Source organism: [Clostridium] saccharolyticum WM1 (genome assembly GCF_000144625.1).
Taxonomy (GTDB): domain Bacteria; phylum Bacillota; class Clostridia; order Lachnospirales; family Lachnospiraceae; genus Lacrimispora; species Lacrimispora saccharolytica.
This window is the reverse complement of the sequence record NC_014376.1, coordinates 3344195-3398235: the sequence shown is the minus strand read 5'-3', so window position 1 is coordinate 3398235 and position 54041 is coordinate 3344195. Positions and strand designations below refer to the sequence as shown.

66 protein-coding genes, 1 tRNA gene, 1 pseudogene and 2 riboswitches (2 of these 70 running past the window's edge) are annotated in these 54041 nt (G+C 47.4%); of the genes and pseudogenes, 20 read left to right on the top strand and 48 right to left on the bottom strand.

The features are described from left to right. From CLOSA_RS15790 to CLOSA_RS15780, 3 genes are all read right to left on the bottom strand, one after another. On the bottom strand, positions 1-781 hold the 5' portion of the coding sequence (locus CLOSA_RS15790; protein ID WP_049791718.1) for a sensor histidine kinase. Its footprint begins 89 nt before the window's first position; 781 of the gene's 870 nt are visible here — the first part of the coding sequence; the start codon lies at positions 779-781; its stop codon lies beyond the left edge, outside the window. Positions 782-837: 56 nt separating this feature from the next. Next, a complete protein-coding gene (locus CLOSA_RS15785) occupies positions 838-1533 on the bottom strand; it encodes a response regulator transcription factor (RefSeq protein ID WP_013273758.1) in 696 nt (231 codons plus the stop codon). Positions 1534-1595: 62 nt separating this feature from the next. After that, entirely contained in the window at positions 1596-1772 is a 177-nt protein-coding gene (locus CLOSA_RS15780) for an excisionase family DNA-binding protein (RefSeq protein WP_013273757.1), read from the bottom strand. Between the two features lie 260 nt (positions 1773-2032). After that, positions 2033-2113: riboswitch (ZMP/ZTP riboswitch) on the top strand. Between the two features lie 66 nt (positions 2114-2179). Next, a riboswitch (THF riboswitch) is annotated at positions 2180-2295 on the top strand. A 147-nt stretch (positions 2296-2442) separates the two neighbouring features. Between CLOSA_RS15780 and CLOSA_RS15775 the strand changes: the two genes are divergently transcribed. The 4 genes from CLOSA_RS15775 to CLOSA_RS15760 all read left to right on the top strand — a co-directional run bounded on the left by CLOSA_RS15775 (position 2443) and on the right by CLOSA_RS15760 (position 5401). Further along, the gene (locus CLOSA_RS15775; RefSeq protein WP_013273756.1) at positions 2443-3345 is read left to right on the top strand and encodes an ECF transporter S component; all 903 of its coding nucleotides are present in this window, start codon (positions 2443-2445) and stop codon (positions 3343-3345) included. A 34-nt stretch (positions 3346-3379) separates the two neighbouring features. Further along, the gene (locus tag CLOSA_RS15770; RefSeq protein WP_013273755.1) at positions 3380-4186 is read left to right on the top strand and encodes an N-formylglutamate amidohydrolase; all 807 of its coding nucleotides are present in this window, start codon (positions 3380-3382) and stop codon (positions 4184-4186) included. A gap of 91 nt (positions 4187-4277) precedes the next feature. Continuing rightward, positions 4278-4913: a class I SAM-dependent methyltransferase gene (locus tag CLOSA_RS15765; RefSeq protein ID WP_013273754.1), complete on the top strand. Its 636-nt coding sequence runs from the start codon at positions 4278-4280 to the stop codon at positions 4911-4913. A gap of 164 nt (positions 4914-5077) precedes the next feature. Continuing rightward, the gene (locus tag CLOSA_RS15760) at positions 5078-5401 is read left to right on the top strand and encodes a helix-turn-helix domain-containing protein (RefSeq protein WP_012104171.1); all 324 of its coding nucleotides are present in this window, start codon (positions 5078-5080) and stop codon (positions 5399-5401) included. Positions 5402-5579: 178 nt separating this feature from the next. On the opposite strand, the gene CLOSA_RS15755 is transcribed toward CLOSA_RS15760, so the two are convergent. Then, entirely contained in the window at positions 5580-5834 is a 255-nt protein-coding gene (locus CLOSA_RS15755) for a helix-turn-helix domain-containing protein (protein ID WP_012104172.1), read from the bottom strand. A gap of 14 nt (positions 5835-5848) precedes the next feature. Continuing rightward, a complete protein-coding gene (locus CLOSA_RS15750) occupies positions 5849-7651 on the bottom strand; it encodes a VirD4-like conjugal transfer protein, CD1115 family (RefSeq protein ID WP_012104173.1) in 1803 nt (600 codons plus the stop codon). A gap of 147 nt (positions 7652-7798) precedes the next feature. Here CLOSA_RS15750 and CLOSA_RS15745 point away from each other — a divergent pair, with 147 nt between their 5' ends. Continuing rightward, positions 7799-8338 (top strand): DUF1697 domain-containing protein, encoded by a 540-nt coding sequence (locus tag CLOSA_RS15745; RefSeq protein WP_013273753.1) that lies wholly within the window; start codon positions 7799-7801, stop codon positions 8336-8338. A gap of 86 nt (positions 8339-8424) precedes the next feature. On the opposite strand, the gene CLOSA_RS15740 is transcribed toward CLOSA_RS15745, so the two are convergent. The 14 genes from CLOSA_RS15740 to CLOSA_RS15675 all read right to left on the bottom strand — a co-directional run bounded on the left by CLOSA_RS15740 (position 8425) and on the right by CLOSA_RS15675 (position 21452). Beyond that, positions 8425-9357 carry a DUF3991 and toprim domain-containing protein gene (locus CLOSA_RS15740; protein WP_013273752.1) on the bottom strand — a complete coding sequence of 311 codons (933 nt, stop codon included), beginning with the start codon at positions 9355-9357 and terminating at the stop codon, positions 8425-8427. A 15-nt stretch (positions 9358-9372) separates the two neighbouring features. Further along, positions 9373-12171 (bottom strand): MobP3 family relaxase, encoded by a 2799-nt coding sequence (mobP3, locus tag CLOSA_RS15735; RefSeq protein WP_013273751.1) that lies wholly within the window; start codon positions 12169-12171, stop codon positions 9373-9375. A gap of 85 nt (positions 12172-12256) precedes the next feature. After that, positions 12257-13153: a MerR family transcriptional regulator gene (locus tag CLOSA_RS15730; protein WP_013273750.1), complete on the bottom strand. Its 897-nt coding sequence runs from the start codon at positions 13151-13153 to the stop codon at positions 12257-12259. 261 nt (positions 13154-13414) lie between these two features. Beyond that, positions 13415-13705 (bottom strand): hypothetical protein, encoded by a 291-nt coding sequence (locus tag CLOSA_RS15725; RefSeq protein WP_013273749.1) that lies wholly within the window; start codon positions 13703-13705, stop codon positions 13415-13417. A 49-nt stretch (positions 13706-13754) separates the two neighbouring features. Next, entirely contained in the window at positions 13755-14177 is a 423-nt protein-coding gene (locus tag CLOSA_RS15720) for a GNAT family N-acetyltransferase (protein WP_013273748.1), read from the bottom strand. Positions 14178-14237: 60 nt separating this feature from the next. Then, positions 14238-14681 carry a GNAT family N-acetyltransferase gene (locus CLOSA_RS15715; protein WP_013273747.1) on the bottom strand — a complete coding sequence of 148 codons (444 nt, stop codon included), beginning with the start codon at positions 14679-14681 and terminating at the stop codon, positions 14238-14240. Positions 14682-14835: 154 nt separating this feature from the next. Continuing rightward, a complete protein-coding gene (locus CLOSA_RS15710) occupies positions 14836-15123 on the bottom strand; it encodes a hypothetical protein (protein WP_012104183.1) in 288 nt (95 codons plus the stop codon). Positions 15124-15227: 104 nt separating this feature from the next. Further along, positions 15228-15641, bottom strand: coding sequence for a ribbon-helix-helix domain-containing protein (locus CLOSA_RS15705; RefSeq protein ID WP_172634804.1), 414 nt, complete (start codon positions 15639-15641; stop codon positions 15228-15230). Positions 15642-16034: 393 nt separating this feature from the next. Beyond that, entirely contained in the window at positions 16035-16283 is a 249-nt protein-coding gene (locus tag CLOSA_RS15700; RefSeq protein ID WP_013273746.1) for a DUF6103 family protein, read from the bottom strand. Between the two features lie 19 nt (positions 16284-16302). Further along, a complete protein-coding gene (locus CLOSA_RS15695) occupies positions 16303-16926 on the bottom strand; it encodes a DUF6329 domain-containing protein (protein WP_013273745.1) in 624 nt (207 codons plus the stop codon). Positions 16927-16941: 15 nt separating this feature from the next. Further along, the gene (locus CLOSA_RS15690) at positions 16942-18033 is read right to left on the bottom strand and encodes a M23 family metallopeptidase (protein ID WP_013273744.1); all 1092 of its coding nucleotides are present in this window, start codon (positions 18031-18033) and stop codon (positions 16942-16944) included. Positions 18034-18039: 6 nt separating this feature from the next. Next, positions 18040-18543, bottom strand: coding sequence for a gamma-glutamylcyclotransferase family protein (locus CLOSA_RS15685; RefSeq protein WP_013273743.1), 504 nt, complete (start codon positions 18541-18543; stop codon positions 18040-18042). A 26-nt stretch (positions 18544-18569) separates the two neighbouring features. Next, entirely contained in the window at positions 18570-19604 is a 1035-nt protein-coding gene (locus tag CLOSA_RS15680) for an amidoligase family protein (protein WP_013273742.1), read from the bottom strand. Between the two features lie 18 nt (positions 19605-19622). After that, positions 19623-21452 (bottom strand): VirB4 family type IV secretion system protein, encoded by a 1830-nt coding sequence (locus tag CLOSA_RS15675; RefSeq protein WP_013273741.1) that lies wholly within the window; start codon positions 21450-21452, stop codon positions 19623-19625. Between the two features lie 112 nt (positions 21453-21564). On the opposite strand from CLOSA_RS15675, the gene CLOSA_RS15670 reads away from it, so the two are divergent. Then, complete coding sequence (locus CLOSA_RS15670; RefSeq protein WP_013273740.1) at positions 21565-22041, top strand: SAM-dependent methyltransferase; 477 nt, start codon at positions 21565-21567, stop codon at positions 22039-22041. A 73-nt stretch (positions 22042-22114) separates the two neighbouring features. On the opposite strand, the gene CLOSA_RS15665 is transcribed toward CLOSA_RS15670, so the two are convergent. Genes CLOSA_RS15665 through CLOSA_RS15650 form a run of 4 tightly spaced genes read right to left on the bottom strand, consistent with a single transcriptional unit; the run spans position 22115 to position 24445 of the window. Continuing rightward, complete coding sequence (locus CLOSA_RS15665) at positions 22115-22705, bottom strand: hypothetical protein (protein WP_013273738.1); 591 nt, start codon at positions 22703-22705, stop codon at positions 22115-22117. After that, a complete protein-coding gene (locus CLOSA_RS15660) occupies positions 22689-22967 on the bottom strand; it encodes a hypothetical protein (protein ID WP_013273737.1) in 279 nt (92 codons plus the stop codon). Before CLOSA_RS15660 ends, CLOSA_RS15665 begins: the two co-directional genes overlap by 17 nt. 12 nt (positions 22968-22979) lie before the next feature. Beyond that, positions 22980-23546 (bottom strand): DUF7768 domain-containing protein, encoded by a 567-nt coding sequence (locus CLOSA_RS15655; RefSeq protein ID WP_013273736.1) that lies wholly within the window; start codon positions 23544-23546, stop codon positions 22980-22982. After that, positions 23543-24445 (bottom strand): conjugal transfer protein TrbL family protein, encoded by a 903-nt coding sequence (locus CLOSA_RS15650; RefSeq protein ID WP_013273735.1) that lies wholly within the window; start codon positions 24443-24445, stop codon positions 23543-23545. The genes CLOSA_RS15655 and CLOSA_RS15650 overlap by 4 nt, the downstream gene beginning before the upstream one ends. Positions 24446-24546: 101 nt before the next feature. On the opposite strand from CLOSA_RS15650, the gene CLOSA_RS15645 reads away from it, so the two are divergent. The 4 genes and pseudogenes from CLOSA_RS15645 (at position 24547) to CLOSA_RS15640 (ending at position 26467) form a co-directional block, all read left to right on the top strand. Further along, on the top strand, positions 24547-25158 hold the full coding sequence (locus CLOSA_RS15645; protein WP_013273734.1) for a hypothetical protein: 612 nt from the start codon (positions 24547-24549) through the stop codon (positions 25156-25158). A 90-nt stretch (positions 25159-25248) separates the two neighbouring features. Next, positions 25249-25371, top strand: a pseudogene (locus CLOSA_RS22425) (DUF2992 family protein); the annotation flags it as partial. Positions 25372-25507: 136 nt separating this feature from the next. Beyond that, positions 25508-25678: a hypothetical protein gene (locus tag CLOSA_RS22990; RefSeq protein WP_013273733.1), complete on the top strand. Its 171-nt coding sequence runs from the start codon at positions 25508-25510 to the stop codon at positions 25676-25678. A 114-nt stretch (positions 25679-25792) separates the two neighbouring features. Beyond that, positions 25793-26467, top strand: a complete 675-nt coding sequence (locus CLOSA_RS15640) for a class I SAM-dependent methyltransferase (protein ID WP_013273732.1) — start codon at positions 25793-25795, stop codon at positions 26465-26467. 60 nt (positions 26468-26527) lie between these two features. Here the strand turns inward: CLOSA_RS15640 and CLOSA_RS15635 are convergent, their stop codons facing one another. The 17 genes from CLOSA_RS15635 to CLOSA_RS15555 form a co-directional block, all read right to left on the bottom strand. Continuing rightward, the gene (locus tag CLOSA_RS15635; protein ID WP_013273731.1) at positions 26528-26866 is read right to left on the bottom strand and encodes a DUF3852 domain-containing protein; all 339 of its coding nucleotides are present in this window, start codon (positions 26864-26866) and stop codon (positions 26528-26530) included. Between the two features lie 82 nt (positions 26867-26948). Beyond that, positions 26949-28685, bottom strand: a complete 1737-nt coding sequence (locus CLOSA_RS15630) for a hypothetical protein (protein ID WP_041708664.1) — start codon at positions 28683-28685, stop codon at positions 26949-26951. A 69-nt stretch (positions 28686-28754) separates the two neighbouring features. Further along, positions 28755-29273 carry a DUF6550 family protein gene (locus CLOSA_RS15625; protein ID WP_013273729.1) on the bottom strand — a complete coding sequence of 173 codons (519 nt, stop codon included), beginning with the start codon at positions 29271-29273 and terminating at the stop codon, positions 28755-28757. A gap of 102 nt (positions 29274-29375) precedes the next feature. Continuing rightward, a complete protein-coding gene (locus tag CLOSA_RS15620) occupies positions 29376-29936 on the bottom strand; it encodes a hypothetical protein (RefSeq protein ID WP_013273728.1) in 561 nt (186 codons plus the stop codon). Then, a complete protein-coding gene (locus CLOSA_RS15615) occupies positions 29933-30328 on the bottom strand; it encodes a DUF4320 family protein (protein ID WP_013273727.1) in 396 nt (131 codons plus the stop codon). The genes CLOSA_RS15620 and CLOSA_RS15615 overlap by 4 nt, the downstream gene beginning before the upstream one ends. Before the next feature lie 12 nt (positions 30329-30340). Continuing rightward, complete coding sequence (locus tag CLOSA_RS15610) at positions 30341-31213, bottom strand: secretion protein F (protein ID WP_204593061.1); 873 nt, start codon at positions 31211-31213, stop codon at positions 30341-30343. 2 nt (positions 31214-31215) lie between these two features. Continuing rightward, positions 31216-32145 carry a type II secretion system F family protein gene (locus CLOSA_RS15605; RefSeq protein WP_013273725.1) on the bottom strand — a complete coding sequence of 310 codons (930 nt, stop codon included), beginning with the start codon at positions 32143-32145 and terminating at the stop codon, positions 31216-31218. Beyond that, a complete protein-coding gene (locus tag CLOSA_RS15600; protein WP_013273724.1) occupies positions 32142-33494 on the bottom strand; it encodes a CpaF/VirB11 family protein in 1353 nt (450 codons plus the stop codon). The genes CLOSA_RS15605 and CLOSA_RS15600 overlap by 4 nt, the downstream gene beginning before the upstream one ends. Continuing rightward, the gene (locus CLOSA_RS15595; protein WP_013273723.1) at positions 33491-34306 is read right to left on the bottom strand and encodes an AAA family ATPase; all 816 of its coding nucleotides are present in this window, start codon (positions 34304-34306) and stop codon (positions 33491-33493) included. The genes CLOSA_RS15600 and CLOSA_RS15595 overlap by 4 nt, the downstream gene beginning before the upstream one ends. Beyond that, on the bottom strand, positions 34307-35140 hold the full coding sequence (gene cpaB / locus CLOSA_RS15590) for a Flp pilus assembly protein CpaB (RefSeq protein ID WP_013273722.1): 834 nt from the start codon (positions 35138-35140) through the stop codon (positions 34307-34309). Between the two features lie 14 nt (positions 35141-35154). Continuing rightward, entirely contained in the window at positions 35155-35574 is a 420-nt protein-coding gene (locus tag CLOSA_RS15585) for a prepilin peptidase (protein ID WP_013273721.1), read from the bottom strand. Next, positions 35564-35794, bottom strand: coding sequence for a DUF6133 family protein (locus CLOSA_RS15580; RefSeq protein ID WP_013273720.1), 231 nt, complete (start codon positions 35792-35794; stop codon positions 35564-35566). Before CLOSA_RS15580 ends, CLOSA_RS15585 begins: the two co-directional genes overlap by 11 nt. Positions 35795-35836: 42 nt before the next feature. Then, complete coding sequence (locus tag CLOSA_RS15575; protein ID WP_013273719.1) at positions 35837-36178, bottom strand: SpoVG family protein; 342 nt, start codon at positions 36176-36178, stop codon at positions 35837-35839. A 45-nt stretch (positions 36179-36223) separates the two neighbouring features. Continuing rightward, entirely contained in the window at positions 36224-36772 is a 549-nt protein-coding gene (locus tag CLOSA_RS15570; RefSeq protein ID WP_013273718.1) for a YodL domain-containing protein, read from the bottom strand. Between the two features lie 13 nt (positions 36773-36785). Next, positions 36786-37346: a hypothetical protein gene (locus tag CLOSA_RS15565; protein ID WP_013273717.1), complete on the bottom strand. Its 561-nt coding sequence runs from the start codon at positions 37344-37346 to the stop codon at positions 36786-36788. 3 nt (positions 37347-37349) lie between these two features. Then, the gene (locus CLOSA_RS15560) at positions 37350-37634 is read right to left on the bottom strand and encodes a division/cell wall cluster transcriptional repressor MraZ (RefSeq protein WP_013273716.1); all 285 of its coding nucleotides are present in this window, start codon (positions 37632-37634) and stop codon (positions 37350-37352) included. Further along, on the bottom strand, positions 37627-38097 hold the full coding sequence (locus tag CLOSA_RS15555) for a hypothetical protein (protein ID WP_242647748.1): 471 nt from the start codon (positions 38095-38097) through the stop codon (positions 37627-37629). Before CLOSA_RS15555 ends, CLOSA_RS15560 begins: the two co-directional genes overlap by 8 nt. Positions 38098-38214: 117 nt before the next feature. On the opposite strand from CLOSA_RS15555, the gene tnpA reads away from it, so the two are divergent. Then, the gene (gene tnpA / locus CLOSA_RS15550) at positions 38215-38670 is read left to right on the top strand and encodes an IS200/IS605 family transposase (protein ID WP_013271927.1); all 456 of its coding nucleotides are present in this window, start codon (positions 38215-38217) and stop codon (positions 38668-38670) included. Positions 38671-38847: 177 nt separating this feature from the next. On the opposite strand, the gene CLOSA_RS15545 is transcribed toward tnpA, so the two are convergent. The 4 genes from CLOSA_RS15545 to CLOSA_RS15525 all read right to left on the bottom strand — a co-directional run bounded on the left by CLOSA_RS15545 (position 38848) and on the right by CLOSA_RS15525 (position 41333). Next, positions 38848-39792, bottom strand: a complete 945-nt coding sequence (locus CLOSA_RS15545) for a DNA adenine methylase (protein WP_013273714.1) — start codon at positions 39790-39792, stop codon at positions 38848-38850. A gap of 62 nt (positions 39793-39854) precedes the next feature. Next, positions 39855-40445 carry a DUF1281 family ferredoxin-like fold protein gene (locus tag CLOSA_RS15540; protein ID WP_013273713.1) on the bottom strand — a complete coding sequence of 197 codons (591 nt, stop codon included), beginning with the start codon at positions 40443-40445 and terminating at the stop codon, positions 39855-39857. Then, positions 40445-40963, bottom strand: a complete 519-nt coding sequence (locus tag CLOSA_RS15535; RefSeq protein ID WP_013273712.1) for a hypothetical protein — start codon at positions 40961-40963, stop codon at positions 40445-40447. The genes CLOSA_RS15540 and CLOSA_RS15535 overlap by 1 nt, the downstream gene beginning before the upstream one ends. Positions 40964-41247: 284 nt before the next feature. Beyond that, positions 41248-41333: transfer RNA gene (locus CLOSA_RS15525), tRNA-Ser, on the bottom strand. A 342-nt stretch (positions 41334-41675) separates the two neighbouring features. On the opposite strand from CLOSA_RS15525, the gene CLOSA_RS15520 reads away from it, so the two are divergent. The 3 genes from CLOSA_RS15520 (at position 41676) to CLOSA_RS15505 (ending at position 44572) form a co-directional block, all read left to right on the top strand. Then, positions 41676-41888, top strand: coding sequence for an HPr family phosphocarrier protein (locus tag CLOSA_RS15520; RefSeq protein ID WP_242647817.1), 213 nt, complete (start codon positions 41676-41678; stop codon positions 41886-41888). 280 nt (positions 41889-42168) lie between these two features. Next, complete coding sequence (locus CLOSA_RS15510; RefSeq protein WP_013273710.1) at positions 42169-43752, top strand: ClC family H(+)/Cl(-) exchange transporter; 1584 nt, start codon at positions 42169-42171, stop codon at positions 43750-43752. A gap of 85 nt (positions 43753-43837) precedes the next feature. Continuing rightward, positions 43838-44572, top strand: a complete 735-nt coding sequence (locus tag CLOSA_RS15505) for a peptidoglycan recognition protein family protein (protein ID WP_013273709.1) — start codon at positions 43838-43840, stop codon at positions 44570-44572. Between the two features lie 93 nt (positions 44573-44665). Here CLOSA_RS15505 and CLOSA_RS15500 read toward each other — a convergent pair whose 3' ends face one another. Next, positions 44666-45442 (bottom strand): TMEM164 family acyltransferase, encoded by a 777-nt coding sequence (locus CLOSA_RS15500; protein ID WP_013273708.1) that lies wholly within the window; start codon positions 45440-45442, stop codon positions 44666-44668. Between the two features lie 300 nt (positions 45443-45742). Between CLOSA_RS15500 and CLOSA_RS15495 the strand changes: the two genes are divergently transcribed. From CLOSA_RS15495 to CLOSA_RS15485, 3 genes are read left to right on the top strand one after another with little or no spacing between them, the layout of a single operon-like run. Then, positions 45743-46516: a basic amino acid ABC transporter substrate-binding protein gene (locus CLOSA_RS15495; RefSeq protein WP_013273707.1), complete on the top strand. Its 774-nt coding sequence runs from the start codon at positions 45743-45745 to the stop codon at positions 46514-46516. An 18-nt stretch (positions 46517-46534) separates the two neighbouring features. After that, on the top strand, positions 46535-47227 hold the full coding sequence (locus CLOSA_RS15490) for an amino acid ABC transporter permease (protein ID WP_013273706.1): 693 nt from the start codon (positions 46535-46537) through the stop codon (positions 47225-47227). A gap of 4 nt (positions 47228-47231) precedes the next feature. Next, positions 47232-47966 carry an amino acid ABC transporter ATP-binding protein gene (locus CLOSA_RS15485; protein ID WP_085952061.1) on the top strand — a complete coding sequence of 245 codons (735 nt, stop codon included), beginning with the start codon at positions 47232-47234 and terminating at the stop codon, positions 47964-47966. 48 nt (positions 47967-48014) lie between these two features. Here the strand turns inward: CLOSA_RS15485 and CLOSA_RS15480 are convergent, their stop codons facing one another. Beyond that, a complete protein-coding gene (locus tag CLOSA_RS15480; protein WP_013273704.1) occupies positions 48015-48518 on the bottom strand; it encodes a GNAT family N-acetyltransferase in 504 nt (167 codons plus the stop codon). 287 nt (positions 48519-48805) lie between these two features. On the opposite strand from CLOSA_RS15480, the gene CLOSA_RS15475 reads away from it, so the two are divergent. Next, positions 48806-49498, top strand: a complete 693-nt coding sequence (locus tag CLOSA_RS15475; protein WP_013273703.1) for a response regulator — start codon at positions 48806-48808, stop codon at positions 49496-49498. A 76-nt stretch (positions 49499-49574) separates the two neighbouring features. Here the strand turns inward: CLOSA_RS15475 and CLOSA_RS15470 are convergent, their stop codons facing one another. Further along, the gene (locus tag CLOSA_RS15470; RefSeq protein ID WP_013273702.1) at positions 49575-50288 is read right to left on the bottom strand and encodes an MIP/aquaporin family protein; all 714 of its coding nucleotides are present in this window, start codon (positions 50286-50288) and stop codon (positions 49575-49577) included. 30 nt (positions 50289-50318) lie between these two features. Next, positions 50319-51815 (bottom strand): glycerol kinase GlpK, encoded by a 1497-nt coding sequence (gene glpK, locus CLOSA_RS15465; protein WP_013273701.1) that lies wholly within the window; start codon positions 51813-51815, stop codon positions 50319-50321. Between the two features lie 259 nt (positions 51816-52074). On the opposite strand from glpK, the gene CLOSA_RS15460 reads away from it, so the two are divergent. Both CLOSA_RS15460 and hemA read left to right on the top strand, forming a co-directional pair. Beyond that, positions 52075-53187, top strand: a complete 1113-nt coding sequence (locus tag CLOSA_RS15460) for an Ldh family oxidoreductase (protein WP_013273700.1) — start codon at positions 52075-52077, stop codon at positions 53185-53187. Between the two features lie 301 nt (positions 53188-53488). Continuing rightward, positions 53489-54041, top strand: the 5' portion of a protein-coding gene (gene hemA, locus CLOSA_RS15455) for a glutamyl-tRNA reductase (protein WP_013273699.1). Its footprint extends 644 nt past the window's final position; 553 of the gene's 1197 nt are visible here — the first part of the coding sequence; it begins with the start codon at positions 53489-53491; its stop codon lies beyond the right edge, outside the window.

Genomic DNA, 54041 nt, shown 5'->3' with positions numbered 1-54041 from the left:
TCTGCCAGACAATGGACAGTCCCAATCCGCTTCCCTTATCAGAGCGGCCTTTATCACATTTATACAACCGCTCAAAGATGTGCGGCAAATCCGCTTTCTCGATGCCGATCCCGTTGTCTGTGATACGGATTTCAATATTATTTCCTTCTTGTGTCATTTCGATTTTTATCTGTGTGGCCCGGCTATGGGTAATGACGTTTTGCACCAGATTGTTGATAATACGGGCATATCCGTCCAAATCCACCTTTGCAAACAGCGGCCTTTCCGGAATATTAATTTCGTAGTCCAGATGATTTTCTTCAAATATGGGAATCCAGTCTTTCAGAACATTTCGGGTTAGCTCCGCAAGCTCCACCCGTTCTATGGATAAGGCGAATTCGCTGGAATTGAGCTTGAACCAGTCGAACAGGATGTCGATATAATCCTTCAGGTCGTGGGCTTTGTGTCTGGCGATTTCCAGATAATCTTCGCGCTCTTTTCCTGTGACAACGCCTCTATGCGACGCATCCAGATAGCCGATCAGGGTAGTGAGCGGTGTCCGCACGTCATGGGAGAGGCTGGTCATGAGCTGGCGGTTGGTTTCGTCTGCTGCCCTGAGCCCGGAGAGCTGTTCCTCGTAACGGGTAACAATTTCATTCATTTTGTAGGAAAGGTCTGCGGTCAACTCATTGTCCACGGCAAGAATTCTGCGATTTCCGTTTCCGGCTTCAATGTCATTCAGAGCATCTGTCATGTCCTGAAGCTGCCGCTTAACGCCAAGGAGTTTTCCCATACAAATCATACCGAGCAGAAGAGCAAGGAAGAGGAGTATGCCTAATGTCACATCGAGAATCACGCCTACACCTCCTTGTTGAAGCGGTAGCCGATTCCTTTTACCGTCTGGATGTAATAGGGAGCGCTGGAATCAGATTCGATTTTTTTGCGGAGCCTGCTGATAATCGCCATAATATTGCTGTCATCATAAACGTATGATTCACCCCAAACTTCCTCGTAAATCTGCTGTTTTGTTAAAATCTTCCCCTGATTTTTCGCGCAAAACAGCAGCAGGTCAAATTCTTTCGGCGGCAATTCAAACGTCCCGTTCTGAGTGGTTACGCTCCGGCTGTCCATGTCTATGGTCAGCCCCTGATAAGTCAGCGGCTGAGAATGATCTCCAGTCGTATTGAACCGCGTATAACGGCGGATTAAGGAAACCACACGGGCAATCAGTTCATCCATATCAAAAGGTTTTGTCAGATAATCATCCGCACCGGAGCGCAGTCCGCGAATCTTTGATGTGCTGTCATTTTTGGAGGTCAGCATTAGTATGGGAACACTGCTTTTCTGCCGTATTTTCTCCATAGTCTGAAAGCCGTCCAGTCCCGGCATCATCACATCCAAAAGAATAAGCTGGTAATCATTCTTCTGGAGCATAGCGAGCCCGTCCGTGCCGGAATAGCAGTGATCTGCGTCTATACTTTCAACCGCCACACTCTGCTTGATCAAAGCACACAGCTCTTTATCATCATCAATCACTAAGATTTTATAGCTCATTTTCAATCCTCCCTGTATCAATTCATTTTCTCACATAGAAAATAAAAGCCAAAGTTATCAATTCACTTTTTTTCTTTCTTTCTCGCATCAGCTGGTTTCTCCGCATCCTTTGGAATTGCCCATGCGCGACCGAAGCGAACCGCTCCGGCTATTCTGTTTTCCTCGCAGAGCTTCTGTATTCTTCTCTTTGAGATACCCCATTGATCAGCGGCCTGCTGTACGGATATATAATCAAGCATTTGTATTCCTCCAACTTGTGTCTTTCTCTCAGTATATACGCAATCGCGAATGAAAGCAACAACCGCCTTGCAAAGCCAGTCCTCTCACTTTAATTAAGAGAGGGAGCTGGCTGTGCGCAAATTCGAAAAATTTCTATTAGGTTCTTTTGCTTGGAAAGAATTCTTGAAAGCCTGCGAGCTCACGCTATATCATGCAACGAGTCCAATAAATTTCTATTTGTGCCTTGAAGTTGACAATACTAATGAGCAGTGGTAATATAAATGTGCTGTATGACTGACGGAAGTGGATTCAACCACAGGGAGTACAGCGTTTTGGAAAGCCGACCGTCTGGGCATGATGCTTGGATTGGTGGGTCTTTTTTATTTTCTGAATGCACTTAATACCATTCAGAGAACATTTGAATCAGAGCAGAGTAGAACGTTGTGCGTAAATCATTGATTTGCAGTGCCTTCTGAACGGGGAGTTGTCAGAGGGACGAAAAGCCTTTTAGGGCTTACGGTACAAGGTTCGCATCCCGCTGCTGCATAAGGAGAAGCGGTGTAATGATTGTGCCTCTTGTTGTGTAGCTGTGCTGCATGACAGGAGGTGTATTTGATGGTTATAACTTAGAATTTCAATTTAACAATAAACTTTCTATGTCACGTTCTATTTAAGAAGGGAGAAGTTAAATTGAAGAATACAACTTTATATGTGCGCCGCATCACAATCTCTGCGGTATTTCTCAGTATTTCACTTGTTTTAAAAACAACATTTTCTTTCTACATACCCGTGTTTGGTCAAAATGGAATGAGTGTTGGCATCTCCGGCATTTTCTCCATTATGCCATCCCTGTTATTCGGGCCAGTATATGGCGCGGTTGTGTCCGGGCTTTCTGACTTTTTGGGTTACCTTTTAAAGCCTGTTGGAACCTATATACCTCTTATGACGCTGGTCGTAGCTGCCGGTGGATTTATCCGGGGCGCATTATGGTCTGTCCTGCGCAACAAAGACAACAAGAAAATGAGAATGATAGTTGCAATTTTTTCCGTACTCATGTTATTAGCAGGGATTTGTAATATTGCGTTTCTGGCTGCCGATGGCGTTAATCGTGAATTCTACAATCATGTACAAAAAGAAAACGTCAATACGGACAACATGCACCTTATCAGTAAAATGCTGATTGAAAGAACCATTGGTACAAAAGATCCATCGGGAAATCTGGCAACATATATTTCTTGGGTCACAACCGCAATGATTGGATGCGCAACTCTCGGCATCCTGTTGTTAGCCGCTGATCTCTTCCTGTCGAAAAAGATTTTTCATGACACAAGCAGGGAGCATATCCCCCAACTTCTTATCGCTATGATTGGTTCCGGTTTGATTGTCACAACTCTTAACACAGTCGTATTGCGTGAAACAATTTTTACCGCATGGAAGGTACTGCCGTTTGCAGTCATATGGATTCCCAGAGTAATTGAAGAAATCCTTGGCAATACAGTCAAGGCATATTTTGTGGTCATTCTGATGGGCATTTGCAGAAAACAGAATACCCTGCAAGAGATAATGAATGGGTCATCCGTTAAGTTCAAATAGAAATCAAAGACTCGTAAGATTGGAGCGGAGCATTTTGGAACACTATACGGTTTTAAATGAAAACGTACACCAGTTTCCGGTGGTGATTGATTTACCCCACAGCGGCACCTTTGTCCCCGAAGACATTCGCAGTAGCTTCCTTAAAGGCGTCTGTCTGTCAAACACAGATTGGTTCTTGCCGGAGCTATACGACTTTCTTCCTGCAATGGGCTGCACCACGATCATCAACCACCTAAGCCGTTATGTGGTAGATATGAACCGGCCGGCCGAAAGTGCAAAAAAGGGGGATTATCGTCAAACCGTGGTCTATCAGGAAAACACTCAAGGCAGCCGTTTGTATTCTTCACCGCTGAATGAGAATGAAATTAACCGTCGGGTAGGCCTGTATTATGACCCTTATCATCAGGCGCTTGAAAAACTTTTGCGTGAAAAATTAAAGGTGTATCCGTCGGTTCTCCTTTTGGACTTGCACAGTTTCTTCCTTGACTTTGGCGATGGCGGCAGCCAAGATATTTATTTATCCAACCGATGCGGCGTTACATCCTCTGAGCAGACGTTGTATGGACTGCACGAAAATCTTACAGCACAAGGCTACAGTGTTATAGATAATGCAAACTTGGGAGGACATATTATTAATCATTACCGTGAGCTTTTTGGCGAGCGGATTGAGGGTGTGATGATGGAACTGCGGTATACAAAATATATCGCAGACCGCTACTTTGGAGAAGAAGAGCTAACGGATAGAAACGAAATGCTTTTTCAATCTGCAAAGCAGAAGCTAAAGGAAGCGTTTATGCGACTGCCTTTGTTTTGGGGGGTAAATATAGAACAGTCGAAATAGCAACGCGTATTTTACGGTATATGTCTACAATGGAAATAATTTCTACGTATCCCGATATAATCAATAAAATCACAAAAGGAGGAATAATCCGATGGAACAAAAAGATTACTGGAACAGTGTATCGGAGACAAAACAGTTTACAACGCCATTTCAGGCAAATGAATTCGCCAATTATCTCGATCTCAATGCCGTCATTCTTGATGTTGGGTGCGGCTATGGCCGTACATTAAACGAATTACATCATCTTGGGTACAGGCATCTGATTGGCATGGATTTTTCGCAGGGAATGATCGAACGGGGAAAACAGCAGGCTCCTTATCTTGACCTCCGTTTGAAAAAAGATGCAGGGATTGATTTGCCGGATCATAGTATAGACGCAGTGATACTCTTTGCCGTCCTGACTTGTATCAAAAGCAATGAAGAACAGCAGGCTCTGATTTCCGAAATAAATCGTGTATTAAAACCTGACGGAATTCTCTACATCAACGATTTCCTTATCAATTCAGATGAACGAAATCAAGCCCGCTATCAAAGCTTTGAAGAAAAGTATGGCATCTATGGTGTCTTTGAATTGCCGGAAGGCGCCGTTCTTCGCCATCACTCAGAGAAATGGTTGAAGGAGCTTTTGCTTGATTTCCGTACATTAAAGTATGAACGCCTGACATTTACAACTATGAACGGACACAAATCGAATGGATTTTATTTCATAGGAAGGAAACTTTCCTAAGTCTATCGTTTATTCTTAAGTTACCTTCAAAAAACAACCAGTATATCTTGCTTTTCATCAATGACCTAGGTTATTATTGTTTTTTGTTCTCCCTAACAGTCATCACTGGTTCGTTCTCAATCCTAAGCCCATACTGTAAAATTGGGTGAGGAGGTGAACTTACAGTGGAGGAATTGCTGAACTCATTTGGTCAGACCATAAAGGAAGCCCGGATTGCCGCAGGCATGACACAGGATGCCCTTGCGGAACAGGTCGGAGTCACGCCAAGATACATAATGGCCATTGAAAATGAAAACAAACACCCAAGAATGCCGGTACTACTTAAGATTATCCGCGCCTTGAAAATATCAGCCGATACGATCTTTTACCCAGAAATTCAACATTCAGACAGAGAAAAAGAACAGCTCATGCATATGATTCAGCTGTGCGGCAAAAAGGAAATCAAAATAGCCGCCGCAACCATCAAGGCGCTATTGGATGCCAGATAAGCAGAATCCATCTTCTTTCTTCGGAGGTGGATTTTCTTCATGTTAAAGTAATTATTGTTGTTTCTCTGTGTTTAAAGAAATCCTTAGAGTGACAAGTTCACTGCATAGGCCATGATGACACATACCATATGCCGCCGACAGGACGCACTGCTCCCTTGGCGGTAGGGTATGTGTTTTCTCATTTCACCGTAAACAGCAGACTACTCTTGCCGCCGTTTTCCCGCCAGCGCTGTTCCTTTTGAAGATAGCCGGTCTTTTCGAGGTCGGCGATGGCTCGCTGTACCGTGCGGCGGGAGAGCTTCAAGTCCTTAGCAATCGTACCGATTGCAGGATAACAGGTTCCGTCCCTGTTCGCCCGGTCTTTCAGATACCGGTAAACCGCCACGGCACGGTGTGGGACATTTTCAGCATAGAGTGAGGAAAGATAGTTCAAATCACGAACACCCCCTAATCGGTACGTAGAGGCATGGTGGGAAGCTCCGACTCATGCTCCTGCACTGGAGTATGCAGCATACCTCCGTTGCGGTCATCACCGGGAGGCTCCGGAAATTCAGCAAAGTCATCTTCCTCATAAGCACAGCCTCGCTGGAGGATTTCCTGCTCCAGCTCAAAGCGGTCGGCATAGTGAACCTTTCGGGCGGCACGTTCCTCCCCCTCAAAGGGCTTTTCGAATCGGATGCCCCATTTCAGAAACAACGGCAGCTTGGTACGCATAGGACAGCAGCCGGTTTTGGCCAAAATAAAGTTCCCCTTGGGCAGAGTTTTCAGCTCATCCGGTGTCATCAGCGGGCGCTGGATCATCTGCAGGCTCTGGCTGGGATCGTTCTTTCCTCTGCTGATGGAACCGGACATGACGGTTTTATTCCCCAACGCCCTTGAGAGGATATCTGCGCTTTCCGAGTTGGGTGCAAAGCCTCCAAATAAAATGTCCTGACAGTTATCAATGATAATTGCGGAACCCTCCTTGCCGTAGTTTTTCTCAAGCTGAGCGAAGGATTGAATGATGGGTACCATGCTGATGCGGCGGGAACGGCCTGCGGAGAACATCATCTCCATTGACTGGATCTTAGGGATGGTTCCGATCTCATCGGCAAAGATCATGACCCGGTTGGGAAGCTTGCCACCGTATTCATCGGCCACGGTCAGCATCTCCCGGTAGAGCTGTTGCAGGAACAACGACACCATAAAGTATTTCGTGTTATCTTCCTCCGGCAACACAATAAAGATGGCACACTTCTCCTTGCAGAAGGTTTCCGTGTCCAGCGAGCTGTCGAAGCACAGAATCTGCTCCATCTCGGAATCCAGAAAGGCATTGAGGCGTGACATAGCCGTAGACAGCACGGAGGCCATTGCTTGGTCTGCGGTGTTGAGGGCGGCTCCCGCAAACCATCTTGCCTTATGGTCAGTCGGTAACTTATCCATAAGCAGCTGGAACTGACTTTTATTCTTCACCGGGGAGGGAGCCAGCAAATCCTGTATCATTTTGAACACCGATATGATGTGCCGCTTCTCCGGAGGACAGTATTCTGCAATCAGCAGAATCACGGATGTCAATAATCCCTCGGCGGCATCGTAGAAAAAGGCGTTCTGCCCATAGCTTGCCGAATCCTCGCCGCTGCTGGAGATGATGGTCTTGGCAGTGATTTTGGCATACTTCTCCGCTTTAGCTTTCAGCGCGAGATTCTCCGGATTTTCCATGTAGGCATCCATATAACGGTTCACCAGCTGCAGGATGTTATCCCCATCCGAGCGTGTGGGGTTACGCAGATCCAGCACAGATATTTTGTAGCCATAATAATCCTTTGCGATGCCTGCGTAGTTTCGGAACAAATCCCCCTTGGTATCGGTGCAGAGGAAGCTCATGCCAGAGGCGCAGGCGTATTCGATGTTGGGGTATAGAAAGTTTGCGGTTTTACCTACACCGGCAGCACCGATCATGAGGCAGTGAATATCGCCGTCATCAATAAGGGCGGTGGTAGAGCCTGCCTTTTGCTTACTCCCTACCACAAGCCCCTGCAAGGTGGGCAGATTCTGCCCACGCCGCCATTTTTCCGGCTCGTAGGTTACATGTGTGTATGTCCGTCTGATTTCGCTTTCTGTGGCAAAACGGGCGGTACCGTGCTGACCGTCACCGACCGTTTTAGATTTAATGCCGCTAAGGGTATAATAGTGTGCTAAAAGAGAAAGACCGCCGATGACAAAAAACATCACGGCGGCCACTGCAATTAGAATAGTTACTTGGGATAACATAGGGAACTCCTTTCTTTTATTTGAATTGAACTTGTAGTATAATGACTGTAAATATTGGCCTTAGAAATATAAGGCTCGGCAATTGTTAATCAAGTTTAAGATAGTAGACGAATTATTAAATCAGAATTCTAAGAGGTGAAATTGTATATGAAAAGATACATTGCATTATTAAGAGGTATCAATGTAAGCGGCAAAAATAAGATAGCAATGTCTGAACTAAAAACAGGTTTTGTAGAAATGGGCTATACAGAAGTTTTTACACACCTCAATAGCGGCAACGTTATCTTTTCAAGTGATATAGATGATACGGCTATTCTTGTAAATACAATAAAAATGATGATAAAAAACAAGTTTGAGTTAGATATACCAGTTTTTATTATTTTACAGGAAGAATTGGAAGATATATTAAATAATGCGCCCGATTGGTGGGGCGATGATAACAAGGACATATATGATAACCTTATTTTTATGTTTCCTCCCTTATCTTATAACGAGTTTTATAATAAGGTTGGAAATCCTAAAGAGGAGTATGAGAAAGTATACAATTATAAAAATGCTGTTTTCTGGTCTTTTAACCGAAAAGATTATCAAAAGACAAATTGGTGGTCAAAGACTGCCAGTTCAAATATAAGGGACAAGATTACAATCCGAACAGCAAATACAGCAAGAAAAATAGTTGGAATATAGTCTGCAAACTCCAGTTAATCCGCTTTAGTAACATTTGGTTAATAAGCAAACTGAGCATGACGGTTACTCATCAGCTGTCATGCTTTTTATGTCATTACCATAGATGGTGCGGCTTGCTCCTGCGAGTATAATGCTTTCAAATCTTCATTCCAGTCCTTGTGTGCGGAAACATCATACACCACATCTTCAAATCTCTGCTGCCGTAATGTTTCATGAATGCGGCTGGCGGCTTTATGACCAGCTTTATCATTGTCCAGACAAAGTGTCACTCGTTGAAGCTGAGGGTACAGTTCCAATAGTTTTAGCACCGGCTGTTCCGACACACCGTTCAGCGCCACATAACTGGCGTTTTTCCAATTCTGTGGATGCAAACTGATGTAGGACAGCAGATCAATAGGTGCTTCAAACACAAACAGGTTGTTGGGGCTTGGATTCTTGGAAACGTAATGAAAGCTGTAGGCCGGATGGCTGCCCTCTACATTGATGCGAAAAGCACTGCCGGTTGCCGTACTTTTCTTATGGGCATGGCGGGCAACGCATTTTTCATCGAAGCCAACAAACACAGCGTTGTGGTATTCTGCATCCTCAAACAGCAGCTTCTCTCTGGCAAACTCCGACACCACCTCTCGGCTGATACAGCGCTGTTTAATGAGATAAGCAAACACCCGGCGCATATCCGTGTGCGCTGGCGGCAGAGCGAATGGCTTTCGCTGCTCCGGTTCACTGAATTTGCTGTGCTGCCGGTATTCTACTCCTTGCTCACCACCCAGCAGGAGGCTAACCGCCTCCGGGAAAGACAGATTATAGAGCCGTTTCACAAGATCAATAGCATAACTGCCCTCCTCAGAAGCGTGATCGTACCAGCGGTTGCCCCGAACGGTGATGCTGTGATCGCTGGCCAGCCGCTTATCCCTCCCTGATGGCAGGAGCTTTTCTCCTTGCCGCTGGAGGAAGTCCACCAAGTCTACGGAGTTGGCTCGTTCCTTTTGTTCGTCTGTAAAATGGATGTAGTCTGACATGAGTAAAACCTCCCATCATAAATAAATTTGCGGCGCATAGTCATCCCGCTTGTGACCCTGCGCCTGCTTTTTCTCCTGCAGCTTCCGTCTGCGCTTGCAGTCGATTTGACCGGCAGCGATTCCTGCGGTTCTTCGGTAATCCTCCCGGAACAAATTCTCCAGCCGATGCATAAGCCGGGTGGCTGCCAGTAGCACCGAGGGATTGCGATAGTTGTTGATGTTGTCAATAAAGTACTGCGCATAGACATTGCCCTGCGTCGCAGCCAGTCCCAGCCAGTAAAGGCTCTTTTCCTTGTCACGGGGAACATCGCCGTCATAAAAATACAGCTTACCAAGAGCATACTGTGCATATTGGTTTCCCTGATTGGCAGAAGCGGTCAGCCAACGGATAGCGGCTTCCACATTCTTTGGGACATCTTCCCCTTGGAGATAGAGCTTGCCGAGCTGATAGGCGGCAAATTCATTTTTCTTCTCTGCCGATAAGGTGAACAGCCTGATTGCCGCACCGACATCCTTGGGAATGCCATCACCGGAAAGATACAGCTTGGCCAGTGAGTACCCGGCATAAGCATTGCTAAGGTCGGAGGAAAGCGTGAGCCACTTGACCGCTTCCGGAAGATTCTTCGGAAGATCCGCACTGGACAGATACAGCTTGCCGAGTTGGTAAGCGGCATACTCGTTTTTCTGTTCTGCGGCAGCTGTGAACATAGCCACTGCTTTTGGAATGTCTTTATCTACATGAGTGCCATCCCGGTACAACTTTCCGAGGGCATACTGCGCTCCGGCGTTTCCGGCCTCCGCTGCTTTGACCATCCTAGCCACCGCCTGTACAGGGTTTCCGATACCGGTTTCCAGACACACCTTGCCCAGCAGACATTGGGCATTTACATTTCCAAGCTGTGCTGATTTCTCCAGATAAGAAACTGCAGCCTGCATATCTTTGTCCGTACCAGTTCCGGTGTAAAGCATCTGACCAAGGCGGTATTGCAGCTTGTCATCATGGCTGTCCTTTTCCAGACGATAAAATCCGGAAAAGGCGGCTTTGAAATGCTGGGTGGATATATCCGCATTCACGAGCGTACCAACACCGTTACGATACATTTTGGCAAGCTCATAATCCGCATAGGGGTTCCCCTCATTGGCAGACAGAGTATAGAGACAGAGCGCCTCTGTATAATCCTGTGGAACACCCTGACCACGGTAATACAAACAGCCGAGGGAGTATTGGGCGTATTTATGATTTTTTTCTGCCGCCTCCTGAAACCATGAGGCTGCCTGCCCATAATCTTGTTCGGTTCCAAGACCAGCGGCGTATATTTTTCCGATGCGGTATTCCAGATAGGGTTTCGGCTTTTCTTTCTCTGCGGATAAAAAAGCAGCCAGTGCTTTTTCATACCATGCGTGAGCAATCTGCAAGTCAATTTCACGACACAAGCCATCGGCGAACATTCTGCCGAGATCATGCATGGCAAGGGCATTTCCGGATTCCGCTTCCAGCAAGAAAAGAATGTATGCCTTATCAAAATCCTGAGGCACGTCCTCGCTGCCGTAGAAATATTTTCTCGCCAGCTTGTATTGCTTGCTCCAATCGGCACGAAAGACCACATCGGCAGGCTCCATAAAGGCTTCCTCCGTTTCGCCGTCCGCAGGCTCTGTAAGCTCCGGTTCTGGTGCATCTTCATCCTCAAATGAGAAATGGTGACCACCCAGCTTTAATGCTTCGGCGATCACCATGTTTTTAATACTCTTAAATTGTTTCTGCTGGGAGAGAGGAGGAAGGGGTGGCAGCTTATTCGTGTAAGTCTTGAGGATTTCATTCTGCCAGTCGTTCCATGCCCGGTAGAGCTTGTCGATCCGTTCTTCCTTAGAAAGCTCATCTACGATGCGGTCGATGATGGCTTTAACATCTGCCTTGAGGTATCCATACACCTTTTTACCCCCTGTGTTTTGAAGCCGTTTCGATAACAGCAGCAGATCCGCTTCGATGGCTTTGTTTTCACAGACACGATCCTGTACCTGTGAAAGCAGCTCGGCCATCACATCGGCGGCACCCTGCTTGAGCTGGCTGCGGGCTTCGTTCTGATGCTCATAAATGTGGGCGAAGTCCTGACGGAAGATATCGTGTGCCAGCTCCGAGCGCATGCCTTCAATGGCAGGCTCGGTAAGGAAGCCGTCATCGTCTTTGGCGGAGTAAACCATGAGATGCACATGGGGATGATGGCTTTCATTATGAAAGGCAGCATACCAGCAGAGGTTTTCACTGTCGATTTTCATATACTTGCAGAGCATGGCTTTTTTGCTGCGGAGCAAATCCTGCCACTGCCTGCCTCTGTCATATCCAAGCCTTGCGGCATCCTCCCGGCGTAGGCTGATGACATGAGTCCAGACAGCACCCTTGTGCTGGCACACATCCTCCTGTACCTGCGCCAGCACCACCGGCACTCCCACATCGGTAAACAGACCATGCTCGCCGGTCCGCTCCACACGGGGACGGCCTGCGATATACTCCACATAATTTTCCCGCTTGCCAATGAGGTTTAGGTTCTGTTCCAATGCCAGGGAAATAAATTCGGTAGCGTTGCCGATGGTAGGGCTTTCACAGTAGTCGGCATACTCCAGCATATCTTTGGCAGAGAGAATATTCCGGATGATCTGTTGGATCAGCTGCTGCTGTTTTACCGTAGCCGAAAGCAACAGCTTGCTCTCATCAATTTTTTCCACACCCTCACGGGTTCCGATGTACTTCACATAGTTTTCAAGCTGGGCTGGCGGGGCATCCCGCATATATTGCGAGGTAAAGATGATTTTCGGCATGGCAGCCTCCTTTCTGCGTTTTTGGGCAAAAGAAAAGAGCGATCAACTTTATGATCGCCCTAAAGAATAAATCATAAATCGTATATTAATTTAATTCATACATATCCTTTGCTTTTGGAAACTTTTTCAGCATAATGTCATTTGCTGCTTCAACCTTTTTCAAATATTCAGCATAAGCGGGACTGAGTATTTTCATGTTGGCTATTAAAACCTCTTGATAGCCGCTTTCTTTTTGAAAATCCAACATGTACCTTTGAATTTTGCCTGCATCGGAATTCTGATACTCATCAGAGCTTTTAAATTCAATATACCGTTCAATTTCTTCCCGGTTGCGTTCCAAGTAACAGTCTGTATCAGCAAGCATTTTATGCATTTTTCCGTTTATTTCTTCTTCCATCTTTAGCGCATCAATTTTTTCACTTGCATTGAAAAGCAATTCCAAAAATTCAGAAAGCTCTGAAGGCAAATACACATCCACATGATCAAGGTACTGCACGATAGCATCATAAGCTTTTCGTTGTTTCTCAGTTTCAATTGTCCCGTTCAGGAATCTGCCAAAATGCATTGATACATAAAGGCCATAGTTTCCGGGAAAAGCAAAAACCAATTTCTCTTTTACGGTGTATAAGTCCGCATCATGCGTTTGCAGATAGTCAAATTCACGATTCACATCGTAATTGGCAATCAGACTGTCCATACACTTTTGTATATCATTCAAACGTTGCATCCGTAATTCCGTGATATATTTGCACTTGGCTAAAGCCGCCGGTTTATTTGAGCTAATTAGTATCTCTGCAATATCGGCAATGCTGATACCACATTTTCTAAGCACAGATATCTCTTTCAGTGCAGATATATCGGAATCGCTGTAATTCCTGTATCCGTTTTCGAGTATCTGCGGATGTATCAGATTTTTAGACTCGTAATATTCTATTGCCTTTTTTGTTAGCCTGCATTTCTCACAAACTTCTTTTATCAGCATAAATTTTCCTCCTAACACGATTCTTATTGCTCTCAAAATTATCTTAAGCCAACCCCCAAGGGGATAGTCAAGTACTTCTTATATTTGTTTGGCGATCACATTAATAAAACAGTATTATCAAATTTGAGTAAAAGAAAAGAGCGACAACGGGTCGCTCATTGGAATTATCCTTTTGCCCTTGAATACGTTCATTAAGAACCGTTCATATGCCAAAATGTATTAAGTATTTATCATTTTTTATTGCTTCCTGTATTTTATCAATCAATAAAATAAGCTGATGTGATTGAAGTTGGCGGTTTGCTTTGGTAATAACATCACAGAAGGATTTAAGAGAATATGGAGGGTAATTCCGCTTTCTTCAAGCCCGCATATTGGCTGAGTGGAAATGCAAGCAAAGGATTTGATTTGCTCTATTTCTTCCCGATAGACGCCGAAGACCTCATCCATCACATCCATGTCCACAGAAATACAGTTATATTTTTCAGGCTCATACTCCTGATACCATATGTTTTCTTCAAACTGATCAAGGATTCCAAAATCATGCTTTGCCAAAATACCACCTCCAATGAGAGTTTCTTATACTCTCCTAATAAGTCGAGGTTTAGATTTCGCCTTTACGTATAACTTTCCTCATACCTGAACCACAATTCTCATGAGGGATTTTCTTGAACCCCATTTTTTCATAAAACGATTCTTTTCCTTTATCCGCAATTAATTGAATGCTGGCACGTCCACAAAGCGGCGTTTGGCTATCCACATAGTCTAGTATTCTTTTGATCAGTTCACTGCCAATTCCTTTTGACTGGTACTCAGGCATTACTACTATATCCACAATTGTGTAATATAAGCCATCTCCAATTAATCTACCCATACCAACAACAGTTTTATTATCAATCGCAACTATATCATAAAGACTTCTTTTAAGTGCTGATATAGTTTGTTCTTTTGAGAAATTGTTCCAATCTACACTTTTTCTTAATCTATAGTAATCATCGTACTGTAATATATTTTCTTTATAAATCATCTTTTCCCCTTCGTTTTTATTATATCATCTTTGCTAAACAAAATTTACTATATCTTTGAATTATGTGAAAAGCCCCTGACGCTGCATAATATATCGAGAGCCTTTAATTGTTTCTGTTATCTCAAAACCTAACCTTTGATATAAAGCAATGGCTCTTTTGTTGCTTGCAAAAACATAAAGGAAAATGGGAAGGTTCGTTTCAGAAATACACTTTTTCAATATTTCTGTTCCTATGCCCATATTTCGATATTGAGGGAAAACATACAAATCATCAATTTCCATTTTTCCATCTGTATGATGGAAATAGTAATATCCCACTTTTTTTCCGTTAAACATAACGTATATATACTCTTGTATATGCGTTTCAATCTTATTCCGTACCCATAACAAAACTTTCTGATAATCAATAATTTCTATGTTTTCATACTCGTCAATTAGTGCTTTATTAAGTTTGAATATAGGTTCAATATCCATATTTCTAGCTGGTTTGTACTTTAGCTCCATTATATAAATTACCCCTGTTAAATTCTTATTTATCCGCAAACAACATTGCGTTTGTTTAGAAATATTATATCATCCTACTCTAAAGAAATCATTAAGAAATTATGCATATGAAAAACGGCCCCTACTCCCGCAGAGGCCGCTTACCTATGTTTCGTTACAGCGCACCAAGTTTTTTGAGTAGCTCCACACAGTCCTTTGCGCCCTGCACATAGAGGTGCTGGCATTCGTGATCCGCAATCAGATTTGTTTTCTCAAAATAATCGGTGAGAAATTTCTGCTGATCCTCCGGCAGTGATTTCAAAATCTCACGAGCCTGTGCGCTGAGAGACTTTACCTCGGCATAAAGCTGCAGCTCATTGTCATCCAGAACTTCCTTGCGCTTTTCTATTGAAGCTTCCGTCAGTTCCCGGACTGCCATTTCAAAGATTTCACTCTTCTCCATCGCATTTTCATCTCCTTTCCCAGCACTACAATGCTGTACACCAACATATAAACGGATATGCTTTCATAGTCCATATCCAAAAGAAACAAATTTATCTTACAATTTTAGGTTCGCCGCTTTTGGTAGTTATATGCATCTTCAAAATCAATCGCACCGTTGATCCGTTTTACTTCCTCCACACATTTTAAGTGTAGGCTTTGCAGTGCCTGATCGTCAACCGCATGGGTATACGCCACCACATGAGAGAGCTTGGAAAGCTCGGTGGCTATTTTAAAATCCATTCTGGCCAGACGGTTTTCCGTATCCCGGATAGTGCTGACGAGAACGGAGGATAAGCTCTGCAACAGATAATTTTCAATTTTCTGTGAGATAAGATACCCGCAGTAAAACCTCAGCGCCTCGGTGACAAATTCATTGCGAGATTTCACATTGGCTTGCTCCAGCAGCTCATCGCACCGCTCCAGTACTTCCTTTTCGATATAAAAGCCGGTGCGGACTTTCTCCGGTTCCTTTGCCATACTGCCTCCTTTTTCTGTGATTCCTGCCCCGGTATGCAAAACAAGCCCCGCAAATGCTCGGATTTCCTTGCCCTTTTCTGAAACCAGCATAATAAATGAGGGCTTCGGGCAGAAAGTTATGTCACTTCATAATCCCCGAACGGCTTTGCCGGTCGGTGTTTTTCGGGTTTAGGCTGCCAAAGCAGCATAAACCCTTTAACCTGCACCACTTTCGACCCTACCGGAATGCCCTGATTCTGAGGATTCTTCACCGCATCCGGGGCTTTCTCACATTCTCTCCACACGGGCGCTACGTGGGCGATACGATGCTAATAGGTATCAGGATGCCACCCCGCCTGCCAAAAGGCTACACAGGGCAACACCGCCGCTCACATGCCCGGACAGCGTTTCTGCTTACACCAGCCTGTTGTCGGAACCACTTGCCGAAGCAGGGCGAATCGGCCTTTTGAGCTTTGCAGCGGCCTCACGGGAGAGCTTATCGTCAATGTACTCACGGGTGGTCTGCGGAACGTGCTTTTCGTAGAGCTTCTGGACGGTATCCTCCAGCTCTGTCTGCAAATTCGCATCCTTTTTACCCATGTGATAGGTCAGGGCATCCAGCTTTTCACTGTCAAAGCTGACCGTCAGTGTTGCTTTTTTCATTATACTTTCCTCCATTTCATCATTTCATTTCGGGTGACTGGGAAGGCGCATCGCCCTCTTGCGTGACCCATTTTTCATAATCCGATACCGGACAGTACCCGGCAAGCATGGACGAGAATTCCTCCAATCGGGAGGGCTTCACCTTGTCCAGCTCCATCTGCAAACCGTAGTAGCCGTTGTAAATCTTGACCACTTCGGCATCCAAAATATCAGTCCACGCCTCTTTCCCGGCATTGGTCAGGGTATGCTCATCCAGCTCCACGATGGTGGCAGGCTGCACCTCCACATCCTTGTGAAGCAGATGGATGTCCTCCCAACGGACATGGAGAAGGTCTTTCAGGCTGCTGCCCGGGGTGATTAGTCCGGAAATGTTGGGAACATAGGAGGCGTACCGGCAGTAACCGTAACCCTCCGATTCCACCAGCAGTCCGTCATTTCTGCCCTCGCCGGTGAGAAGCAGGCAGTGATACACACCACTACTGTCGCAGTGCATCTGCTCAATATTTTCCTGAATAAAGTCATACTCCCGCTGAGGATTTTCCAGCACAGCTTCAAAAACTTCAGCGGGAAGCCGTAGGGTTTTCGATACCTCAAAGTCCTGTGGATTAAAATCTGAGGGCTTTCTTTCAAAGATTGCTTTCATATCACGCCGCCTCCTTTACGGCAAAAACTGTCTTGGATTCACTTTCTTACCGCCGATGCGCACCTCCAAATGAAGGTGGTTTCCTGTGCTTCGCCCGGTGCTGCCGACGGCGGCAATCACATCGCCCTGCTGCACCGTCTGCCCGGAACGAACATATACCTTGGAGCAGTGACCATATAAAGTGACCATGCCATCTCCATGATCAATAACCACATGGTAGCCATAGCCGCTGCTGCCGGAGTTCTTCACATAACTGACCACGCCGTTACGGACAGCCTGAATGGGTGTGCCTTTGGGCGCGCCGAGATCAATCCCGGAGTGACCCTCGCCGCCGCCACCGCCGAACGGATTCGGCCTCCAGCCGAATTCTGAGGTGACCATGCTGCGCCAGTTTGCTCCAAGGGGACTGGCAAAATCACCGCCGCCAGTGTAAATTTCACCGTCAAACACACTGCCAAACCATTCATCTTCGCCGATGCTTCCATCTCTTGGCAGTCCGTGACCATAAAGCACGCGGCTGTAAATTTGCGCTGCATTCACCTTATTTTCCTCTGTGATGGTTCTGCCAAGAGAGCTTTCAAGGTTTGCATATATCTCATTCAGGTCAGTAATGGGAACAGCTACCGTATAGGTTTCCTCCGTTTCATTGCCATCCTCATCGGTGACGGTGCGCTCCTCGTACCGGACGAAACAATCTACAAAGGCTCGGTAATCGGAAGCGTTCATCCGCAGATTTTCAGCGCCGAAATACAGAGAATAAAAAATGGACTTCATGCGGGTGCTGTCGATACTGCCGCTTTCAATGATGGGTGTAATCTCAGACACAGTATCATCCAAGTCGGAAAAGCTGACCCGCATATCCTCGATGTACTGCCGGTACTCAGCTGGCACCTGCGAGGAAATGCTGCCGCCGTGAAAGCTCAAATCCACAGCGGAATTGTTGTGGTCTGCGGTACCGGAAAGCAGGCTCATGATCATAACGATGATTAAAATAAACGGGGTGAGAATGGCGGCGATGACTACACCTACCGCTTTCCATGTCCGTTTGTCAGTGGCGGCGGCGATTGCCGCTTTCACCGCAAGGGTAATGGTTGCCGGGTCTGCCATCGGGGATCACCACCATTTCTGCTGCCAAAGGTTGAACTGCGCATCTTCTACAGCCTGCTGCTCCTGTGCCAGCCGAATGGATTTCTCCACCGCCTGATCCAGGAAATCCGTATCAAAGCCTGCGGTTTCATAGCCCTCGGCGATGGTGTGGAGATAAAAATCCGAGGGTGCGCCGAACTCCCTGCCGTCATTCATGACATAGACCATCGCATTCACCGGCTTGCCATTCAGCTCCACCTCCAGCATTTCCTTGCGATAAAAGTTCGGGTATCCCTCGTAACGGTCGAGGGAAAGCTCATCCTGCGGCCTGATCTTCCATAGAAGCACAGGCACGGAGCTACCCTCCAGCGGCTCAATGGTTGCAACGGCACCACGGCTGCCGCCACGGAACAGCAGCTCATATCCTTTGACCTCGCTGGCTCCCACCACCTTAGCGGTAGGGCAGCGGAACGCCATCTGCGGCAGATGAAGATTGCTGCCATAAGCAATGTATAAGCGGTTCTTTGTCATGGTTTCCTCCTTACATTCACACAAATTTACATATGCATAGTAAAAGCCGGGGCATCTTCTGCCTCGGCTTCGGTTGGTTCGGGAGCGGACGGCTGTGCTTCCTGCCGTGCCTGATCCAGCTCTTTTTCTTTTTTCTGCCGCATCCGTTCCTTTTGCTTTTCTGCCTGTGCCGGATCACGCCAAGCGATGCAGCCGTCCAAATTCTTCAGCAGATGCTCACGGGCGGTCTTGAATTCATCCCCAATCAGCCCCAAGCGCAACAGCCAAGTGCGAAAGGTGTACTTCTCGTTGGTGGTCTGTGTCTTGGTTCGGCTGGCACAGCGTTGATTGAGCGCCTGTGCGGATATGGCCATGCACAGCTGAATATAGGCCTTGATTTTCCCGGCATGTGTGGTTCCGTTGAACAAACGGAACTCCACCGTACCTTTCTGAAACACCGAATGAAGATTCAGGCAGTGGTACCGGCTGTCATCATAGTGTATGTTGCTGCGGCTCTCGCCGTTGTACCAAATGCGACTGACCTGATCCAGTGTCCGGGGCTTTCTGCTGTTCAGTTCCTCCAGAAAACGGTTGTCCACCGGCTTGCACCAGCGGTGCTGTCTGGCCACGGACACCTGCAGCGCCTTATAAATCAAATCTTCCTTGGCAGCCATGATGTTCGTGATGTTCCGCAGGGTATTGGCATCAAAGGGCGAGGCATCCACATGAACATGGATGCCGCAGGAGCTGTTGGAAATGGCACCGGCTTCCCGGAGCTTGCGCACCAGCTCTTGCACTTTTTCGATGTCCTCCCAACGGCAGATGGGGCTGACCATCTCTGTTTTATATTCCGAAGAGGCGGATACCGTCTGTCTGCCATTTTTTCTCTCCGGAGTAATACTGGCATCACTCATGAATTTCCACTTGCGGCCTTGGGAGTCGATAGCGGAATAGGTATCGTAATAGCTGCCGTCATACACAGCTGTTGTGCCGAAATAGGTGGCAGCAATATCGGCGGCAGCCTTGCGGGTGATGCCGGTCAGCTCGACCTCAATGCCGAAGCGCTGGGCTTTCATGTCCATTTTTTCTTTCACCTCCCATTAACGGCCACCTGCCTTTCCGAACAGCTTTGCCTTATGCTCCGGGGCATTGACCATCAGGTTGTAACGCTCATTGCCGCATTTGTAGAGGCACACACCACGCTGCGGATAACGGATGAGGTTGTATTCGCTCTGCTCCAGCTGGAGGGTATCGATGTAAAACTTGGCATCAATATTCCCGGCGTTGAACAGAAACTGATGAGTAGGGATGCTGAACAGGGGCTTCGTGTATTCCCGGATGCCCTCAATGTTGAAGTCCTCCAGATTCTGCGAGGCAATGATAACCGCCGAATCCTTTTTGCGCACACGCTTGGAAAAGTTGCGGACGTATTCCACAGCGGTGAGGTTCGTAAGGAACAGATAGAACTCATCAATGCTGGCGGCGGTGTTGCCATTGGTGAGAAGCTCGTTGCTCATGTAGGACAGAATGTTGAACAGCAGGGCGTTTTTCAGACTCTTGCTGGCCTGCAGCAATCCTTTCACGCCAAAGGTCACAAAGCTGGAATCGGTGATATTGGTGTGTCCGTCAAAGAATTTCGACTCCGCACCTTTGCAGATGGAGTGCAGCCCCAGCAGGATATTTTGGAGCAGCTCTGCGGTATAGAGCTGGCGGCTGCTTTCGTCAAAGGCCTTGTATTCTTCCTCAATCAGCGCATACAGGTCGGACAGAATGGGATAGTCCTTAGCGGTCAGGTGGTCGAACTTGGTGCTGTCGTTGATGCCGAACTTGGCATACAGCTTTTGCAGCATGATTTCGATGGTGTCAATCTCCCGGTCAGAAAAGTCCTTGTATGTCCTGAAAAAATCCTTGAGAAAGGAAATGTGCTGACTGAGCTTGCTGCTGATGCGGAAGGTTTGAGGCGCATCCTTATCCTCCGGGCTGCCGTTTTCATCCCATGTTTTCGGCTCCAGCACATTAATAATGAATTCCCCGGACATGAGGTCGATGAAGCAGCCGCCGAGGTTGTTTGTCAGATCCTCGTACTCCATTTCGGGATCAAGAGCGCACACATTCATGCCGGATTCCCGCAGATTGCACAGGATGAGCTTGAGCAGATAGCTCTTGCCCTGACCGCTGTTGCCGAGAATCAGGATGTTGGCATTGGTCTTGTCATCGGATCGCTTGTTGAAGTCCACCAGCACATTGCTGCCAAACTTATCCCGCCCCACATAGAAGCCATTGGCATCCGTCTTGCCGGAGTAATTGAAGGGATAGAGATTCGCCACAGAGCTTGCCGGGAGGACACGCTCGAACTGGTCACGAAACACATTAAAGCCGCTGGGCATCACGCACTGGAAGCCCTGCTGCTGGCGGAGCATCAGTCGGTCGACGTTGAGCTTGCTGCGGATCAGCTCGGTCATGACCTCGGTCTGCAACAGCTTGAGCTGATCCAGATCGTGTGCCGATAGCTCAATATACACAGCAGAGTGGATGAAGGGTTCCCGGTTTCGGTGTGCCTGCGCCACAATGGTGGCCACATCCTGCAGATTGCTTTCGGCCATGACGGTCTGCTGCAAATCGCTGGTATTGGACTTGCTCAGGCGGTTTTTGTTGGCGGCGTTGCTGATGATTTTCTTTTCCTCCACCGGCGTGACATGGCGGGTATAGATACGCAGGGTCACACCATCCTTTTCTCCCAAGTGACGGAGGATGGCCTGTTCCTCCGTGGCGGTTGGATACTCCCGCAGTGCCCAAACGCAGCGGTAGGTGTTCCCGCAGATGAAGTAGTCGGTGTTGAATTTAATCACCGAGGGGGCAATCATATCCAGAAACTCTTGGATTCTGGCATCCTCCTGCGGTGGAGATTGGGGCTTTCTTTTTCTTGACATATGAGATTTATCCTTTCATTAGAAATAATTCAAAAAAGGGGTTGTAGTATAAAAACACATTGATATACTGAATATAACGGCGCCGTAAATAAACTGAATAGGAGATTTATTTATGGAGAAATTCACAGTAAAATCAATCGGGAAAGTGCGTTCAGATGAGAGTGGAATGCGCATAGAAATGGAAAAAGAGTTCATCCCAGCTCTTACGAACCTTGAAGGCTTTGGTTACATTAACGTTCTTTGGTGGTTTCATCAAAGTGATAATGAAGGCTCTCGTTCAAAACTCATTGAAAAAAGCCCTTACAAAGGCTCTCCGGATACTTTAGGAACTTTTGCGACACGTTCTCCAGAGCGTCCAAATCCAATCGCACTTACTTGTACCTATATCACTTATCTGGATTGCGATAACGGAATCATAGGTTTGGCTTTTATTGATGCAGAAGACGGAACTCCGGTTATCGACATCAAACCTTATACGCCGAGCTTTGATCGGGTTGAGCGTCCTATTGTTCCAGATTGGTGCGCCAGCTGGCCAAAGGATGTTGAAGCATCAGGAGACTTCGACTGGAGTAAGGTCTTTAATTTCTAAGAACAACTGATTATAGTGAAAAGCTGGTTTCCTATTGCAGGAGACCAGCTTTTCCTCTATCAAATTATTATCTCTATTCATTCAGAATCATCCACCTTTCCCCATCAAAATCCTCGAACTTCTCGGTCGTGACATTCTGCTCGAAGTAAACCGCAAGGATGCGCTTGATATCCTCCTTGTCCGCTCGCTTTACGGAAAAGCCCTGCTCTTTGAGGGACTTCTCAATGCGGGATAGATAAGGAAACACCTCTTTTTCCTTTTCATTCCGCAGGCGGATCAGGATTAAAAACTCCCTTGCGGTGGCCATCTGCACCTGTATCCGGTCAAGGAAGGACAGGTCTTTTTCGAGTAGCTTCCGCACCACAGGATTCTGCTCCTGCTCCATGCGGTTGCGGAGAAACCGCTTATTGTCCTCGAAGTTCTCCCGGCTGTTTAAGCACAGCATTTCAATTTCTGCAATGCCTTTCAGCACTGTCATCAGGGCATAGATGCGGGTGCTGATGCTGGCTTCCGACAGCACCGATATGTTGCTGGGCTTGATAATGAAATACACCAGCTTCCCATGCCCATAGGTCTGCAGGCTGTACTCGGTGATTTCCTTGGTGCCGATGAGTTGCCGGGTGGAGGCTCGTTTTTTTGCTTCTGCCTTATCGTTCCTGCGCATTGGGTGTATACCTCCATTCATAGAATTGCTGCTTGGTGATAAAAAAAGCACAGGCATATCGGAGAAAATCCAGAATGCTTGTGTCCTCAAATCGGATCGTTAAAAAGGCATAGACGGCGGTCAGCACGATGGGTAGCACAAATCCCAGCTGTGAAACCGCAAGCACAGAGAGAAGCAGCGCGACGCCGATGATGCCGATATCCCGCAGCTGCCACAGCCACAAGGTTGCTTTTGCCCTTAAGTGATCGGGGTAGATATACATGAGGCACCTCCCTTACATCCGCATGGAAAAACCGGAGCCTTGGTTCAGCTCCGGTTCCATTTCTTTTGCGGCATAGTGTACATTTGGGGAATAACAGGATTCGTTTAACTGCTTGGCATAGCTTTCAGCCTGTTCCATCGACTCAAACTCCATCGGCTTGCCGCCGTGCTTGCACCAGCTCTGAGCAGCTCCGCACACCGAACCGGCGCTGCGCATCGCCCATACACCATATTTGTTTTCCATCGTAAAACCTCCTTGGATTTGTTCTGCGGATATCTTTCGGACAGGAATACCCAGCTTTTTGGCTTCCTGAAGTTCCATTGCCATGCCGGTGGAAATCCGGCTGCCGCAGAGCCACAGCTCATCGCAGGCCTCCAGCACACGATGCCCCATGCAAAGACCGGCTTCCCGCTGGGCAGAATCATTATCATCTAAAAACTGCGGATACAGAAGATGAACAGCTACCGGCGTACAATTCTGCTCCATTGCATACCGGCAGGCCGCCTTTGCAAATTCTACATTCTTTTGTATTTCACCGGCATATGGGGATGCGATATAGACCAGCTTATTTTCACTCATTTTGCCACCGCCTGTACCACCGTTTTGGTCATATTCACCGCAGTTTGCGCCGCATACACGGTACTCATGAGGTTGGCTTTTGTGCTGGTATCCAGTCCGAACTGTCCGGCAATGCGAGGAATTTCACCAGCTGCCAGCATCAAGCCAAGCCCCAGCAGGGCATGGTCTTTTACAACCATGAGTCCGGCAATCAGCACCGTTGCCTGCAGGAATGCCGTAAGGCACAGCCCAATCACCTGCTTGCACCATGAAACGAAGCCGTCAATATAGCCACGGGGAACGCTGAACATATACAGGCTCCCCACCGCAATCTGGATGAGGAGGATGCCGCCCCTCTTGAGATTGGCAAAGAACACCTTAATGACCGCATAGCCCATAAGGATGAGAATAAAAATCATCATGATAGGGCTGGTGATTGTGTTCAAGCCGCCGAATACATTGCTGGTCATGGCCTGCTCCAGATTTCCCGCATCCTGCAACGATGCAATGATACCTTGGGCTACCGTTCCGAAGTCGGTTCCAAGGCCGGTAATCCCGGCAGTAAAGCTGCCCTGCAAAGACACCGACAGCTTATACAGCTCCACCGGCACCGTAGTGAACAGCCCCACAGCCATGAAGCCCTTGATAGCGTTGAGGGCAGTATCCTTGATGCTGCCTCTGCCGGACTGTGATTCAATTCCGCATTCAAAGGCTGCCACCACAAGGCCGACACCGTATAGCGCCCACGCCAGATAGGAGAAGAATAGCACAATGGATTGTACCCAGCTCATTTCGAACAGGTCGGCACCCATGTTTCCCATCTGCATAAAAAAGTCGCCGAGGAAGCCCACGATCTGACCGTAGATCCAATCCACAATCTGACCGAGAACAGTGTCGGCGACAAAATCCCATATGAACATTTAGAGTTTTCACTCCTTTCTTTAAATGTAATAATTTGATAATAACCTTTTGCTCTAGTATAATAAAAAATAAAAAGCTGTTTAAAAGGGGCTGAAATTATATGCTAAATTCGTTTATGTCTGCTGTGGTTAAGGGGATTTCCGATAGAAATGATCATACTATATCGAGAGTTGTTTCTTTTTTAAACTGTCTATTTACACTATTGCTTGCAACATCGATTTTTTTCCCTTTGAAAGATATATTTGTTAAATATTTGGTGTTGGCTGATGTCAAACTCATTTCAGATGTTGCATTAGTGGTATGGTACTGTGCGATTTTCTTGTTTTGGATTAGTACCTCCACCAGCTTTATTTCATTCATTGCTTACTCAGTTTTAAAAAAACTTGAAAGTAAAATTTTCTACAATAAACCATTCAGAGCAACAGATAGAATGCACACGGTCTTTGGTGCAACACATACAGCCTATTTGAGTAGCTTTGACTATGTTGCACTATCCTCATTTGCCTTGCTTTTCAGTGCACCCGAAAAGCTCTTGTCAGTTTGCGAGGAATCCTTTCAGTGGGGGAACATCTTCAAAAACATTTCTATGATATTTATGGGTCTTAGTGGAATAGAATGTGTTGTTTCCATGATTATCCTCATTTCGATCAAATGGGTTATGCCTAATTATTACACATATAAGCGTATTGAAGATGATATTTATAAGGACTAATGACTACATCCCTAGTCCCTGACAGTCAATGGTTTCACCAAAACCGTTATACATAACTTGCTTTTTGTGTGTTAGAGTGCTAAAATAAAGTTTAAACTTCAACAGGAGCAGGGAAAACTGGAACGCAAGACACGTGAGCAACAAAAAGCTGAAAAAGAGCGCCAGTTTGCTTTACGTCAGGAAAAACGCAAGGAAAAGCACAGGGGGCATTAAAACCTCCTGTGCTTTGCTATCTTCTAAGCACCGGGCTAGTTTTTCTTCTCTGATTTATGACTTGACAATCCGTTTTTTCAGAGCTTTAATACCACACAACGGAAGCCGCCGGAATAATTTCAAAGGAGGTACTTGTGTGGCAGATTACAAAAAACTTTATTATAAAATGTTTAACGCAGTAACTAATGCCGAGAAGCTCGTTTCTCAAGCTGCTTGTATGATGCGTACCGTCCAGCAGGAGTGCGAGGAAACATATATGGATGCAGACGATACGCCACTGTGCCTGACTGATAAGTCGGAGGAGTAAACCTCCGCTACATCCCCAGCACCTGCCAGTCAATACTTGCATAAGGGTGGTGGAAAAACTTAACAGCGTATGGTATGATAGAGATAAACAGGAATTTATCGGGGTAATTTAATAATGGAAAATTATGATATTGTTAGATCAGATTTTAATGAAATTGCCGAATTAGGCGACGACCCAAAGTGGAATCACAATAATTGCTACTTTCCTTATCTGTTACAACATGTACCTGCTGGTGTAGGAACTTGTCTTGATATCGGATGTGGAAAAGGAGAACTGTCTGCCTTATTGTCTAAAAACGCGAAGAAAGTAATTGCTGTTGATCTCGCAGACAAGATGATAGAATATGCCCGCTCCAATAACGCGGCTGATAACATCGAATATATCTGCGGAAATATTCTGGATATGAATTATGCTACATCGTCGTTTGACATCATAATCTCAACAGCCACTGCACATCATCTTCCATACGACTGGCTACTGGAGTTTGCAAAGGATAAACTGCGACCTGGTGGTAAACTAATTTTGCTCGATCTAGCAAAAGCCAATTCGATAGCCGACCATTTTGTTTGGGGATTTGCCGCATTGCCTAATGTAATTATGAACTTAATCAAGAACGGTAGTCTGCATAAGGACGATCCTCACACAACTGCTGTATGGAGGAAACATGGAGAGCACGACAGTTACATGACCATTCATGAGATTCGCTCTTTCGTTGCACAACATCTTCCAGGTGCAATAGTGCATCGCAAATTATTCTGGCGCTATTCACTTATTTGGCAGAAGAAATAAACAAATACAATTTGTCGAGCAGGTCGAATCTTTTTATGAGGATTCGGCCTGCTCATTTCATCACATTCCGAGGATAGTCCAGATATATAAGGGAGCCGTCAGCGTGAACACAAGGCAAGCAAACAGGATCGCTGGAGCCGCCCATTCCATCTGACCATGTTTGCGATATTCAAAATAACATGTGCCTAACTTGGCAAAGAAAAACACCGCCAGAATCAAGTCGATGGCAGGGAACACTACCTTATTGACCACGGTTTTGATTTGTTGGGACGCGGTTGACCACGTTCCCTCAATCGCTCCGGCCACATCGCCGCTTCCTGCTGCATAGGCCGTTGTGCTGAACATCAGGCACAGCATCAGAACCATGCACAGGAGCATCGCAATTCGTTTTGATTTCATGGATTTTCCACCTTTCTTTATAGGGTTGAGAATAGCAAGGCCGCAGTTTTTGATTCGCTGCGGCCTTGCTATTTCTCTGTTTTTAATGGGGTTTCTGCGGCGCAATGTGCCAGTCGCTCCACAAATTATCCCGGATGGTGACGTTGTCCGTAAGGTTCATGGAAAGCATTCCGGTGGGTGTCCAGCTGTCTATCAGCCATGTGTACGGGGTATAGCTTCCGTCAGGGAACCAGATGGGTGAAAAATGCGTCCTGCGGTTATAGGTGCTGTAGGAGTTTTTCTGAAATTCAAACCGGGCACTGTAGCCTGAACTCATACGCTCCAGCAGCCGCCAGTAGGTTTGATACCCGAATTCCGGGAAATAGGTCACCGCAGTCTGCGCCCCGGTTACCGCCGAGGATTGATTGGTGCTAACTCTGGCGGAAACCGTCTGATTGATGCCATAGCCCGACTTCATGGTTTTTCCGCTGGCGGTGGGGCTTTTGTTATCGGGCTGGATTGTCATGCTTGCTGAAAGGCTGGCCTGATACCGGTCGAGGTCAAACTCCCACCATCCCTCGTCTACCCATTTTCCTCTATCAACCCAATGGCCATTTTCGCTGCTTCCAACCCATACCCACTTGCTGTGCCAGACCCAATGCTCCTGCCACCAAGGACGCCACACTGTCCAGTTGGCAGAGGTCTGCTGCGGATTGTTGGGAACAGCGGACTTTCTAAAGCTGTCATTGCGGTCATTCGCCACAGGATTGGGCGGCGGATTCTTATCAAGGTCAACAATATTTACATTAATTGTTGCCTTGCTGGAGCTGCCGCCTCCAGACACAGTAACCGTGATGGTCATCTGCTGTGGGGTGCTTGGCGCTGTCCAGCGTATCCACGCCAGCTGGCTGTCGCCATCGGGATAGTAGATGTTGCTGACCCGATAGCTTCTGCCATTCACATAGAAGGTGGCGGACACCGGATGATCCGGATCGCTCTGACCTCCGCTGACAGTTACCGCCGTGATGACCTCGGTGTTGACCCGGTATTCGTAGTCATACACGGAAACATTGGGCGGCTCTGCAGGCATGTCCTTAAACCGCACGATGCCAAGGCCGAGGGCATCCTTGATTTCCGAATTGGAGGCAGCCTTGTTTCGGCTTCCTGACCATGCCGGATAGCCGAGATCGGCCACCTCCAAGAACATGGCAAGGGGCAGATTTTTATGGGAAAGGGATACCATTCTTCTGCGCAGGAGACCCCCAACCCGTTCGTCATACATGGCGGCTTCCGTGGCTGTGGTAGCAATCATCACACCCTCAAATTTGTAATAGGCGATAGGTTCCAGCAATATTTTATACTCGCCGCCAATCAGCACATCGTAGCTCATACCGGTAATCTCTGCGATACGCTTGACCACATATTCGGAACAGAAATATTTTTTAATAGCTTCGATATTGTTGCTTCCATTGGTGCTGATGATCTTCGGCATGGTTTGCGCTGGTTTAATTGCAATATATCCACCCTTGACAGGCGACAACGATCTACCACCGTTATATTGTAGCTTGCTGACCTTTCCAAAGTTGTATATAGATGAATTCGGTGCTTTGTTGGTAAAATCAAAAGAAGCCGTAACCACTGCATGATCACTTGCCCGAACCACTGTCACCCGCACACCCTCATTGCCTGGAGTCCACGAGTTGGTGCTGGTACCATCACCCATGCCACCGCCACCGCCGTCTACGTTGCCGCTGCCACCCGTATCGGCATAAGCACTTATAGGAAAAACAGCAGCGAACAGGATAGCCATTGAGAGCAGCACTCCCATAAATCGCTTCATAAATTATCCTTTCCGCAACAAAAAAACACGGTGTTAAACCGTGTTTCCTTGCTACTAATATATTTTTTATTAATCCATTTCTCCGACCTGCTTGTTAATATCACCATCGCCATCAACTTCAATCACCTGATTGGCACCGCCGTCCGGTACGTTATCAAAGCCCGGCAGGCCGCCGTTGCTTTGCGATACACTCTCTGAAGATGTCGGCTTCTTTTCCGTATCCTCTGCCTTATATTCCGGCGGCTTGGATGGGTTGGTGGTATCTGCATCCTTGGGCAGTTCAGGCTTTTTAGGAGCTTCCGGCTTTACCGGATCGAGCTGGAGCTTCTGCTCAGGCAGATCGGTTTGGGACGGCAGTGTTTCCGATGTATTCGACTCCGGTGTTGGCTGCGGAGAAACCACTACCTCTTTTTTCTCTGTGCTATTCTGTATATCAGGAGCCACATCCGAAGTGCTGACCGGCTCCTGCGAGGAAGCATCCGGCTTTGCGGGTTCCTTGGCAAACCGCATTCCGATGGCAACGACTAACGCTATGCAAATCACCGAAGCGCCCGCAATGGCGAGCCTCCTTTTTGTTTTCTCACTCATATAGACAACCTCCTTTGAAGAAGTGTAAAATGCTACCTCTTTGCATTTCTTACGATACTATATATTTTTTCGGAAGTCCAGACAATTTCCCGAACAGTCATGTCAAACGTCACTTTCACCGAATACTTCAGTGTATCCCGCCTGAACCTTGAGCTTGATCTTCATGGGAGCCAGCTCCTTGCCGCCGAAATAGACCGGTACCTCCAGCCATATTACCGCATCTGCTTCAAAGCGCTGTGCGTTTTTAGGGAAGGACGGAGCCAGCGGCGCATTTCGGATGGTAACATCCAAGCCGGAGAGTTTGTACTCCAAAGCCTCCCCGGCATATTTCACATGGCTGCCTCCGACATTTTTTGTACCGAGGACACCATCCATGTAACTGTAAATATCGCCGGTCTTTACGCTGTAGGAAAAGGAGGAGCCGTCCGGTTGGTAGCCGCCACTGTAGCCCTCTCGCACACCGTGATACACATCGGCATAGTTGTCGTTGACTGTTACAGTAATGGCACCCTCCAAGGCTTCTTTTACACCGGCGGCAATGATATTCAGCCGAAAAAACTCCATTATGCCGCACAGGATAATCACAAGCACCAGCGTAATGGCTACCACCAAAGGGAAGCCGTTCCCGGCCTTATCCCTAAGAATGTGTCTTAGTTTGGTCATTTGTGGTACACCTCACTTTTCCCGGAGGCCTCCGAGCGCAGGGTGATAGGGAACGAACCGAACCCGCCGAACAGCCCAATATTCTTGTCCAAGGTCAGTGTCACAGTAACTTCCTGATTGAGCTGGATATTGCCGGTCTTTGACCATGAAATCCGGGGACTCAACCCGGTCTGCTCGGTGAGAACCGCAGCACGGCGGCTGGTTTCACTGCCCACCCTGCCGCTGATTTCCGCTTCCCGGCACAGCTCGGTAGCATAGGTGTCCAGCTGATTCTTTGCTATAAACACCGGCAGCACCTGCACAGCCAGCGCAATCACCAGCATGGCGCAAAGGACAAGGACACATACATCAATGTAGCCCTCACCATGTTTGGATTTTAAGATTTTCTTCATGCTCACCCCTCCCTAAAACATCCCACCGAGGGACTTGATGATCTCATAGGCAATGATGGCCAGATAGGTAAAGAGAAAGCACATCAGCATGAGGAAGGAAAACACACGGATTTTGGGCGGTATTTTCTGTGCTTCACCCTTGAGCTTCTGCAGTTCCAGCTGCTTGAAGTCATGTGCCAGCATCTGAAAATACACCGTGCTGTCATCTCCACGCAGCACACCGATGAGGCCTCTCACCACATCCGATAGCATGGGCGAATTGAGTCTTGCCTCAAACCGGGTAAGGGCGGCCTCGTAGCTGGAGGAACGCATATCCGCTGCCAGCATGGTCAGCTCACTGGCAAAAGCTTCCCCGGCATTTTTCTTGTAGTTCTCTATGATGGCCAGCACATCACGGGAGGCTTTCAGCTCCTGTTCGATGTTGGCAACAAAGCGGGGCAGCTCCTTTTCCACGGAAGCTCGCTTGGCGGACAGCTTTTCGTCTGCCTTTTTAGTTTCTTTGAAATACACCATGACCCCAAGGAACACCACCACCGGCACCAGCAAAGGAAAGATAAACCCTGCCGGAATCGCCAGCAGCAGAATCACGCCGGATTTCACCAGCGCATACGCCTGATAGACCTCCGGCTCCATGTTCATGCCGGTGGCTTTCAGCACATTTTTCAGCTGATGTCTGCGGTATTCGTCCATGCGGATGAGCCTTGCGAGCTTTACCGCCCAAGTCATGAGGTAGGCTTCCAAGCCCCTTGCCGCTTTTTTCTCCGACCTTGTGGTGTTCAGCATGGCCTTGGCAGTGCTGAGGTACGGCAGACGCAGCAGATCCAAAAGAATAAAGAACAGCCCAGCCGCTAAGGTGACTCCGAATAAAAACAGTAATCCCATCACCATCACCTCCTGTACTCAATGGGCTTGGTGAGCCGTATCACGCAGGCCGTAGAGATAAAAATCAGGGCGGCGCTGATGGCCAGAATGATTTGCCCCAGTGGAGTATGCATCAGCGTATCGTACCAGCTTTTATTGAGGAGATACATCAGCGGAATGTTGCCGATTACAAAGATAACCATGATAATAAATTCCTTGCGGGGTTCAAACACAAGGTATTCCAGCTCGCCGTTGACAATCCGCATATCACTGAGCTTGCTGACGATAGGAGTCAGTGTGACTTTCAGGCTGCGGTCATGCTGGCAGTCGCACAGGGCATCGCACCATTCCCGGAACACCTCGTTGTCGATTTTGGTGCGCAGCACCTTGATGGCCTCCAGCACATCCGGATCAATCAGTTTCACCCGCAGGACAAAATCCTTGAACACCTGATGCACCGGCGGGTTTAAATAGTGGAGATTTTCCTCCACAGCCGTGAGGATATTTTCACTTCTCAGGTAGGCTGTGGTTACGATGGAGAGCGCCGTTTCCAGCTCGGCGGCAATATCTTTTTTGAAATGGCTGGCGGTAAGCTGCACATACCAAAAGGGCAGCATCATAAAGCCCACAGCCATCACCGGAGCCAGAAAAAAGTTGCCCATCACAATGGCGATAGCGGCACCGATGGCAAACAGTAGCAGGGAGCAGACACAAATCAAAGAAAAGCGGCTGCTCCTGCCGGTCATGGCCAGCACCTCCTGCGCCATCTGGATTTGCCGCTTCAAAAATCCCGGCTTTTGGTGGCGCTGTGCCGCCTTGATTTCATCTCTAATGGATTTCTTTTCTCTGGTGAGAAAGGAAAACAGCCCATCGGTGAATTCCATCGGCTTTAGGCCGAGCAATAGAAAAAAGCCTGTAATCATTCCGGCACAGGCCAAAAGTTGAATGGTTGTCATACGGATATTTGCCCTCCTTTCCTGATGGCGTTGATACGTTCCTGCGGCATCCCGTTTTCCAGCAGCCGTTTGCACAGGCTGTCGGAGATGGGATTCACCGTTACATGGTGTCCGGTAATGAAAAACTGATTGTTCTCATAACGGTTTTCGGTAATCTCATACCGGAACAGGGTGCGGTAATTCCGGCTGTTATCCGGCAAAATTTCACATTCCATGATTTCCATCAGCCTGCGCTGTTTGTTTTCCAGCTGCTTGCAGAACACGACAATGGGATAGGCCTCGGTCACATAGCCCATGAGGGTTTCGTCCGACATATCCACGGCTCGTTTGCACAGGGAAACCATGCGGCGGTAGGTGGATTCGCAGGAGTTGGAGTGGATGGTGGTGACCACCGCCACGCCGGTTCGTGCTACCTCCTGTGCGGCGTTGGCCTCCGCACCACGCATTTCGCCGACCACGATAATGTCGGGGTTGAAGCGCAGGGAGATGTCCACAAGGTCGATCTGCTCGATACGATACAGCTCGTTCTCGCTGTTGCGAGTGAGGGTATGCACCACGGAATTGGTGACCCTGCCGTCCTTTTCCCGGATGAGGGAAAGCTCCCGGCTGCCGTTTTCAATGGTGAAGATTCGCTTGTTGTCAGGGATAGTGGTTAAAAGCCAGCCTGCCACCGTAGTTTTACCGCTGCTGGTAGCCCCCGCAATACACACCGAAATGCCGTAGCGGATGAACTCCGAGAGCAAATCCAGCATTTCAGCGGTAGCCGTGCCTCCGTCTATGAAATCCTCTTTTTCCATGTGATTGGGATTCACAATACGAATGGAAGCCGCCGCACCCACACCGGCATCCACAATAGGGCTTTTCATCACCGCAATCCGGATATTTTCCGCAAGGGTGCCGACCACCAGCGGGGACTGATCATCCAGAATCGTACCGGACACATGAAGCATCCGGCGCAGCACGTTGATGCAGTGTTCGGGGCTGTCAAAGTGCTCCAGTAGCTTTTCGCAGCGCCCACCGGCATACTGGATTTCAATATCCCGCCAGCTGTTGATGTCGATTTCTTCGATTTCGTCCGCAAAGATATATTTTGTTAAAAAGGAGTATTCGGCCATTTCCGTATACAGGGCATCCACCAACTGCTGCTGTGTCATGCCTTTGACCGCCACACGGCTGTCCTGCACAAATTTGGTGATGTACCTCTTGATGTTGGCCTTAGCTTCGGCGGCGTTGCCGTCCGACAGCAGCTCGCTGTGCTGACCGGCGATATATTCCTGCACCTTTTGCAGCACGCCGTGAAAATCTCCGATTTCCTGCTCTGGAGTAAAAAACAGATTATGCCTGCTCATACGCCGAACACCTCCTCAGAGATTTTCTGTATCTCTTTTCGGAAGCCCCGGCTGTCTTTCAGGGACAAATCTGCGAATAGATTCCCGGCCAGCACTTGAGCCTCCAGCTCCGGGGAGTGCGGAAGGGTAAACACAGCGCTGCCCAGCACCTGCTCCATGTTCTGGCTGGCTTCGTTGGATTTTACATTGCTAACCGCCTTGTACAGTTTGTCAAAGTCAAAGCCTGCCATACGCAGATATTCCTGCTGGCTGGACAGATAACTCACCGATTTCAGATCGCAGCCTATGAGCCGCAGCACCGCATCGGCCTCCAGAATGGCGATGGTGGACAGCTCGTCAAAATAGATGGCGCTGCCGCAGTCGATGATGATGTGACTATCCATATCACGTAGCACTTCGATCAGCTCCCGGAGCAGCTTTTCATCCACTGGAGGGAAGTAGTTTTCGTTTTCGCCCTTTTGTAGTCCGATGACCGCCAGATGACTCATGCGCTTATGGGTATTGCAGTTGTTTTTCACCAGCGATTCGGTGATAGAATTGGCGGCCAGAATACTGCCGAGGGAATGATTTCCCTCCAAATCACCGGGCGGACAGATGCAGGGAAGCATTGGTGTGGTGCAGTCACAGAGCAGCAGTACCACATTCTTTTTTCTGTCTGCCAGATATTTCGCCAACTTCACCGCCACCGTGGTTTTGCCGCAGCCGGGGCTGCCCCAAACCGCCAGTACCTGTACGCCTTTATCCGGTTCTGTCTCCTGTAACTCAGAATTGTTCTTGCGGCTGAACAGGCCGCCTTTTTTGAAGTTCAGCATTTACTCAGCCCCGCTTTCCACCGGTGGTTTTGCAGGCGTTTCCGGCTGACTGGCATCCTCGCTTTCCTGAGATTCCATTTCCTCCGGATACAGCTTGGAAAGCACCGAGTCCTGTGCCTCAGTAAACTTCGCAGCATTTTCCTTGCTGCCACGGTAAACAAGGGACACATGGAGGGTACCGTTCGCTTCCAGTTCGGCAAGGATTTTGCTCTGCTCCGGTGTGACCAGCAAAGTGACGGTGGCAGGCAGCTCCTTTTCATCCGCATCTGCCTGCTCCGAAGACGGATTAGATTTCCCGTTCTGCTGGTTGGCATCGTAGCCGCTGTCTGCGGTGACGGCGATGACCTCCACATACTGCAGCTCAGGCGGGATGACCGTCACGCCCTGCTTTTTGTAATCCGGGGCAACTATGGACACGATATCCCCTGAGATCAGCTTACCGGACAGCCCTGCGGCAAAGCTCTTGACCGATACGGAAATGGCCTGTTTTTCTCCGGTCAGGTTATAGAGGTAGGCGTTTTCCGCAGCAGGGGCATCGGCGATTTTGGAGGCGATGATGTAATCTCCCGGTGCTAAGTCGGCGGAGGCAAATTTACCGATGACGGTGTCCGTATGCCTGACCACATCCTCCGGCAGATTGTAGCCGCCCACCTCCACGGTCTGCACCATGTCCTTGGTGATGGTTTCTCCGATTTTAATGGGCTTGGTCACCCTTACAATCTCGGTTTTCTGGGTGATGCTTTGGTTGAACAGCGGCGTGATTGCAAAGCAGATCAGAAGCGACAGCACAATGCAGATCACGCCGATGACCGTTCTATTCTTGAAAAAGCTCATAGCTTAAGTCCTCCTTAAATGAAATAGGCGAGCAGACATCCCGCCGATAAAAAAGGCGCAAGGGGGAAGGCTTTTTTTGCCTCCCGCCTTTGCACCTTACACACAATTCGGTATATGCCCACATAAATGAGCAGCAGGCTGAGTCCGGCCATTGCCGCAAGCAGTCCTTTCGTCAGCCCCAGCACAAGGCCACAGGCTGCCATCAGCTTGATGTCGCCGCCGCCCATGCCGCCAAAGAACACGGCGGCCAGTAGGAACGGCAGAGCAATCAGGATTCCCAGCAGCTTGACCGGTGTAAATCCGATTATGGAAACACCTGCGATTCCAAGACAGAGCCAGTTTGGAACAATACGTTTTGTCAAGTCCGTTACCGATGCCGCACACAGCAGGGCAATAAAAATGACCGCCTGCACAGCGGCCAGCCTATCCGGCATAGTTGAACATATCCTTAATGCGCTGTACGAGGGTAGGCAGCACGGTTTTGTCAAAGAGCATATACAATCCGGCCAGCACCAAAGCACCGATGACAACCGCCATTAAAATCTTGATGGCGGTATCCACGAAGCCCTCGGCGTGGTTGTTGGTGAGCGCCATTTTTGCCTTAATTGCCAGCATATTGGCCTTATGAGTTACCTTGTTGATCATTTTTTTCATGGTGTTTTACCTCCAAATTTTTTTGTTGGGTTGATAGAATTCTTACATCCCGCCCATCTGCATGGTCGGCTGGGACTGCTCCGGTGCGGTTTCCTGCGGCTGCGCCGGGGCTTGATTCATGGCTACGGCCTGCTGGTAGCTGTCCAGCACCGCCTTATGGAGCTGCTCCCGGAACTCTTTGGTCACCGGGAAGCAGATTTCTTTGTAGCCGTTTTCTGTCTTACGGCTTGGCATGGAAACAAAGAGACCGTCACGGCCTCCCTCTACTACCTTGATGCCCCGGATACCGAGGCAGCCGTCCACCGTTGCCGAAGCGTAGGCACGGATGCCACCGCTGGCTCCGGGCGGGTACATGGAATTGATTTTTACTTCTACATCAGGCATGATTTCTTTCTCCTTTCGCATTTTGGCAATAAAAAAACAGCCCCTTTAGAGCTGCATGGTCTGTGTCTGTTCTGGTGGCATGAAGCCGATTTCTTGAAATCCGAAGCGGTCACAGTAGAAGAAGCTGCTGCCGTTTTCATCGTACAGCTCCAGCACATCCGACATGGACAGGGAATGCCCCGCATAGCCGGGAGGATGGTCTACATTGAATTTGGTGTACAGCGCCTCCAGATCGTTGGTTTCCACCTCTCCATCATAGACGGTTTGATAATCGGATATTTGTGGTTCTCCGAACTCCTTACAAAAATTCGCAAGGCTGATGAAGCGCATCCGGAGATCTGATTCGGGCTTTAGCTGCCATACCCGGCAGCTTTTCAGCAGCGTGAGTTCTTGAGTATCTCGCTGGCCATTGACAAGGCGGTCATATACACCGTCCGTCCACTTCACCTCGCCGATATCCTTTTGGCGGCTGAGAAAGGCATTCAGTTCCTCCGACTGAAAGAGGGGGTCAACCACCGCCTTGCCGCCGCTGACATACCCGGCAGGGTTGTTGTAGTACAGAATAATGTCTTTTTCCATCCGGATATTTCGCATGAGGTTACCTCCTTTATGTCATGGTCATGCCTCCATCCTGAGAATTCTGTTGAAGGGCTTCTATTTCTTTCTCTGTGGGATGAATGAGCTTACCATCCTGTAGCTCCAGCACACAGAAGTCATCCCGATCGCAGAGCATGATGCGGTGCTGGTAGGTCTTCTGCATCTCCACATAATCAAGCGCCTCCTGCTCGGTGCAAAGCCATACGCCGGAAGCATAACGGCCATCGGGCAGAAAGCTGTAGCCGCTGTATTTCGGCTCATGATTCTTCAAATCCAATGCGCCCACCGGCCTGATTTGGGAGAGCTGCAGTTTGGCGCTGTCCGGCAGAAGCTCCGGCTTCAAAATGCCGATGACCTCGCTGCGGTTTTTCAGGGCAAACTCTCCGGTACGCAGGGACACCAAAAAGACAGCAGAGCCGCTGGGGTTGGCACCGGCTCCGTTTCCGCAGAGGCAGAAATACAGCTGTCGTTCAGGGTTATCGTGGCTCAACACGACAACCTTTCCCTGAATATTGCAGCCCAAGCCGGTTGCCGAACAGTCTGCTGCTGTATATGTCGATCTTCTTTCCATCCGTCAGACCTCCTTTTTCTGCTGCAGCAGGGCGGTCAGGTCGGAAATGAGGGAGAGCCTTGTATCATCCGGCATGGTCTTGAAAGCAGCACGGACATAGGCCTCCACCGCCTCCGGGGACTGGTCGCCGATTTCGATGATATCCACCTTTTGTACGCTGACCGTACCGTTTGACAAGCCGAGCCGCACAATATCGCCGTAATCCATGCCGCTGGCGGTGCGCAGCTCCTTGGGAATCAGCACCCGGCCTTTGCCGTCAATGAGTTTGTAGAGGGGCTTCTTATTCATCCTCCACACCTCCCTCCAGCACACAGCGGATGGTATCGTGGCTCATGCCGAGGCTGTCGAACAGCTCCATGAGCTGGGGCGGCAGCTGCTTTAAGGGATCGGCGCTGCCGATGATGATGGCACCGTCCTCGCAGCGGATATCCAGATTGTCATCCAGCGGAATGCCTGCCGCCTCCAAAAGCGCATGGGGTACCGACAGCTCTGCGGATTCCGGCGCTTCCACCGGCTCGTTGACATGGTCGATGCCATCCTTGGTGAGAAAAAACTCACCGTAGCTGTTAATCTGCTTCACCGGGTGATGGGACAGATACGCCAGATGCACGGTATCCCCAGCGGTGACGCACATGGTTTCCAAAACACCGGGCGGCAGGGTGATGCTGCCGTCCTCGGCAATCCTGCCCTTGGTTATGGGCTTTAGCCTGTTGAACATGGGTGAGTTTCTCTTTAAGAGAAATGAATCCATGTGAAATAATAAACCACCCGCTATGCGGGTGCGAGTCAGTAAGTTATACAAAAAATCACCTTTCCGATTATAATAGAGGTGTCCAAGCCACTATTAGAGAAAGGAAAGGTGATTTCAATGGCGAAGAAAGCCAATGAACTGGCACACACGAAATGGATGTGCAAATATCATATCGTCTTCACACCTAAGTATAGACGAAAAGTAATTTATAATCAATACAAGGAAGATTTGAGAGAAGTCTTGAAGCAACTATGTAATTATAAGGGGGTCCAAATCTTAGAAGGCCATATTATGCCGGATCATGTACATATGCTGGTAAGTATTCCGCCTAAAATTAGCATATCCAGTTTTATGGGTTATCTAAAAGGCAAATCCGCCCTTATGATGTTTGATCGCCACGCAAACCTAAAGTATAAATTCGGAAACCGACATTTTTGGTCGGAAGGATACTATGTAAGCACAGTAGGACTAAATGAGGACACCATCCGAAAATATATACAGGAGCAGGAAAAAGCGGATATTATGCAAGATAAACTAAGTGTAAAAGAATACGAGGACCCTTTTAAGGGTTAGTCGGTATTACAAAGGCCCCTTCAGGGGCGGCGACGAGTCAAAAGCATAGTGGCTTGAACGAAGTGAAAGCCAGCGCCTTGAGACGCTGGCCTAGTATCAAAGGGTTATACCCTTTTCACAAGCCACCCGTTTTACGGGTGGTCTTGACTTCAATGATTTTCATAGCATAAGCCTCCTTTAATTTTCTTGGTCGATCCTGTATTCCGAGGAATTGTCCTCATCCATGCTGATTCCATAATCAAATAAGTTTAACTGACATGAGGAATTTTCCCGCTCCTTGGGATCGTAGTTGGTAATGATGACCTCCGGGTATTCGCAGCCGCCCTCATACCGCTGCGCCAGATTGCTCAGGCGGGTAACAGGGGTGATGGTGTACTCCTGATACAGCCCCCGGATGAAATCGCAATCGTTATAGCTGACCATCCATTTGCCCTTGCAGCGTGCCAGCGTATCCCGGAGCCGCTGATGGTCGGTTTTCAGGAATTCCACCGCATAGTGACCCTCGGTCATATAGTAGGGCGGATCGCAATAAAAAAAGGCATCGTCCCGGTCGTACTGCCGGATCAATGCCTCAAAGTCTTTGTTTTCCACCACGGTATCCGCAAGCCGCCTCGATGCCTGCCATATTGCGGCGAACACCTTTCGAATGTCAAAGGGCTGGCAGCCGTAGGAGGTGCAGCCGCTACCGTAGCTGTAGCGGATGAGCTTGAAAAATGCTGCCGCTCTCCACACATCACTTGGTTCGGCCTGTTCCATAAGAATGGCCTTGATTTCCTCAAACTCAGGCGGCGGGAGATTCTGCTGTGCCAGATCCAGTTCTTTTCCAAGATATTCATTATCGAATTCGCCTTTCTCAAAGAACCGGCGCAATACATTGAATTCATGCCGGGAGTTGAGGGGCAGAAAGCCCAGCTCCTTGAGAAATGCCAGCGTCCTGTTTTTTACGCAGTAGAACAGGTTGGTCAGGTTGCCGTTAAAGTCGTTGTAGACCTCCATGCCCTTGCAGTCCGGCGGCCTGCCGAACAACACCCAGCCCCCACCGCCAAAGACTTCGATATATCTGCCGAAGTCCTTAGGGAAGAGCCGGTAAATGATATTGCGGAGGGCTTTCTTGCCGCCCACCCAGCTGATAAAGCTATTGATATTCCATCACCTCCCCCTAAAAAGAGAAGAGCCGATGATCACTACATTTTCAGTGACATCGACTCGTCTGGATTACAGAATTCGTATTCGCCGGTTTCCTCGTTAAGCAAATAGCCAATCTCTGAGAGGTTTAAGCCGTGAACCTCGGAGGCCAGCTCCAGTGCTTCTTTGGAACCACCGGGCGGGACATGACAGAATGTTTCCTCGCCGTTTTCGTATTCCTTTTTCCCTGTGTTGTACCCGAAGTCCTCGTCTGCCCATATGACTTCAAATTGGAGATTAGGATATTGTTTTGACAGTGCCACAATGAGCGGATCGGGATAGCTCCATGCGGTCTGAAATTTGATATGCTCCCCGTCAAATTCCTTTGGGGTATAGACAGTATCGTAGCCGTAGCTGTTCCATTTGGTTCCCCAATTGGAAATCGACCAATCGTACCAGTTGTCTTTTCCGTACTTTTCACGCTCGGCCATACCGAGATTTCCACGAAAGATATGCTCAGGCATCGGAATGACCTTGTTGAAGTCAATGCTGCCGAGGCCGATCTTATCATCCTTGATGGCCTCAAACATTGCCCTTATCTGTTCCTGATCGCCGGATACTCTTAAAATGTTGGTTACATGATTTGGCATTACCTCATTCCTCCCATCGTCATGCCAAAGCCGAAGGATTGGCTGCCTTTCAGCTCATCCTCCGGCTTGATAAAGAAGCGGTCACTACTATCCCAAAAGCTAAGATACAGTTCACCGTCATCCACCTTGATTTCCCGCTGCTCCATCCCCTCGCCCCAGCCATCACTAAATTGAGAAGAGAGCCATTCGGTAAGCTCCGCAAGCTCAGAGGGGGAAAGCGTGCCATGAGTTTGCACCTCGGTCACGCCCCACAGCTCGCCGTTCCATTCCTCTACGGTAGGATTGATGCTGTGTACCTTCTGACTGAGATCATCATTGAGGTAAACGGCGAGACCACGCTCACCCTCATCGGGCAGCTTTTCTTTTTCGATACGGTCAAGAATGACATCTTCGTATTCTAAAAGCTCGGAAGCATCCAGATCCTCCGACTCGTTTTCATAATCGCCCCATTCGTTTCTCCTGTAGATGTGCGGGAAGAGAGGGCTGAACAACCGCAGGGTTTTCAGTTCGTTTTTCATGGTGCATTCATCCTTTCTTTTTGATTTTGGGCGCAAAAAAAGCGGCTGTGTTTTTCAGTTACGAAGAACACAGCCGCTTCAAAATTGCCCTGTAGGGTATTGGCTTTATGAAATTGTTTACCGGACTGATTCCGGTCAAAAACAAGAAACACCCCGCTTTCTTGTTAAAAAGCAGGGTGCATCTATGAAAAACGAGGGTCTTGATTTTTTCATTCAAAACCCTCGTCAGGCCGCATAAACACTGGCTTTTTCAGCCCTGTATCTATTTTGACCTAATCTTCTGACGGAAGCGGTGGGATTCGAACCCACGAGCCCTTGCGGACTACCGCATTTCGAGTGCGGCTCGTTATGACCACTTCGATACGCTTCCATTTCCTATTGATTCCGTTTTCGGGGCAAATAACAGGATTCCGGGCCATACTCGTAATGACCATTACATGACATGTCCCAATAGATTGTACTCTAAAGCTTCCCGAAAAGTATCCGGCCTTTAGCAAAAGACGAACGATACAATTATACACGAAAAAAATGGTTTTGGGTAGTACTTTCAGTGAAATTTTTGCTTTTTTCCCGTATAAGCTTCTGTACTATGGAAATAATAGGAATGTATATAAAAAAGTACATATTTTTTCATATAATGTTCATTTGTTTTTGTTAAAAAGAGAGATGAAATGATGGGAACCGAAACAAGGGGGTGCTTAAAGTGAGGCAGATGAAATACACATTTTCTACGGTAGAAGAGCTGGTTGCATTTGTAGTTAGAGCAGAAAAGTGTAACTGTGATGTGAAAGTCGTTTGTAATCAATTGGAGATTGATGGCAAATCACTGATGGGCATTATGATCATCGGTATTGGAAAACCGGTGGATATCATTTGTTATAATGCATCAGTATCCCCTGAGGAATTAGTAGGCCATGCAGCTTAAACCTGATAGAAGTAGAAACAATAAACCGGTCCTCCGATTAAGGAGAGACCGGTTTGTTTTATGAAACAATGATTTTTCCTTGCAAACAGGCTTTTAAGGGGATATAATTCTATATTGTTTGCAAGGGATTGCTTGCAGATGAAAAAAACAGACCGGAAATCTTGTGCCCATGATTTCTTCTGGCTTTTAAAGCTATTTGTAAGGCTGACAAGCGGCAGGAAAAGCAGGTGAAAAATGTGTGCATGGATAAACGGCATTTGGTTTTAAAGGAGGAATTCATATGGGAACGGAAGGACATACGGTAAAAAGGACTATTAACCGTTACCGTAGTTTTCGTTATGCGCTGATATTGGAAGGAATTGCTGTAGGAGCTGTCTCGGGTGCAGTCGTTGTACTTTTCCGGTATCTGTTAAGCTTTGGGGATCAAATTCTCCACCGGGTTTTGGCTTATGGAAAAGACCATATCTGGTTTGTACCGGTTTGGTTCGTTATTCTGGCTGCCGCGGCATTAGCAGTGGCTCTTTTCCTTCAATGGGAGTCTTTTATATCAGGTAGCGGAATCCCTCAGGTAGAGGGAGAGATGATCGGGGAACTGGATCCCTGCTGGTGGAAGGTTCTTGCTGCCAAGCTGGGCGGAGGTCTGCTGTCACTGGGATGCGGCCTGTCTCTTGGGAGAGAAGGTCCCAGCATTCAGCTGGGCTCCATGACGGCCAAGGGGTTCTCCCGCCTGACCCGAAGGGCGAAAACAGAGGAAAAGCTGCTTATTACCTGCGGGGCCAGTGCAGGCCTTTCCGCTGCTTTTAACGCTCCAATTGCAGGAGTTCTGTTTTCTCTGGAAGAGGTTCATAAACATTTCTCACCGGAGGTGCTATTGTCCACCATGGCTGCCTCCATCACAGCGGATTTTGTTTCCAAAAATGTCTTTGGGCTCCAGCCTGTTTTTAATTTCCAGATCACGGAGATGATTCCTTTGCATGCCTATGGGCATGTCATAATTCTGGGGCTGATTATGGGAGGAATGGGGGTTGTGTATAACACCTGTCTTTCGGCAACACAGGATCTGTACCAGAAGATTCCTTTTCAGACAGCAAGGCTTATGATCCCGTTTTTATTGGCAGGAGTGTTTGGATTTATCTACCCCTATGTATTAGGCGGCGGTCATTCTCTTGTAGAGATCCTGACTTCAGGAGAGATGATGCTTGGAGCCTTGTGCCTGCTCCTGGTTTTGAAATTCTGCTTTTCCATGATAAGCTTTGGTTCCGGAGCACCGGGAGGAATCTTTCTTCCCCTTTTGGTCCTGGGAGCCTTGATCGGAAACATTTATTTCCGTGGGATGGGTATGATTTCTGACTCCCTGGATGGACTTTTGGGAAATTTCATTATACTGGGAATGGCCGGCTATTTTTCTGCCATCGTACGGGCGCCTATTACAGGCATTATTCTGATCAGTGAGATGACCGGCTCCTTTTCCCATTTGCTGACTTTGTCCATGGTGTCTCTTGCAGCATATGTGGTTCCGGATATGATCCATTGCGCGCCGGTATATGACCAGCTTCTTCACCGCCTCCTTTCAAGACGGAACCCTGATAAAATGTCATCATTCACAGGGGAGAAGGTGCTGGTAGAAGGTATGGTTTTTCACGGAAGTGAGGCTGAGGGCTGTAAGGTTTCTGAAATCCGGTGGCCCAGAACCTGTCTTTTGGTATCCTTAATGAGAGGAGAGGCTGAGTTTGTTCCCAGAGGGGAGACGAAGTTTGCAGCGGGAGATAAGATCGTAGTCCTGTGTGATGAAACCGTACAGGGAGAGCTGCACCGGTTATTGCAGTCGGTGTGTGAGACTGTTAAAATGAACCGAAAAGATTAATGTACAGGAAGAATAACATGTTTTAGGTTGACTTTTCCATAAAAAAAGACGTAAACTTAAGAAAATGGAAATACAGGAGTCAAACATGAAAAAACAGGTAGAGGAAAGCCGTGACGAACTGGAGCGCCGCCGCCGTTCCAGGGATCGCCGCCGGAAACAGAAGAAAAAAGAGAAAAGAAAGCGGTTGCTTTACATAGGGACTGAGATACTTGCACTGACCGTTATTTTAGCCGGTATCTTATGGATCATGAGCCTGATATTTTCTAAAAACTACGTGGATTTAAAGAAGATTACCATGCCGGAATGGGTGATATCGGATTTTCTTGATCCCAATCCGTATTCACGGCCAACAACAGAAATGAAGCGGGTCAATGAAATTGTGGTTCATTATGTGGCCAATCCAGGGACAACAGCCAAGCAGAATATGAATTATTTCAACAGTCTGCAGGATCAGACCGGGGTTAAGAAAATTTCGGCCAGCAGCCATTTTATTATAGGGCTGGAGGGAGAAATCCTTCAGGGAATTCCCATCTATGAGATGGCTTATTCCACATCAAAGGAAAAAAATGGGAATACGGTCTCCATCGAATGCTGCCATCCGGATGAGACTGGAAAGTTCAATGAAGCAACCTATGATTCCCTGGTAAAGCTGACTGCGTGGCTTTGTAAAAACCTGAGGCTTACGGAAAAGAATGTTATTAGGCATTACGATGCCACTGGAAAGGACTGCCCAAGGTATTTTGTAGCTCATGAGGATGAGTGGAAGAAGTTTCTTTCAGATGTGAAGACGGCCAGAAAGCAGACGGACGAAGGGGAATGATAAGGATTTTAATTCTTCCCCAAAGAATTCACAGACAAAGATCCTTACGGCTTCTGCGATACAGTTGTTGCAGAAACCAAGGATCCAGCCTGCTTAGGCTTCGGTTCTGACAGACAGAAATCGAAACCTGCTGAATATGATATGAAACAGAAATCCGCCCAAACAGGTAGCAAACAGATAGACGGCATTTCCAGCGGAAATTCCGTATTTTATCGCAATTTCATGAAAAACGATCTGTGCTGACGGGTAATAGGGAGAAATATAAAACATATCCGCCTGCCCCAGGGGCTTTGCCGTCCGGTTAATAATGGAGGCAATGATGCAGCAGATGAAAAACAGTGGAAGTGTCCGCACAAATCCTAACAGCGTGGTATCAGAAAGGCGGGAAAATGCGATGACCAGTCCGATAAAGATCAAAAGCAGATGCCAGACTAAGCCGTGAAGCGTCAAAAACCAGTAAGGATGAAAAAGCCCGGATGGTTCTGCCAGTGCCATGATGCCTCCTAACAGGTTAAAATCCTGCATAAAGGTGCAAAGGATTCTTTGCCCATCCCTGGAAGGAACCAGAGGCAGGATCAGGCAGAAATACATGGGAAGGCTGCAAAGCTGAAATGGAAAATACCACCAGTTGTAGGTCTGTTCATTTACCACATAATATAAAAAAAGCTGTTTCCAGCATTCGGTGGCGGCCAGAACAATGCCGCAGAAAAAAAGCAGCCTGGGAAGTCTGGAGACGTTTATTTTTCTGGAAGTATAGTAAGCCAGAAAAACCGCAGCCATCAGCCCTACGGCAATAAAAATGATGTGAAACAGGGAATAAGGGGCCGGCGGATTCATGGGCCACGCTGTTTTTTCAAGAAAATCCTTCATATGCCATTATCGCCCTTTCTTTCATACTTCCGGCTAAGGTATGACCAGAAGCATAGTAATTCCGGTCATTGGATTGAAGGGCTAAAAGCAGCCCTTTTATTAATACTTGTATTGTATGTTCCGATAAGCCATATTATATAGGATTGCCTGAAAACATGCAAGATAAATGAAAATACCTGTGAAAAATAAGTATCTTCTTCCTATTTAGTACTTGATTAATTCCGAAAATGCTATATAATGTATAACTGATACTTTATTTAATAATTATGCATGTTTGTGTATATAAGAGGAGGAATCATTATGAAAAAGAACGTAATTGCTATTGCGGGAGTAATATGTATGGCAGCTTTTTTAACTGCCTGTGCCGGTTCCGGAACAAAGACAGAGACGACAGCAGCAGACCAGAAGGAAGCTGCCGGAAAGCTGGTTATGGTGACCAATGCAGAATTTCCGCCTTATGAATATCATGATAATAACCAGATCGTGGGAATTGATGCTGATATTGCAAAGGCAATCGCTGATAAGATGGGGGTGGAGCTGGAAATCCAGGATATGGCTTTTGATTCCCTGATCCCGGCTGTTCAGTCCGGTAAGGCAGACTTTGCTGCGGCTGGAATGACCGTAAATGAGGACCGTAAGAAAAACGTTGATTTTACCGATACCTATGCAGAAGCTGCCCAGGTCATCATTGTTAAGGAAGGAAGCCAGATCAAGACACCGGATGATTTAGCAGGAAAGAAGATCGGCGTACAGACCGGAACAACCGGTGATATTTACGCAGATGATATTGAAAATGCAGATATCCAGCGTTTTAATAAGGGTATGGAAGCGGTTATGGCTCTTTCCCAGGACAAAATTGATGCAGTAATCATTGACCGTGAGCCTGCAAAAGTGTTTGTAAAGGAAAATGCCGGTTTGGTGATTCTTGACGAGGCGTTTACTGAAGAAGAATATGCCATCGCCGTTAAAAAAGACAACAAAGAGCTGTTAGACAAGATGAACGGAGCGATCAAAGAATTAAAGGAATCCGGTGAATTGAAGAAGATCGTGGATAAGTACATTACTGCGGAATAATTAAAAAGGAAGAGTGCCATGTGGGAAAAGCTAATCGATGATTTTTATCAGAATTTTATCGTGGATGACCGTTGGAAATACATCGCCGACGGTCTGCAAAACACGTTAAAGATCACGTTTTTTGCAGTTTTGATCGGTATTTTACTGGGATTTCTGGTTGCCATCATACGATCAACCTATGAAAATACCCATAAGCTGAAAATACTAAATGCAATCTGCAGCGTATATCTGACCGTGATCCGGGGTACACCGGTGGTTGTACAGCTTATGATCATGTATTTTGTCATCTTCGCATCCACGAATCCGGGTCAGGTGCCTACGGCCATACTGGCTTTTGGAATCAACTCTGGTGCCTACGTGGCGGAAATCTTCCGGAGCGGAATCAGTTCCATAGAAAGAGGGCAGTTTGAAGCCGGCCGCAGCCTGGGATTTAACTACGCCCAGACCATGTGGTTCATCATTATGCCCCAGGCCTTTAAAAATGTGGTCCCTACTCTTGCCAATGAATTTATTGTTCTTCTAAAGGAGACTTCCGTGGCAGGATACATAGGGCTGCAGGATTTAACAAAAGGCGGCGATATCATTAAGAGCCGTACTTATTCTGCCTTCATGCCTCTGATTGCAGTGGCCATTATTTATCTGGTTATGGTTATGGTATTTTCATATCTCGTAAAATTACTGGAGAGGAGGCTGCACAGAAGTGAGCATTAATAGAATGGAAGAACCCCTGATCCAGGTACAGAATCTGGGGAAGAAATTTGGCGAAGTGGAAGTGCTTAAGGATATCTCCGTTGATATTTATAAAGGGGATGTGGTATGTGTCATCGGGCCTTCCGGTTCAGGTAAGAGTACCTTTCTCCGTTGCTTAAACCGTCTGGAGGAGCCTACCGGCGGACATATCCTGTTTGAGGGCGTGGACATTGTGGATAAAAAGACGGACATTGATAAGCACCGCCAGAAAATGGGCATGGTGTTCCAGCAATTTAACTTATTTCCCCACATGACGATTTTAAAGAATCTGATCCTTGCGCCTATGAAGCTTCAGGGGCGCAGCAGACAGGAAGCGGAAGTCCAGGCCTTAGAGCTGCTTCATAAAGTAGGCCTTGCTGACCGGGCGAATGCTTATCCCAATCAGTTATCCGGCGGACAGAAGCAGCGAATCGCCATTGTCCGTGCCCTGTGTATGAATCCGGATGTAATGCTGTTTGACGAACCAACCTCAGCACTTGATCCTGAGATGGTAGGAGAGGTGCTGAATGTTATGCGGGAACTGGCCGAGGAACGGATGACCATGGTGGTGGTCACTCATGAGATGGGCTTTGCCAAAGAAGTGGCGACCCGGGTCATGTTTATGGATGGGGGTTATTTCCTGGAAGAAAATGAACCAAATGAATTCTTTACCAACCCTCAAAATGACAGACTGAAGCTGTTTTTAAGCAAGGTGCTTTAGTATTGCAGCGCCCCCGGTGACTATATTGTGACCAGGGGCGCTGTATGATTAGGGCATTGAAAGAATTCTGCCCATATAGTATTCATCAACATAGATTCCGTTTACCAGCAGTGATTTTTTCTTTGTCCCTTCGATCTGAAATCCCATTTTCTCATATAAGTGTATTGCTGCATCATTATGGGTCATTACCGTTAATTCCAGCCTTGTGATATGATGTTCCGGCGCCCATTTTTCCAGCTCCTCAAAAAGTTTTTTTCCCAATCCCCTTCCTCTGTAATCCTTTAATATTCCCATCACAATATAAGCCCTGTGCCTGATTCTGGCTGCAGAGCCTCTTGAGGCGGATAAAAAGCCTGCAATGTGATCCTCATCCTCAAGAATCAAAGTCAGGGAACCTGAAGTGACGGCGCTTCTGATATTTGCTTCCATGTCCTCAAGCGTGGTGGTTCGTTCACCTGGCTCAAGCATCATAAAGCTTGTTTCCTTATCAAGTTGTTTCAGCATATCTAAGAAATTTCGGGAATCCTCTGTTCTTACCGGTCTTATGATCATTGTTCCGTCTCCTGTTTGTTTTTATAGTGCATTTCATTATATAGGATGATAGGAGGATATGCAAATACAGCCTGGAATAAATGTCACGGTGATTGCAGGATATGATCTTCGTCCAGATTGGTTATTGAAATAGGAGATATGATATGTTATAATAATTATATATTAGTCCAGAGAGAAAGAGAGCACAACAGGACAACTAGCAGGTTGTCTTTTGGGTGCGCTTTTTTTTGTGGCCTGAAAGAAGGGATCTTATTTGATGCCATTATTTTACAGGGGGGTTGGAAAATATGTATCAAACAATCATCATAGAAGATGACCCTATCGTTGCTTCTATTAACCGTCATTATGTAGAATTAAATAAAGATATGGAAGTGTGCGGTTGTTTTACCAATGGGCAAGATGCTCTCAATTATCTGGAGGGGCATTCCGTTGATTTGGCCATCACGGAGCTGTATATGCCGAAGATGGATGGAATGGAGCTTCTGCGGGAGATTCGGAGACAGGAGAAGGATCTGGATGTTATAGTAGTAAGTTCTGCCAATGACGTAAAGCATGTAAAGAAATTTCTTTCACTTGGAATTATCGATTATCTGATAAAGCCATTTGAATATACCAGGTTTAACCATGCTTTGGAGAAGTTTACGAAAAATCAGGAATTGCTGAAACCCCGTAATTTCTCCCAGTCCCAGTTAGATAAGCTTTTTCATATTTCTTCTTTGCCCCAGGCAGAAGAAATCAGCAAGGGAATCCAGGAAGCTACTTTAAACAGTATATTGGATTATATGAAAATGTATCAGCCAAATCCAATGACAAGCGAGAAAATTGCCAGAGCTGTCCAGCTGTCCAGTGTGACTGTCAGAAGGTACATGAATTATCTGCTGGAAAAGCAAAGGGTTGTCAGTGACATTGATTATAATACAGGAGGAAGGCCCGGCGTTGTTTACCGCTACATAATCGAAGAGGACAGTCTGGCAGAGTAAGAATCAGGCCGGAAACACTGTGTAAGTGTTCCGGCCTTTTTCTTTATAGCCACCTTTGCAGGATTGATAAGGAAACTTATACCCAGGGGATTGCGCTGTAAAGCAATACCGCAGCTAGGGCGCCGATCAGGGGCCCGAAGATAACGATGGGGGCATATCTCCAGTTGGAACTGCCTTTATCCTTGATGGGAAGAACTGCGTGAGCAAGGCGGGGGCCTAAATCTCTGGCAGGATTGATGGCGTATCCGGTTAAGCCTCCAAGGGACATACCGATGGAAACGATGATTCCAAACACCAGAAGGTTATTGACTCCCGCAGGAATGTTCCCTGCCTGTCCGATGCCTTTAATAGCAAATACAAGAACAAAGGTTCCGGCGATCTCGCTGAAAAGGTTGCGGCCGGTATTGGGAATCGCAGGCGAAGTGCAGAAAACGCCCCTTTTCGTGTCCTTGCTTTCCGTTGCATCAAGTTGATCCTTAAACAATAAGTAAACCAGGACGGCGCCGGTAAATGCTCCCGCAAACTGTGCGATCACATATCCAGGAACAAGGTCCCATGGAAGACTTCCATCTGCTGCCAGGGCAATGGTAACAGCCGGATTAAAATGGGCTCCGGAAGCAGCGCCAAAGATGAAGCCGGGAATCATAACCGCTAACCCCCATGCAAAAGAGACCTGAACGGAACCCCCTCCCTTCATTCCGGACTTATCCAGGTTTACATTGGCAACCACACCATCTCCAAGCAAAATCAAAATCATAGTTCCTAAAAATTCCGCTAAATACATTAACATATTTTTCCTCCCCGAATCTTTATTTTATATCTAATCTTCTTTTGCCCAATCAAAGGAATATTTCACAGCCTTGTACCAGCCGCTGATCCTCTTTGTTCTTTCTTCCCCGCTGATGGCAGGTTCAAAGGTCCTGTCAATGGCCCAGTTCTTTATAACATCTTCCTTGTTTTTCCAATATCCTACTGCCAAACCAGCCAGATAGGCGGCTCCCATGGCAGTGGTTTCTACACATTGGGGACGGTTTACAGGTGCGTTTATGATATCTGCCTGTGTCTGCATGAGATAATTGTTAGCACTGGCTCCTCCGTCAACCTTTAAGGAGGCCAGCTCGATTCCGGAATCCGATCTCATTGCCTGCAGTACGTCATTTACCTGATAGGCCAGGGAATCCAGGGTGGCGCGGATTATATGGTACTTGTTCACGCCCCGGGTAATTCCCACCACAGTGCCTCTGGCGTACTGATCCCAGTGGGGAGCTCCCAGTCCCGTAAATGCGGGAACGACGTAGCAGCCGTTGGTATCCTTTACCTTGCGGGCCATGTATTCGGAATCCTGGGCAGAATCAATGAATTTCAGTTCGTCCCGAAGCCACTGGACGGCGGCTCCTGCCACGAAGATAGAGCCCTCCAGAGCATAATTCACTTTTCCATCCAGTCCCCAGGCAATGGTAGTCACCAGGCCGTTGCTGGAGAATACAGGTTTTTCACCGGTGTTCATCAGTAAGAAACACCCGGTTCCATATGTATTTTTAGCTTCACCAGGGGTAAAGCAGGTCTGCCCGAACAGCGCTGCCTGCTGGTCCCCTGCGGCACCGCTGACCGGAATGGCACCGCCAAAAAACTGGGGGTCCGATTCTCCGAATAGAAAGCTTGAGGGCTTTGCCTGGGGAAGCAGAGACCTTGGTATATTTAGTTCTGCAAGAATGTCATTGTCCCACTCTAAGGTATTGATGTTAAACATCATGGTCCGGGAAGCGTTGGAGTAATCGGTTACGTGAACCCGTCCTTTCGTCAGTTTCCAAATCAGCCATGTTTCTACCGTTCCGAATAACAGCTCCCCTCTTTCGGCCCTTTCTCTTGCTCCCTCTACGTTGTCCAGGATCCATTTTAATTTGGTACCGGAAAAATAAGCGTCAATGACCAGGCCGGTTTTGGAGCGGAAGGTGTCGACCAATCCTTTTTCCTTTAAGGAGTCACAGTATTCGGAAGTTCTGCGGCATTGCCAAACGATTGCGTGATAGACGGGATCGCCGGTTTTCTTATCCCATACGATCGTGGTTTCTCTCTGGTTGGTGATGCCGATTGCAGATATATCTTCTGCAGATGCACCTATTTTGGACATGGCTTCCACTGCAACCCCCAATTGCGTGGACCAGATCTCATTTGCATCGTGCTCTACCCAGCCTGGTTTTGGAAAATACTGGGTAAATTCCTTTTGAGCAACGCTGCAGATTTCCCCTTTTTCATTGAACAGAATACACCGGTTACTTGTTGTGCCCGCATCCAATGCCATTACATACTTTGCCATAAAAAATCTCCTTTGCTATATAGTTTTCTTCATTATAAAAAAATCTTATGGGAAAAAGAAGTATAGGAAAGTAAAGAATGAATTTTATAAGTAAGAAATACAGGCTCGTTTATTTTACTTAAAAAATGTTTTCAATACTTGACTAACATTCCGATGACTTTAGATTTGTGATAAATTAATAATAATATAATGGGATGGCCGTTTCCTTTCATACTGTTTAGAGGAAACGATTGATATTTAGAAATACAGGAGGTAATTTATGGGAACCAAATCAAACATTGTTGATTGGAAGACTATGACGGATTTTGTTGTGGATGCGTTCAAGGGGTACGGGATTCCGGAAGAAGACGCCAAAATCTGTGCGGATGTATTGCTGGAATCTGACAAGAGAGGCATCGAATCTCATGGGGTGAACCGTTTTAAGCCCATTTATTTAGACCGGATCAAAGCGGGGATTCAGAACCCGGTCACAAATTTTGAGGTAGTAAAAGAAACGAAAACCACAGCGGTTGTGGATGGTCATGACGGAATGGGCCAGGTGATCGGCGTAAAATCCATGAATATGGCTATCGAGAAAGCCAAAGAATATGGCATGGGAATGGTAGTTGCCCGTAATTCCACCCACTACGGCATAGCAGGCTATTATGCGACTATGGCTTCCCAGGCAGGCTGTATCGGAATTACTGGTACCAACGCAAGACCTTCCATTGCTCCTACCTTTGGTGTGGAAAATATGCTGGGAACCAATCCTCTTACCTTTGGCATGCCTACGGATGAGGAATTCCCCTTTGTACTGGACTGTGCGACCTCCATTACCCAAAGAGGAAGGATCGAATACTATTCCCGTATCGGCAAGACTACGCCTTCCGGCATGGTAATCGGACGGGACGGGCAGCCCCAGACGGATTCAGACCAGATTCTTTCTGATTTGAATACAGGAAAAGCAGCCCTGGCACCTTTAGGCGGAATCGGAGAAGAGCTGGCAGGGTACAAGGGGTATGGCTATGCCACCGTGGTTGAAATCCTTTCCGCAGCCTTGCAGCAGGGAAATTTCTTAAGAGCCTTAACCGGCATTGGGGAAAAGGGAGAAAAGGTTCCCTTCCACTTAGGACACTTCTTTATTGCCATTGATACGGAAGCTTTTATGGGCCTGGATGCGTTTAAAAAGACGTGCGGCGATATTCTCCGGGATCTTCGCAGTTCTGTTAAAGCCCCTGGGGAAGACCGCATTTATACAGCAGGTGAAAAGGAATATCTGGTATGGCAGGAGCGCAGAAACAGCGGAGTGCCCATCAATGATGCGGTGCAGAAAGAGCTTATTAAGATCAGGGCTGAACTGGGACTTAACCAGTACCGTTTCCCATTTGAATAAAAAGTTCTGTTATTGCCTGATTCCGTCCGAAACCCCATACTTCCTGCTTAAAAGAAATGCCGGCATAGAGGTCAGAATGTTACCCTGTTGGAAGGAGTAAGCTCTGGAGCCCGTACGATTCATAGGCCCTCACCCAGGCAGACAAGTGGAATAGTAAAACTTGTTTGCCTGGGTGGGGGCATTTTCTATGTGGTATTTTCAAAGCTTATATCACCAATGGCAATGAAAGACCGGTACGTTCCAGTTCCAGAGATAGGTTGCTCTTTTCTGCTATCATATGTTAGAATAAGTAGGAGTTTTTATGAACTATTCTATGGATAAGAAGGCTGGAAGAATGATGTATTGTATGAGTGTAAGCCATAAAAAGGCTTCTGTGAATATCCGGGAACGATTTGCCTTCCATGAAAAAGAGAAGACAGAATTTATTGAACGGCTGATGAGGAAGGAGGCGGTGACCGGTGTGGTTGTGCTTTGTACCTGTAACCGCAGTGAGATTTATGTTTCAGGTACAAAGCATGCAATCGGGGAGCTTCAGCGGGAGGCTGCTGATTATAAAGGAATCCGTCTGGAGGAGCTGCTGAAATACCTGAATATATTCAGCGGGGAAAGCGCCATAGGGCATTTGTTTAAAGTGGCCTGCGGGTTCGATTCCATGGTTCTGGGGGAAGATGAGATTTTAGGGCAGGCAAAGGAGGCCTATCAGATTTCCAGAGACCAGGGAGCTGTGGATTACGAAATGAATGTGCTGTTCCAAAGGGCGTTTGCCTGTGCCAAACGGATCAAGACAGATACCAATTTATCCAGAACTCCTTTATCCGTTGCAACCCTTGTAGCCAATGAGGTGTTTCGCTTTG

Excerpts from the sequence above, each read along its gene's own strand:
- CLOSA_RS15785 (WP_013273758.1), bottom strand. The coding sequence starts at position 1,533 with ATGAGCTATAAAATCTTAGTGATTGATGATGATAAAGAGCTGTGTGCT.
- CLOSA_RS15780 (WP_013273757.1), bottom strand. The coding sequence starts at position 1,772 with ATGCTTGATTATATATCCGTACAGCAGGCCGCTGATCAATGGGGTATC.
- CLOSA_RS15765 (WP_013273754.1), top strand. The coding sequence starts at position 4,278 with ATGGAACAAAAAGATTACTGGAACAGTGTATCGGAGACAAAACAGTTT.
- CLOSA_RS15750 (WP_012104173.1), bottom strand. The coding sequence starts at position 7,651 with ATGTTATCCCAAGTAACTATTCTAATTGCAGTGGCCGCCGTGATGTTT.
- CLOSA_RS15745 (WP_013273753.1), top strand. The coding sequence starts at position 7,799 with ATGAAAAGATACATTGCATTATTAAGAGGTATCAATGTAAGCGGCAAA.
- CLOSA_RS15740 (WP_013273752.1), bottom strand. The coding sequence starts at position 9,357 with ATGTCAGACTACATCCATTTTACAGACGAACAAAAGGAACGAGCCAAC.
- mobP3 (WP_013273751.1), bottom strand. The coding sequence starts at position 12,171 with ATGCCGAAAATCATCTTTACCTCGCAATATATGCGGGATGCCCCGCCA.
- CLOSA_RS15730 (WP_013273750.1), bottom strand. The coding sequence starts at position 13,153 with ATGCTGATAAAAGAAGTTTGTGAGAAATGCAGGCTAACAAAAAAGGCA.
- CLOSA_RS15720 (WP_013273748.1), bottom strand. The coding sequence starts at position 14,177 with ATGATTTATAAAGAAAATATATTACAGTACGATGATTACTATAGATTA.
- CLOSA_RS15715 (WP_013273747.1), bottom strand. The coding sequence starts at position 14,681 with ATGGAGCTAAAGTACAAACCAGCTAGAAATATGGATATTGAACCTATA.
- CLOSA_RS15710 (WP_012104183.1), bottom strand. The coding sequence starts at position 15,123 with ATGGAGAAGAGTGAAATCTTTGAAATGGCAGTCCGGGAACTGACGGAA.
- CLOSA_RS15705 (WP_172634804.1), bottom strand. The coding sequence starts at position 15,641 with ATGGCAAAGGAACCGGAGAAAGTCCGCACCGGCTTTTATATCGAAAAG.
- CLOSA_RS15700 (WP_013273746.1), bottom strand. The coding sequence starts at position 16,283 with ATGAAAAAAGCAACACTGACGGTCAGCTTTGACAGTGAAAAGCTGGAT.
- CLOSA_RS15695 (WP_013273745.1), bottom strand. The coding sequence starts at position 16,926 with ATGAAAGCAATCTTTGAAAGAAAGCCCTCAGATTTTAATCCACAGGAC.
- CLOSA_RS15690 (WP_013273744.1), bottom strand. The coding sequence starts at position 18,033 with ATGGCAGACCCGGCAACCATTACCCTTGCGGTGAAAGCGGCAATCGCC.
- CLOSA_RS15685 (WP_013273743.1), bottom strand. The coding sequence starts at position 18,543 with ATGACAAAGAACCGCTTATACATTGCTTATGGCAGCAATCTTCATCTG.
- CLOSA_RS15680 (WP_013273742.1), bottom strand. The coding sequence starts at position 19,604 with ATGGACATGAAAGCCCAGCGCTTCGGCATTGAGGTCGAGCTGACCGGC.
- CLOSA_RS15675 (WP_013273741.1), bottom strand. The coding sequence starts at position 21,452 with ATGTCAAGAAAAAGAAAGCCCCAATCTCCACCGCAGGAGGATGCCAGA.
- CLOSA_RS15670 (WP_013273740.1), top strand. The coding sequence starts at position 21,565 with ATGGAGAAATTCACAGTAAAATCAATCGGGAAAGTGCGTTCAGATGAG.
- CLOSA_RS15665 (WP_013273738.1), bottom strand. The coding sequence starts at position 22,705 with ATGCGCAGGAACGATAAGGCAGAAGCAAAAAAACGAGCCTCCACCCGG.
- CLOSA_RS15660 (WP_013273737.1), bottom strand. The coding sequence starts at position 22,967 with ATGTATATCTACCCCGATCACTTAAGGGCAAAAGCAACCTTGTGGCTG.
- CLOSA_RS15655 (WP_013273736.1), bottom strand. The coding sequence starts at position 23,546 with ATGAGTGAAAATAAGCTGGTCTATATCGCATCCCCATATGCCGGTGAA.
- CLOSA_RS15650 (WP_013273735.1), bottom strand. The coding sequence starts at position 24,445 with ATGTTCATATGGGATTTTGTCGCCGACACTGTTCTCGGTCAGATTGTG.
- CLOSA_RS15645 (WP_013273734.1), top strand. The coding sequence starts at position 24,547 with ATGCTAAATTCGTTTATGTCTGCTGTGGTTAAGGGGATTTCCGATAGA.
- CLOSA_RS15640 (WP_013273732.1), top strand. The coding sequence starts at position 25,793 with ATGGAAAATTATGATATTGTTAGATCAGATTTTAATGAAATTGCCGAA.
- CLOSA_RS15635 (WP_013273731.1), bottom strand. The coding sequence starts at position 26,866 with ATGAAATCAAAACGAATTGCGATGCTCCTGTGCATGGTTCTGATGCTG.
- CLOSA_RS15630 (WP_041708664.1), bottom strand. The coding sequence starts at position 28,685 with ATGAAGCGATTTATGGGAGTGCTGCTCTCAATGGCTATCCTGTTCGCT.
- CLOSA_RS15625 (WP_013273729.1), bottom strand. The coding sequence starts at position 29,273 with ATGAGTGAGAAAACAAAAAGGAGGCTCGCCATTGCGGGCGCTTCGGTG.
- CLOSA_RS15620 (WP_013273728.1), bottom strand. The coding sequence starts at position 29,936 with ATGACCAAACTAAGACACATTCTTAGGGATAAGGCCGGGAACGGCTTC.
- CLOSA_RS15615 (WP_013273727.1), bottom strand. The coding sequence starts at position 30,328 with ATGAAGAAAATCTTAAAATCCAAACATGGTGAGGGCTACATTGATGTA.
- CLOSA_RS15605 (WP_013273725.1), bottom strand. The coding sequence starts at position 32,145 with ATGACAACCATTCAACTTTTGGCCTGTGCCGGAATGATTACAGGCTTT.
- CLOSA_RS15600 (WP_013273724.1), bottom strand. The coding sequence starts at position 33,494 with ATGAGCAGGCATAATCTGTTTTTTACTCCAGAGCAGGAAATCGGAGAT.
- CLOSA_RS15595 (WP_013273723.1), bottom strand. The coding sequence starts at position 34,306 with ATGCTGAACTTCAAAAAAGGCGGCCTGTTCAGCCGCAAGAACAATTCT.
- cpaB (WP_013273722.1), bottom strand. The coding sequence starts at position 35,140 with ATGAGCTTTTTCAAGAATAGAACGGTCATCGGCGTGATCTGCATTGTG.
- CLOSA_RS15585 (WP_013273721.1), bottom strand. The coding sequence starts at position 35,574 with ATGCCGGATAGGCTGGCCGCTGTGCAGGCGGTCATTTTTATTGCCCTG.
- CLOSA_RS15580 (WP_013273720.1), bottom strand. The coding sequence starts at position 35,794 with ATGAAAAAAATGATCAACAAGGTAACTCATAAGGCCAATATGCTGGCA.
- CLOSA_RS15575 (WP_013273719.1), bottom strand. The coding sequence starts at position 36,178 with ATGCCTGATGTAGAAGTAAAAATCAATTCCATGTACCCGCCCGGAGCC.
- CLOSA_RS15570 (WP_013273718.1), bottom strand. The coding sequence starts at position 36,772 with ATGCGAAATATCCGGATGGAAAAAGACATTATTCTGTACTACAACAAC.
- CLOSA_RS15565 (WP_013273717.1), bottom strand. The coding sequence starts at position 37,346 with ATGGAAAGAAGATCGACATATACAGCAGCAGACTGTTCGGCAACCGGC.
- CLOSA_RS15560 (WP_013273716.1), bottom strand. The coding sequence starts at position 37,634 with ATGAATAAGAAGCCCCTCTACAAACTCATTGACGGCAAAGGCCGGGTG.
- CLOSA_RS15555 (WP_242647748.1), bottom strand. The coding sequence starts at position 38,097 with ATGGATTCATTTCTCTTAAAGAGAAACTCACCCATGTTCAACAGGCTA.
- tnpA (WP_013271927.1), top strand. The coding sequence starts at position 38,215 with ATGGCGAAGAAAGCCAATGAACTGGCACACACGAAATGGATGTGCAAA.
- CLOSA_RS15540 (WP_013273713.1), bottom strand. The coding sequence starts at position 40,445 with ATGCCAAATCATGTAACCAACATTTTAAGAGTATCCGGCGATCAGGAA.
- CLOSA_RS15535 (WP_013273712.1), bottom strand. The coding sequence starts at position 40,963 with ATGAAAAACGAACTGAAAACCCTGCGGTTGTTCAGCCCTCTCTTCCCG.
- CLOSA_RS15520 (WP_242647817.1), top strand. The coding sequence starts at position 41,676 with ATGAAATACACATTTTCTACGGTAGAAGAGCTGGTTGCATTTGTAGTT.
- CLOSA_RS15510 (WP_013273710.1), top strand. The coding sequence starts at position 42,169 with ATGGGAACGGAAGGACATACGGTAAAAAGGACTATTAACCGTTACCGT.
- CLOSA_RS15505 (WP_013273709.1), top strand. The coding sequence starts at position 43,838 with ATGAAAAAACAGGTAGAGGAAAGCCGTGACGAACTGGAGCGCCGCCGC.
- CLOSA_RS15500 (WP_013273708.1), bottom strand. The coding sequence starts at position 45,442 with ATGAAGGATTTTCTTGAAAAAACAGCGTGGCCCATGAATCCGCCGGCC.
- CLOSA_RS15495 (WP_013273707.1), top strand. The coding sequence starts at position 45,743 with ATGAAAAAGAACGTAATTGCTATTGCGGGAGTAATATGTATGGCAGCT.
- CLOSA_RS15490 (WP_013273706.1), top strand. The coding sequence starts at position 46,535 with ATGTGGGAAAAGCTAATCGATGATTTTTATCAGAATTTTATCGTGGAT.
- CLOSA_RS15485 (WP_085952061.1), top strand. The coding sequence starts at position 47,232 with ATGGAAGAACCCCTGATCCAGGTACAGAATCTGGGGAAGAAATTTGGC.
- CLOSA_RS15480 (WP_013273704.1), bottom strand. The coding sequence starts at position 48,518 with ATGATCATAAGACCGGTAAGAACAGAGGATTCCCGAAATTTCTTAGAT.
- CLOSA_RS15475 (WP_013273703.1), top strand. The coding sequence starts at position 48,806 with ATGTATCAAACAATCATCATAGAAGATGACCCTATCGTTGCTTCTATT.
- CLOSA_RS15470 (WP_013273702.1), bottom strand. The coding sequence starts at position 50,288 with ATGTTAATGTATTTAGCGGAATTTTTAGGAACTATGATTTTGATTTTG.
- glpK (WP_013273701.1), bottom strand. The coding sequence starts at position 51,815 with ATGGCAAAGTATGTAATGGCATTGGATGCGGGCACAACAAGTAACCGG.
- CLOSA_RS15460 (WP_013273700.1), top strand. The coding sequence starts at position 52,075 with ATGGGAACCAAATCAAACATTGTTGATTGGAAGACTATGACGGATTTT.